Raw genomic sequence first — 57,415 nt, 5'->3', positions numbered from 1 at the left:
ACTGCCGCCTACAGGCGGGAACGCCTGTCCGAGGAGTAGCCGCAAGCATGAGCGAGCACCGCCGAAAGCCGCCGCCGAACGGCGGCGGACGCGCCGCCGCCCGGCGCGGAGCCCAGCCGCCGTCCGAGTCCTCCCCCGCCCGGCACCCCGGGCCGCCGACCGGCCGCGGGTCGTACGGGACCGGTGACGCGTTCGGCACCCCGTCCAGGGCCGCGAACCGTGCGCAGCCACCGGCCACGAGCGACGCGTCGGAGCGGCCCTACGGGGGCCGGGCGGAGGCGCGACGGGCCGCCCAGCGCGGCGACCGCAGGCGCGCGGCGGCGGCCGGTGCGGCAGGAGCCGGTGCGGGTCGTCGCGGGGGGCCTGGCCGCACGGGCGGTGGTGGGGGCGGTGGCCGCGGGCGGGGCGGTTCCGGACCCCGGCGCTTCATCGACTACCCCCGCTGGGGCAGGACCGGCTGGCGCCGCTGGATGCCGTCGTGGCGTCAGAGCCTGGGCATCTGCGTCGCCTTCTGCGGCACCCTGGTCGCCCTGGTCGGCATCGCCTACGCGATGGTGGGCGTCCCCAACCCCAACCTCGCCGCGCAGACCCAGAAGAACGTCTACTACTGGGCGGACGGCACCCGGATGGTGGTCTCCGGCGGCGGCGACCTCAACCGTCAGACCGTCAAGCTGGACCAGATCCCCACCTCGATGCAGAACGCCGTGGTCTCCGCGGAGAACGCCTCGTTCTGGCACGACAACGGCGTCGACCCGCAGGGCATCGCCCGTGCCGTGCTGAGGATGGCGCAGGGCGGTGAGACCCAGAGCGGATCCACCATCACCCAGCAGTACGTCAAGAACACCTACCTGGACCAGAGCCAGACGGTCACCCGCAAGCTCAAGGAACTGCTGATCTCCATCAAGGTCGGCGCCAACGACTCCAAGCAGGACATCCTGGCGGGCTACCTCAACACCGGCTACTACGGGCGTGGCGCATACGGCATCCAGGCGGCGGCGCAGGCGTACTACGGGGTCAACTGCGAACAGCTCAGGCCCGACCAGTCTGCGTTCCTGGCCGCGCTGCTCAACGGCCCCAACCTCTACGACCCGGCCGGCGGTGTCGGCCCCGGCGCGACACCGGCCGAGAACCTCAAGCGGGCCGGCGACCGCTGGAGCTGGATCCTGGACCGCGAGGTGGACACCAAGAGCCTGACGCCCGCGGAACGGGCGCGGTACCGGACCTTCCCGGTGCCGAACAAGCCCAAGCCGTCCACCGACAAGGCGGGCCAGATCGGATACCTCACCGACCTCGCGGACAACAACCTCCTGGCGGACACCAAGATCACCAAGCAGCAGCTGGACAAGGGCGGCTACCAGATCTACACGACCTTCGACAAGAAGGATGTGGCCGCGATGGAGAAGGCCGTCGACGAGGTGCGCAGCGCGAACATCAAGCCGAAGCTGCGCCCGGGCACCGACACCTACGTGCAGTTCGGCGGCGCCTCCGTGGTGCCGGGCGACGGCGCGGTCAAGGCGATCTACGGCGGCGAGGACTACCTCAAGCACTTCACCGACAACGCCGACTACACCGGCGCCCAGGTCGGCTCGACGTTCAAACCGTTCGTGCTGGCGGCGGCCATGCGCGACGGGGTGCGCGACCCGCATGGCCCGGCCGACCAGTCGGGCTCCCAGCGCACCCCGGTCTCCCCGAGCAGCGTCTATCCCGGCGTCAACGACTGGAAGGTCCTCAACTACGACGGGTCCGTCTGGCAGGACAAGGACGGCCGGCAGTGGCTCCAGGAGAACGACGACCACGACTCGTTCAAGTCCATCACCCTGAAGAAGGCGATGGAGGAGTCGGTCAACTCCACCTACGTGCAGCTCGGCATGAACGTGGGCCTCGACAAGGTCAAGCAGGCCGCGCTCGACGCCGGCGTCACCAGTGACAGCCTGGCCAGCACCAACGGCCCGTCCTTCTCCATCGGCACCTCCTCGCCCAGCGCGATCCGGATGGCCGACGCCTACGCGACCTTCGCGGACGGCGGACTGCGCGCCGAACCGTACTCGGTGACCAAGGTGATCAAGGAGGGCAGCACCGTCTACCAGCACCGGACGACAACGGTGAAGGCCTTCACCCCCGCCGTCGCGGACAACGTGACCGGTGTGCTGCGCGGCGTCGTCGAGGAGGGTACCGGCACCGTGGCCAAGGCTCTGGGCCGCCCGGCGGCGGGCAAGACCGGCACCACGGACGACAACAAGTCCGCCTGGTTCACCGGCTACACCCCGCAACTGGCCACCTCCATCGGCATGTACCGGATGGACGACCAGGCCAAGGCGCAGAAGTTCCTGCCGATGTACGGCCTCGGCGGCAACGCCAAGATCTACGGCGCCTCCTTCCCGACGCAGATCTGGACCGCGTACATGAAGGCGGCGCTCGACGGACAGCAGGTCGAGCAGTTCAGCCCGCCAGAGAAGATCGGCACCGTCGTCTACGGCGACGGCACGGCCCCGTCGCCCTCGCCGTCGGCGCCCGTCCCCTCGGTGACGCCGTCCGTCACCCCCTCCCCCCGGCCCAGCCGGTCGCACCGTCCGTCCCCGTCGCCGTCCACTTCCTCCTGCGGCTTCTGGGGCTGCGAGGACGGTGGCACCGACACAGGCGGCACGGGTGGTGACACCACCGGAGGTCCCGGCGGCGCCGGTGGCACCACCGGCAACGGCGGGACGACCGCCGGGACCGACGGTGGTGCGGCGGGTGGTCCGGGCACGACCGACGGCGGTGCCGGCGGGACCGATGGCGGGGGTTTCATCGGAGGCAATTAGCGCGGTCCCGTCGAGGGACGCCATCGGCGGCGGCCGGTCCTGCACCGGCCGTCGCCGTCGCCACCGCGTCGCTCGGCGCCGGGTCCGGACCTGACGGCCCCGGCGCCGAGCCGCGTGAGGCAGGATGTGGCCCATGACGACCGTGCGCGAGAACGACGAGAGCGGCGCCCCCGACGCGCCCGCGACCGTGCCGCCGACCGCTGAGGACCCGGTGGCCGGCGCGGGCAGCGAAGTGATCGGCGGCAGGCTCGGTCGGCGCGCCAGCACCGAACGCGGCGGCTGGTGGAACCCGGTGCGGGTCATCGTGCTGGTCGCCATCGGGATGTTCGCCCTCGGCATGGTCCAGAAGGTGCCGTGCTACGACAGCGGCTGGTTCTTCGGCGCCAACGCCCAGTACTCGCACGCCTGTTACTCCGACATCCCGCACCTGTTCTACGCCCGCGGCTTCTCCAGCGACCTGGTCCCGTACTTCGACCACATCCCGGACGCCGTCTCCGGCGGCATGGGGTACCTGGAGTACCCGGTGCTGACCGGGCTGTTCATGGAGGTCGCCTCCTGGGTCACCCCGCACGGCTCCGACCTGGTGCAGCGCGAGCAGGTGTACTGGCTGGTCAACGCCGGGATGCTGCTGGTCTGCGCCGCCGTCACCGCGGTCGCCGTGGCCCGCACGCACCGCCGCCGCCCCTGGGACGCCCTGCTGGTCGCGCTCGCGCCCGCCGCGGCCCTGACCGCCACCATCAACTGGGACCTGCTCGCGGTCGCCCTGCTCGCGGTCGGCATGCTGATGTGGGCGCGCGAGCGGCCGGTCGCCGCCGGGGTGCTGATCGGGCTGGCGACGGCCGCCAAGTTCTACCCGGCGCTGGTGCTGGGCCCGCTGCTGTTGCTCTGTCTACGGGCCGGACGGATGCGGGAGTTCGGCAAGGCCCTGGCCGGCGCCGTGGTCGCCTGGCTGGTGGTCAACGTGCCGGTGATGGCCTTCGCCTGGAAGGGCTGGAAGCAGTTCTACGGCTACAGCCACACCCGCGGCATCGACTTCGGCTCGGTGTGGCTGATGATCTCCCAGCAGACCGGCAACCCGCTGAACGGCGCCAACACCTACGCGACGGCTCTGATGCTGCTGCTGTGCGTCGGGCTCGCCGCCGCGATCCTCTACGCGCCGGTGCGGCCCCGCTTCGTCCAGGTCGCCTTCCTGGTGATCGCCGCGTTCATCCTGACCAACAAGGTCTACTCACCGCAGTACGTGCTCTGGCTGGTGCCGCTCGCCGCGCTGGCCCGGCCGCGCTGGCGGGACTTCCTGATCTGGCAGGCCTGCGAGGTCGCCTACTTCCTCGGTATCTGGATGTACCTCGCGTACACCACCGGAGGCAACGAGAAGGGGCTGCCCGAGGGCGGCTACGACTTCGCCATCCTGGTCCACCTGCTCGGCACCGCCTACCTGTGCGCGATGGTGCTGCGCGACATGCTCAGGCCGGAGCACGACTCGGTCCGGCTGGACGGCTCCGACGACCCGTCCGGCGGCGTGCTGGACGGTGCTCCGGACGTCTTCGTGCTGGGCCACCGGGCGCGAGCGGCGAACGAGGAGAAGACCTCGGCCTTCCTGTCGAGCTGAACGACCCCGCACACGCCAAGAGGGGCCTGTTTCACGTGAAACGGTGTGTTTCACGTGAAACAGGCCCCTCTTCGCTCTGACTCCCGGTCCCGTTTCCGGTCCCGACGTTGCTCAGCGGTCGAGGACGCGGTCGAACTGCGTCGTGGTGTGCCGCAGGTGGGCCACCAGTTCGTCGCCGACCGCGGGCGGCGCCACGTCGCCCGGCAGGAACAGCAGAGAGACCTGCATGTGCGGCGGCTCGGCGAACCACCGCTGCTTGCCCGCCCACACGAACGGCGACAGATTGCGGTTCACCGTCGCCAGGCCCGCGCGCGCCACACCCTTGGCCCGCGGCATCACGCCGTGCACCGCCTTGGGCGCCTCCAGGCCCACGCCGTGCGACGTGCCGCCCGCCACGACCACCAGGTGACCGTCGCCCGCGGCACGCTGCTGGCGATAGCCGTAGCGCTCGCCCTTGGCGATTCGGGTGACGTCCAGCACGGAACCGCGGTACTCGGTCGCCTGGTGGTCGCCCAGCCACAGCCGGGTGCCGATGCGGGCGCGGAAGCGGGTCTGCGGGAACTGCTGGCGCAACTGCGCGAGTTCGTTCGGCTTCACGTGGCTGACCAGCATGGTGTGCAGCGGAAGCCGGGCCGCGCGCAGCCGCTCCATCCAGGTGAAGACCTCCTCCACCGCGTCGGAACCGTCGGTGCGGTCCAGCGGCAGGTGGATGGCGAAGCCCTCCAGCCGCACGTTGTCGATCGCGCTGTGCAGCTTGACCAGGTCGTCCTCCGACACGCCGTGGCGGCGCATGGTGCTCATCACCTCGATGACCACCCGGGCGCCCACCAGACCGCGCACCCCCTCGACGGAGGAGACCGAGCGCACCACGCGGTCCGGCAGCGGCACCGGCTCCTCGCCGACCCGGTACGGGGTCAGCACCAGCAGATCGCCGCTGAACCAGTCCTTGATCCGGGCGGCCTCGTAGGTGGTGCCGACCGCCAGCATGTCGCTGCCCAGCCGGGTCGCCTCCTCGGCGAGCCGCTCGTGGCCGAAGCCGTAGCCGTTGCCCTTGCAGACCGGGATCAGGTCGGGGAACTGGTCCACCACGGTCTTCTGGTGCGCACGCCAGCGCGCGGTGTCGACGTACAGGGTGAGCGCCATGGCCGGGTCAGGACCTTTCTGTATTCGGTCGAACAGGAGGGCGGGGTCAGGGGTACGTCAGCGCCGCGACATGTAGATGTCGAGCGCCTTGTGCAGCAGCTTGTTGAGCGGGAAGTCCCACTCGCCCAGGTACTCCGAGGCCTGGCCGCCCGTGCCCACCTTGAACTGGATCAGGCCGAAGAGGTGGTCGTTCTCGTCCAGCGAGTCGCTGATGCCGCGCAGGTCGTACACGGTCGCGCCGAGCGCGTACGCGTCGCGCAGCATCCGCCACTGCATGGCGTTGCTGGGGCGCACCTCGCGCTTGTGGTTGGCGGAGGCGCCGTAGGAGTACCAGACGTGGCCGCCGACGATCAGCATGGTGGCCGCCGCGACCGCCTCGCCCTCGTGTGTGGCGAAGTACAGCCGCATGCGGTTGGGGTCCTCGGAGTTGAGGGCGGTCCACATGCGCTGGAAGTACGACAGCGGCCGGGGGCGGAAGTGGTCGCGCTCGGCGGTGATCTCGTACAGCTGCTGCCAGATGGGCAGCTGCTCGTAGCCGCCCTGGACCACCTCGACGCCGGCCTTCTCTGCCTTCTTGATGTTGCGGCGCCACAGCTGGTTGAAGCCCTTGTGGACGTCCTCCAGGCTGCGGCCCTCCAGCGGGACCTGGAAGACGTAGCGCGGCTGGACGTCGCCGAAGCCCGCGCCGCCGTCCTCGCCCTGCTGCCAGCCCATGCGGCGCAGGCGGTCGGCGACCTCGAAGGCACGCGGCTCGATGAACGTCGCCTCGACGTCGCGCAGCCGCTTGACGTCGGGGTCGGCGATGCCGGTCTTGATGGCGTTGGCGTCCCAGCGGCGGATGACCACCGGCGGGCCCATCTTCACCGAGAACGCACCCTGCTGCTTCAGGTGCGCCAGCATCGGCTGGAGCCATTCCTCCAGGTTGGGCGCGTACCAGTTGATGACCGGACCCTCGGGGAGGTAGGCCAGGTATCGCTTGATCTTGGGCAGCTGGCGGTAGAGCACCAGACCGACGCCGACCAGCTCGCCGTTCCTGTCGAACCACCCGAGGCTCTCCGAACGCCACTCCGCCTTGACGTCGGCCCAGGCGGGAACCTGCATGTGGCTCGCCGCGGGCAGGCTCTGGATGTATGCCAGATGCTGCTCGCGGCTGATGGTCCTCAGGGTCAGGCTCATTCGGGGCGCTCCCCACGCTTGCGGGTTCTACCGGACTACCCGCCGAAGCCTATAGCGCGTGGGAAACGCCCCGTCTTCAAGCCCGCGGTCTCACAGCCCGCCCCACAGGCCGCCGTGCGCGACGCCGATGAAGAATCCGATCGCCGAGGCGCCGAGAGCGAGAACGAGGACGAAGCGTTCGCTGGTGGTGGCCGAGATGAACTGGCCGTAGCCCGCAGTGATGATCCCGAACAGCCCGGTCCAGGAGCTGAGCAGATGGAGGTTGTTGAAGATCGAGGAGATGATCGCGACCGCCCCGAGCACCGCCGAGACGGCGATCAGGGAGTTCTCCTTCGGATGAGACTTGCCGTCGGAGTTGAGGATCGCGATTACGTTCTGCGGCCGGAAGGTCGTTGCCATCGGGCACCTCCGTGAAGGGGAAGGCCGCCCGGCGTAGCGCCGAGCGAGCCCTTGTGTACAGATTGTCCCGGTTAACCTGCGGATTTCAAGCGGAAGGACGAGGCGGGTAGTCTGTACCGTCTGCAATGGTCTACGCGCGGCCATGAGCCGGTCTCCCAGCCGGCCGACGCGCACCGTCGATCCCCTGCCAGTTCTTGTCAGCGGCTCTCGCCGGGGCCCGCTCCGTTCAGCGCTTCGCCGCGTTGTCGGTGGCCCGCGTTACCGTTGCGACGCGATGCAAACCCTCCTGCCACGGAAACGCCGTGGCCGCTGAGTCCGAAGGAGGTGGGTTCCACCATGCGTCACTACGAGGTAATGGTCATCCTCGACCCCGATCTCGAGGAGCGTGCTGTCTCCCCGCTGATCGAGAGCTTCCTCGCCGTCGTCCGCAACGGCGGCGGCAAGGTTGAGAAGGTCGACACCTGGGGCCGTCGTCGTCTCTCCTACGAGATCAAGAAGAAGCCCGAGGGCATCTACTCGGTCATCGACCTCAACGCCACACCCGAGGTCGTCAAGGAGCTCGACCGTCAGCTCAACCTGAACGAGTCGGTCCTCCGGACCAAGGTCCTCCGTCCGGAAATGCACTGAGCGCGCTGAGCGCCCAGAGCTGAGTACGGCTTCCGAGCAGCCAGCAGCAGAGCAAACCCGCCGAGAGGTCACCCACCATGGCAGGCGAGACCGTCATCACGGTCGTCGGCAACCTTGTCGACGATCCCGAGCTGCGCTTCACCCCCTCCGGTGCGGCGGTCGCGAAGTTCCGTGTCGCGTCCACCCCCCGCACCTTCGACCGGCAGACCAATGAGTGGAAGGACGGCGAGAGCCTGTTCCTGACCTGCTCGGTCTGGCGTCAGGCGGCGGAGAACGTGGCCGAGTCGCTACAGCGCGGCATGCGTGTCATCGTCCAGGGCCGCTTGAAGCAGCGGTCCTACGAGGACCGCGAGGGCGTCAAGCGGACGGTCTACGAACTGGACGTCGACGAGGTCGGCGCCTCCCTGCGCAACGCGACGGCCAAGGTCACCAAGACCAGCGGCGGCGGTCGCAGCGGTCAGGGCGGCTACGGCGGCGGTGGCGGCCAGGGCGGCGGCAACTGGGGCGGCGGCCCCGGCGGCCAGTCCGGCGGCGGCGCTCCGGCCGACGACCCGTGGGCCAGCAGTGCCCCGGCAGGCGGCCAGGGCGGCAGCGGTGGCGGTGGCAACTGGGGCGGGAGCTCCGGCGGCGGCTACTCGGACGAACCGCCCTTCTAAGGGCGGAGCAACACACTTCTTGATCACAATGGAGAGAGACAATGGCTAAGCCGCCTCCGCGCAAGCCGAAGAAGAAGGTCTGCGCGTTCTGCAAGGACAAGGTCACCTACGTCGACTACAAGGACACCAACCTGCTGCGGAAGTTCATTTCCGACCGCGGCAAGATCCGTGCCCGTCGCGTGACCGGCAACTGCACGCAGCACCAGCGTGACGTCGCCACGGCCGTCAAGAACAGCCGTGAGATGGCGCTGCTGCCCTACACCTCGACTGCTCGCTGAGAGAGGGTGACCTAAGCATGAAGATCATCCTCACCAACGAGGTCAGCGGCCTCGGTGCCGCCGGCGACGTCGTCGAGGTCAAGGACGGCTACGCCCGCAACTACCTGGTCCCGCGTGGCTTCGCCATCCGCTGGACCAAGGGTGGCGAGAAGGACGTCGAGCAGATCCGCCGTGCGCGCCGGATCCGCGAGATCGCCACGCTGGAGCAGGCCAACGAGGTCAAGGGCCAGCTGGAGAACGTCAAGATCAAGCTGTCGACCCGCGCCGGTGACACCGGTCGGCTCTTCGGCTCGGTCACCCCGGCCGACATCGCCTCGGCGATCAAGGCCGCCGGCGGCCCGCAGGTGGACAAGCGCCGTGTCGCGCTGGTCTCGCCGATCAAGACCGTCGGTGCGCACCAGGTGACCGTCAACCTCCACCCGGAGGTCACGGTCAGGCTCGACCTGGAGGTCGTGGCCGCCTGACGCGTTCCACGCGAGGTCGGAGAAGGGCCGGCACCCTCGGGGGTGCCGGCCCTTCGCCTTGCCTGGCCGCCGGTCGGCAGCCGCCACCCGCCAGCGCCAGCCGCCGGTCGGCAGCCGTCAGCCGTCGGGTCGCCGTGGGCGGTCTGTTTCACGTGAAACGTGCGCAGGGGACTGCCGGGACCTGGGCCCAAGCCGAGCGCCCCGCCCGTGCCTCTCCCGGCGCTCAGGCGCGGACCGCTCCCGTGACCACCCAGCGGCCCGAGCGGGCGCGGCCCCACAGGAACGCCAGACGGGTCAGCATGAACAGCACCATCGCCCACCACAGCGCGGTCAGCGCCCCGCCCAGCGCCGGTACCGCGAACGCGGCGGGTGCGAAGACGGCGAGGGTGCCGAGCATGGCCCAGGCGAGGTAGGAGCCGTCACCGGCGCCCATCAGCACGCCGTCCAGGACGAAGACCGGCCCGCACACCGGCTGGCTGATCGCGACGACCAGCAGCGCGGGCAGCAACTGGTCGCGTACGGCGGGATCGCTGGTGAACAGCGGGATGAACAGCGGCCGGGAGACGGCCACCAGGACGCCCAGCAGCACGCCGGCCGCGATGCCCCACTGGACCATGCGACGGCACGCGGCCCGCGCTCCGGGCGCGTCCTCCGCTCCCAGATAGCGGCCGATGATCGCCTGTCCTGCGATGGCGATAGCGTCCAGCGCGAAGGCCAGCAGGCTCCACAGGGTCACCAGGATCTGGTGTGCGGCGACTTGGGCGGTGCCGAGCCGGGCGGCGACCGCGGTCGCGATCACCAGGACCGCGCGCAGACTCAGGGTGCGCACCAGCAGCGGGACGCCCGCGGTGGCGCAGGCCCTGATCCCGGCGACGTCCGGGCGCAACGAGGCGCCGTGGCGACGGGCGCCGCGTACGACGACGGTGAGGTAGGCCGCCGCCATGCCGCACTGGGCGATCACGGTGCCCCAGGCGGAGCCCGCGATGCCCAGACCCGCGACGTAGACGAGGGTGGCGTTGAGCGCGGCGTTGACGGCGAAGCCCACGACGGCGACGACCAGCGGGGTCCGGGTGTTCTGCAGCCCGCGCAGCACACCGGTGGCCACCAGGACGACGAGCATGGCCGGGATCCCGAGCGCGCTGATGCGCAGATAGGTGACCGCGTAACCAGTGGCACGGCCGGAGGCACCGAAGACGTCGGCCAGCGCAGGTGCGCCCGGGATCACCGCGGCGACGACCAGGGCGCCGAGCAGCAGGGCGAGCCAGATGCCGTCGATGCCCTGCCGGATGGCGGAGGGGAGGTCGGCGGCGCCCACCCTTCGGGCCACGGCGGCCGTGGTGGCGTAGGCGAGGAAGACGAAGACGTTGACGGCCGTGGTGAGCAGCGTCGCGGCGACCCCCAGTCCGGCCAGCTGCGGGGTGCCGAGGTGGCCGACGATGGCGCTGTCCGCCATGAGGAAGAGCGGCTCGGCGACCAGCGCTCCGAAGGCGGGCACGGCGAGTGCGATGATCTCGCGGTCGTGCCGTCGGCGGACCTCCCGGGGCAGCCGACCGGAACGCCGCTCGTCGGTGTCGGCGGGTCTGGCGGGCGCGGAAGTCATCGGCTTAGGATAATCTTCCACAGGTAATAGGCGCAAGTATCGGGTGATCATTACATGCGGTGGCGCTGAGTGATCACCTCCGCGCCGTTTGTCGTGATCTTGCGCCGTCCGGGAAACTTTTTCTCCTGCACAGCCGGTGGACGGTGAAATCGCAGGTCAGGCCCTGTGTGACGGAGGGCCTCGCGGGTTGTCCACAGGACTGTCCCCCGCCCTGTACACAGGTTTCGCGGGCTTCTCCACAGGCTGCGGCCGTTCATCCACATGGCCTGTGGATAACCATCTTGGCTGACGGAGGCTGCGGGCCTACCGTAGTCCGGCACCCGCCCTCGCCTCCGGCCTCGGAACCGCTCCCGTGCGGCTCCCGATCTCGACGCGCCGGAACCCGGGCCGGGTGCTCGTTGGTTGTCAGAGCCGTGCCGTAGAAAGAGGACACGGAACGGGGGTCCGAAGGACCGGGAGGGAGGTGGCGGGGGTGAGCCGACCCGAGACCGCGGAAGACCACTGGGACGAGGCGCCGCCCGCCGAGCCGCCGTACCCCGAGGGGCCCGACCTCGACGACCGGCGCCCGGTCACGCCCTTCCGCCGGGACGGCCGGGACGGTGGCGGTCGCGGAGGACGAAGCGGTGGCCGCGAGGGCCGCGACGGCGGTCGTGACGGCGACAGCCGCGGCGGCTGGGCCGAGGGCGGCTTCGAGCGCGTACCCCCGCAGGACCTGGACGCCGAGCAGTCCGTGCTGGGCGGCATGCTGCTGTCCAAGGACGCCATCGCCGACGTCGTGGAGGTCCTCAAGGGCCAGGACTTCTACCGGCCCGCGCACGAGACGATCTACACCGCGATCCTCGACCTGTACGCCCGGGGCGAGCCGGCTGACCCCATCACCGTCGCCGCCGAGCTCACCAAGCGCGGCGAGATCACCCGGGTCGGCGGGGCGCCGTACCTGCACACCCTGGTCAACGCGGTGCCCACGGCCGCCAACGCCGAGTACTACGCGGAGATCGTCCACGAGCGCGCCGTCCTGCGCCGCCTGGTGGAAGCCGGGACCCGCATCACCCAGATGGGTTACGCGGCCGACGGTGACGTGGACGAGATCGTCAACTCCGCGCAGGCCGAGATCTACGCGGTCACCGAGCAGCGCACCTCGGAGGACTACCTGCCGCTGAGCGACATCATGGAGGGCGCGCTCGACGAGATCGAGGCGATCGGCTCCCGCAGCGGCCAGATGACCGGCGTGCCCACCGGCTTCACCGACCTGGACGCGCTGACCAACGGCCTGCACCCCGGCCAGATGATCGTCGTCGCCGCCCGCCCCGCGATGGGCAAGTCCACGCTCGCCCTGGACTTCGCCCGCTCGGCGTCCATCACCCATGGTCTGCCCAGCGTCTTCTTCTCCCTGGAGATGGGCCGCAACGAGATCGCGATGCGCCTGCTGTCGGCGGAGGCCCGGGTCGCGCTGCACCACATGCGTTCCGGCAACATGACCGACGACGACTGGACGCGGCTGGCCCGCCGCATGCCGGAGGTCTCGGCCGGCCCCCTCTACATCGACGACTCGCCGAACCTGTCGATGATGGAGATCCGCGCCAAGTGCCGCCGCCTCAAGCAGCGCAACGACCTGCGGCTGGTCGTCATCGACTACCTCCAGCTGATGCAGACCGGCGGTTCGCGCCGTCCTGAGAGCCGCCAACAGGAGGTCTCCGAGATGTCCCGGAACCTCAAGCTGCTCGCCAAGGAACTGGAGGTGCCGGTCATCGCGCTCTCCCAGCTCAACCGAGGCCCCGAACAGCGCACCGACAAGAAGCCCATGGTCTCCGACCTGCGCGAGTCCGGCTCCATCGAGCAGGACGCCGACATGGTCATCCTGCTGCACCGCGAGGACGCCTACGAGAAGGAGTCCCCGCGCGCGGGCGAGGCCGACCTCATCGTCGCCAAGCACCGCAACGGCCCGACCGCCACGATCACCGTCGCCTTCCAGGGCCACTACTCACGCTTCGTCGACATGGCGGCGAACGTCTGACGCGCGGGTGGGATCTCCCGCGTCCCGGCCGAATCCCAGGGTCGGTGACCGCTCCGTCGTCGGTCGGCCACGGAGTCGGGGCCGGCTGGTCCGCCCTTCATCCGCCGAGGAACTCCACCGCGGGACGCTGCGGGGCGTAGGGAGCCCAGCCGGGGTCGCCGGTGCTGGCGAACGCGACCCAGGCGCCGTGCATCCGGGCTGCGAGTCCCGGTGGGGCGGGGTCAGGGCCGAGTAGGCAGGTGTCCCCGTGCAGCCAGGGTTCGTCGGCGATGTCGAACACGAAGGGCAGCTCGACGGTGTGGGCGGCGCCGAGGCGCCCGTCCAGGGCCGTCGAGCGGTATCCGAAGGAGTAGACGTGCGTGCGGCCGGCCGAGATCCGCGCGTGGGCCCGCGCCATGCGCGTCGTACCGGACTCGAACAGGGCCTGCCCCAGCACCGCGGAGCGCAGCTCGCCGGGTGTCGCGTCCGGCCGTGCCGCACGATGCGCGGCGAGGGCGGTCTCCGGGTCCGGGTGCGTCCGCGTGGCGACGGTGAGGACGTCGGCTTCCGTGGTGGACTCCAGGTCGCCCCGCGGTACGAGGTAGAGGCGCGCCTCTTCGGTGTTGGTGCCGATGAGCAGGTCGACGTCACCGGCCGGACCGTCGGCGAGACTCTCGGCGGGCTGGACCGGCAGGACCAGGCTGAACGGGCTGAGCCCGGCCAACGGGTCCGTGGCGGTGCCGGTGCGCAGGTCGAGGCCGGCCAGTGCGCGCAGGATCGTCAGGAAGCGCTCGTCCGGTATCGGGGCGAACGCCTCGGCGGTCGGCGCGACGCCCAGTGCGGCGGCCGCCGCGGCGGTGACTCTCCGCGCTTGTTCCGGGGTGAACGCGCCGGTGCCGTTGCCGCTCTGGATGATCGCTCGCCGGAACAGACCCGCTGCCTGCGGTGTCGCGAGCAGCGCGCCGATGAGCGTGGCACCCGCGGACTGACCGAAGACCGTGACGTTGCCGGGGTCGCCGCCGAACGCTTCGGCGGTCTCGTGCACCCATCCGAGCGCGGCGAGCACGTCCAGCAGTCCGCGGTTGGCCGGAGCACCCGCCAGATCGAGGAACCCGGGGATGCCGAGACGGTAGTTCACCGTCACGAGGACGATGCCGTCGCGGGCGAACGTGCTGCCGTCGTAGAGCGCGGCGCGGTTCGAGCCGGTGACGAACCCGCCGCCGTGCACGAAGACCATGACGGGCCGTCTGCCGCCGTCGGCGGCAGGCGTGTGGACATCGACGGTCAGGTACTCGCTGCCGGGCACCCAGCCGGGCCCGAAGTAGGGGACCATGTCGAGCCGGCCGAAGCCGCGGGTCGGCTGGGGAGCCGTGGGCGAGGACCGCGTGCCGTCGCGGACACCGGACCAGCCCGGGTGCGGTGCGGGTGGGGCGAAACGGCCGGCGCCGGTCGGGGCCGCCGCGTACGGCAGGGCGCGGTAGCGCTCCCCGGATCCGTCACGGAGGCCGCGCACGGTGCCCGCCGGGGTTTCGACGACCGGATCTGTCTGTCGGGGCAAGGGACACACTTCCTCTCTGGACATCAGCTCTCTGGAGGGGGACATCAGCTCGCTGAGGGGCCACAACAGCTCTGGAGGGGACATCAGGACATACGGGAGAAGCCCGCCCACCCCTTGATCGCGAACTTCGAGCCGCTGCGGGCGACCTCGAAGGCGCCTCGGCCGCCGAAGTGCGCCGGGAGGACGAGCGCGTTGCCCTCGGCGGCGCGGCCGAGCAGCTTGTGCCGGGTGGCTCGGGATTCCGCCGGGTCCTCGCAGAAGCAGGAGTTGGTGTCCGGCTCCGCGATCTGCAGCGCGGTGTGCACCAAGTCCCCGACGAACAAGGCCCGATCGCCGCCGGACTCAAGGGTGAGCACGGACGATCCGGGAGTGTGCCCGGGAGCGGGATCGAGACGCAGGTTCTTGTCGATCCGGTACGTCCCGTCCCACAAGTGGGTGAGTCCCGCCTGGTGGACCGGCGCGACGCTGTCCTCGAAGACGTTCTGGTTCCCGCGGCCCAGCACGGTCCTGTTCTCGTTGGCCGGGTCCCAGAACTCGAAGTCCCGCAGGGGCATCAGGTACGTGGCGTTCGGGAAGGTCGGCACCCAGGAACGGCCGTCGAGACGGGTGTTCCAGCCGACGTGGTCGATGTGCAGGTGGGTGTTGACCACGATGTCGACGTCCTCGGGACGCAGCCCGGCGGCGGCCAGGTGGTCGAGGTAGTCCGTGTCCAGGCGGCTCCACACCGGCGCGTAGGGCCGGTCCTTGTGGTTGCCCACGCCGGTGTCGACGAGGATCGTGCGCCCCTCGCTGCGCAACAGCCAGGTCTGGATCGCCGTGCGGCACTCGTTCGTCCGCGGGTTCCAGAAGTCGGGTGCCAGCCAGTCGCGGTGCTCCTCCCACGAGCTGTGGGGGCCGTCGGGGAAGAACTGGCCCGGCGACAGCTCCGACGAGCCGTAGAACTCCTTGACACGGCTGACGGTGACGTCGCCGAGGGTGATCTGCTCCGGGCTGTGATCCACGCGATCCATGCGATCCGTCCTCGGGTCTTGAGTACGTTGCCGAACGGGACCGAGCCTGGACACCCGGGCGGGCACGCACCACTCCCGGGTTGTCCCACCCCTCACAGGGTGTGGCTGGGACCGGGCCCCGCACCGAATACTGGGGTGATGAACGGACCCGGTACCGGGGTGATGAACGGACCCGGCCCGCTCGGCGCCTTCCTCCAAGCCCGCCGGGCGCGGCTGCGCCCCGCGGACGTCGGCCTGCGCGACCTCGGCCCCCGCAGGCGGGTGGCCGGGCTCCGGCGCGAGGAACTGGCCCAGTTGGCGGGCGTCAGCGTATCGTACTACACACGGCTGGAACAGGGCCGGTCCCGCGGGGCCTCGGCCGAGGTCCTCGACGCGATCGCCCGCGCTCTCCTGCTCGACGACCACGAGCGCGAGCACCTCGACCGGCTCGCCAGTGGCGCCCGCCGCGTGCCCCGGCCGCGCCGCCCGCGCCCCGAGAAGCTCGCCGACGAAACACGCGACCTCCTTCGTTCCGTGGACGGCGTCCCGGCGATGGTGCTCGGCCGCCGTACGGACGTGCTGGCCTGGAACACCCTCGGGCATGCCCTGCTGGCCGGGCACCTGGACTTCCTGGACCCGGAAGACCCGGCACGACGCCCGAACATGAGCCGGATGCTGTTCCTGGACCCGCACTGCCAGGAGCTGTACGCGGACTGGAAGCGCAAGGCGCGCGCCGTGGTGGGCAACCTGCGCGTCGCCGTCGGCAGGCATCCGGAGGACCCGCTGCTCGCGGAACTGATCGGCGAACTGACGATGAAGAGCCCGCAGTTCGTCGCGCTGTGGGGCGACCACCGTGTGGCGCCGTGCGATGCCGCGGCCTACGAGCTGCGCCATCCCCTCGTCGGCACGGTGACGGTGACACAGCAGACACTGTCGATCGCCCGTTCACCGGAGCAGGCGCTCATCGTGTGCACAACCCCCGCCGGCTCCTCGTCCGAGGAGGCCCTCGCGCTGCTCCGGCAGGCGAGCGACAGCAGGGCGCCGCACGCGCACAGTGTCGGCGCGCCCGAGAAGCCACACCGACCGGTGTAGGCAGCCGGGAAGGCTCCGAGCGGCCCCGCGCAGGTCAGACGGTCGCCGATCAGACAGCAGCACGTCAGCTAGCCGCCGGTCACCGGTCACCGGTCAGGCAGCAGCACGTCAGCCAGTCGCCGATCAGACAGTCGCCGGTCAGCCAGTCCTGGACTCCTGGAACTCCGCCACGCTAGCGCCGTGTTCGTGAGCCCACTCGGTCAGCACGGCGATCGGCTCCACCAGCGTCCGGCCCAGATCCGTCAGCGCGTAGTCGGTCCTCCCGGCCCCGGCGTGGCGGTCGACCAGGCCGTACCCCTGCAATCGGCGCAGCGTCTGGGTCAGCACCTTCCGTGAGACTCCGCCGATCAGGTCGACCAGTTCACCGTGTCTGCACGCTTCCCGGCTCAACGCGAACAGCACGACCACCGCCCACTTGTCGGCGATGATCTCGATCGCCAGCCGAGCCGGGCAGTCGGCGAGGAAGACGCTGCCGGAGTACTCACGCATGCCCCGACGGTAGCCCGCTGCCAGGAACCTGGAGGTACCCAACGCCTCACTAGCGTCCACGACGGAAGCCACCGAGCAGGGGGACGGCATGAGGGCAGGACCGGATGAGGGCGGAGACCGCATGAGGGCAGGGACCGGATGACGGCGGAGACCGAGTGGCCGGGTGGGCGGAAGGTCGTCGCGCTGGTCACTGTCGCGTTGGAGCTGTGGTCGCCAGGACACTGGCCCGCTTACGCGCCGATGGCCGCGGCGTGGCCGCTGCCCGGCGTCGACGACCCGCACAGCACCTCCTGGGTGGACTACGGCGTCACCACCGGCATCTGGCGGCTGCTCGACGTCCTCGGTGACCTTCCCGCGACCGTCGGCGTCAACGGGCTGGTGGCCGAGCGGTACCCCGAGACCGTTCTGGCCGTGCACGAGGCGGGTCACGAGATCGCCGCACACTCCTGGGCCCAGGACGTGGTGCCCGCGCTGCTCGACGTCGCTGCCGAGCGGGCCACCATCGGTCGTTGCACCGACGTCCTTCGCCGGGTCACCGGTGTCCGCCCGACGGGGTGGATGAGCCCGCGCGCCACCGGTTCGAGGCACACTGCCGGCTTGCTCGCCGAGGCCGGCTACCGCTGGACCGGCGACCACGCCGACCACGACCTCCCGCAGGTCCTGTCCACCGCCCACGGTCCTGTGGTCTCCCTCATGCACAGCGACCACTCCGACGTCCGCGACGCCGTGGCCGGCCCGTACGCCTACCGCGACCTGCACCGTGAGCTGCTGGACCAGTTGCTCGCCGCCCCCGGCCCAGGCGTCTTCCACCTGACCGTCCACGCCCACGTCGGAGGCCGACCGCTCCTGGCGGGCATGGTCGGCCAGATCCTCGACCACATCCGTGAGTCCGGAGACGTCTGGGTCGCCACCCACGCCCAGGCGGCCGAACACGTCCTGACACACCAGATCCGACACACCAGATCCGATACACGAGATCCGACACATGAGATCTGAGACACGAGATCCGACACACGAGGGAAGAACGCCATGACCCACGTCCTCGTCGTCGGCGGCACCGGAGCCATGGGCAGCCACGTGATCCACCACCTGCTGGCCACCACCGACGCCACCGTCACCGTCCCCACCCGCCATCCGGAGTCCGCCCACGCCACCGAACTCGCCGCCACCGCGCCCGACCGCGTGCGGCTGGTCCGCTCCGACCCGGCGGCGCTGGAGGCCCTGATGGGGAAGGCCGACCGCGTGTTCGCCAACACCGACTTCTTCGCGACGGGCAGCGCCGTGGGCGAGTACCGGCAAGGGCTGCACCTGCTGGCCGCCGCGGAGCGGGCCGGCGTGGAGCGCTTCGTCTGGTCCTCGTTGGACAGCGCGGTGTCCCTGACCGGCCACCCTGTCCCGCACTTCGACGGCAAGGCCGCCGTCGCCGCCCACATCGACCTGATGCGGTCGGAGGAAATGCTCCGCAAGGAGACCGGCGGCTGGTACACGGACCACGTCTCGGTACTGACCACCGCGCCGTACTTCGAGAACCTGCGGGACCGACTCACCCCGCGACCGGACGGCCGGGGCGGCCTGACCTTCAGGCTCCCTCTCGGCGCCGCCCGCTACCCGCTCGTCGCCCTCGACGACATCGCCTGGTTCGCCGGTCACATGTTCGGCAACTGGCAGTCCTGGGGCGCCCGCGACCTCGCGGTGATCGGCGACAGCCTCACCGGCGACGAGATCGCCGCCACCTTCGCGCGGGTCACCGGCACCCCCAGCACCTACCTCCCGATGCCGCACGACGACCTGCGCGCCGCCGTCCCCGACTTCGGCCACGACTACGCGGCGATGTTCCGGTTCTTCGCCGACCGTGATCTCTACGCCCGGGACCGGGACATCGGCCTCCTGCGCCGCCTGCACCCCGCCCTGATGACCTTCGAGGACTGGCTGCGCCGCACCGGATGGACGGGAGGCACCGGCCGGGCGGGAGGCACCGGGTGGACGGGAGGCGTCGTCAGGCGCCGGTCGTGATGCCCGCGTTGGCCAGGATCTCGCGTGCCGGCAGCGCCGTGCTCGCGGCGGCGGTCAGGCCGGTCGCGGCCAGGTGGGCGTCCACGACGCGCAGGCCGACCGGGTAGCCCGCGAAGTCCGGAAGGCCCACCGTCGGCTGCCCCATGCGGCGTGCGGTCGCGTCGCCCAGGACGTACGCGGTGAGGTTCCGCATGCCCGCCACGTCGATGTCGGCCGTGATCCTCTCGTAGGCGCGGTCGAGTCCGGCGCCGGTCAGGCTCCTCGACCACGGGCCCATGGCCTGCTCGCCCGCAAGCTCGCGCACGAACGCCTCGGCCAGGCCTTCGGCGACGACGTGTTCGCCGACCGTGACGTTCACCGGGTCCCATCGCACGTTGGCGTAGCGCACGTTGTGGTGCAGTTCGTGCGCGGCGGTGTGGCCGACGTGGCGCAGGCTCGTCCCGGTGGGCCACACGACCAGCAGGATCGCGCCGGGGATGCCGCCCAGGCCGAAGCAGCCCCCGCTGCGCTCCACCAGGTGTTCGTCGTCGGGATCGCCGAGCACCACGGCGACGTGCACGGTGTCGGCGTGCCCGACCCCCGGGACCGCGTCGGCGATCCGCTCCCACGCGGCGCCGAGGGAGGCCTCGACGTCGTCCCACACGCCTGCCTCCCGCATGCGGTCCAGCGCCGGCAGGTAGCGCGGGTCGTCGCGGTCGACGCGGAAGCCGCTGCCCGCGCCGCTGTGGGCGGCGACCAGGTCGATACCGGCGTTCGCGGGCATCACGTTCTGAAGCGGGGCGAGCATCTGGCGCAGGGCGTCGGGCCGCCGCGCGAGCGGCAGGCCCAGCAGGTCGGTCATGGCGGACGCGGTGTCGTGCACAACGATCTTCATGGGCCGCGACCGTAGGGCCTCCTGTCGCAGGAGGGTCAAGCCGATCGCAGGAGGGTCAAGCCGCGGGTGACGATCACCGGCCGGAGAGCCGTCACCGCCACTTCGCGGAGGCCGGGTCCACCCCGTGCGCCCGGGCGTTCGCGAAGATCGCGTCCCGCAGCCAGACGGCCAGCCCCGGTTCGACCCGGTCGTAGTGCGCGGCGTACCGGGGGTCGTCGACGAACATCCGCCCCAGGCATACCTGCATCGCGTGCGTGCAGTCGAAGTACGTGGACATCAGGGCGCGGTGTCGCTCCGCCAGCGCGTTCGCCGCGTCGGAGCCGGGAGCGGCACCCGAGCGTCGTGCGGAGGCCAGGTCGGCGTCCAACGCGTGGGTGGCGGCCGCGATCCGTCGCCAGTCCTGCGGCGACAGCTCCGCGGCCCGTTCGGCGTACTGCGCCCACTGCGCGGTGCCGCCCCAGCGCTCCTCGGCCTCCTCCACCCACGCGGGCTGCCAGTCGGCGCCGAAGATCTCGACCTGCTCCCGGGGCGACAACCGGATGCCGCCGCCTGTCGCCGCCAGCATCCGGTCGACTGCGTCGATCACCGCGTTCAGCCGTGAGACGCGCTCCACCAGCAGGGTGCGCTGCCGCCGCAGGTGCTCGCGCGCGTCGGCGCCCGGGTCGTCGAGGACACGGCCGATCTCGGCGAGCGGAAAGCCCAGTTCGCGGTAGACGAGGATCCGGTGGCACCGCGCGATGTCGTCACCGCAGTACACCCGGTATCCGGCGAGGGTCCGCTCGCTCGGAGACAGCAGCCCGATCGCGTCCCAGTGGTGCAGCGTCTTCACGCTGACCCCGACCAGCGCCGCCGCCCGGCCCACGGTCAGGCCCTCCGCACCGGGCGGCCCGGCGTCCTCCCCACCCGCGTCCGGCCTCCCGGCGTCGCCGTCGCCGTCGTCACTCGTCACCTCCTCAGTGTGGCCCACGCGCGGCGGGCGACGCCGGTCGGCGTCCGACGCTCCCGCGATCAGGGGGATTCGCCCCGTGGTCAGCGGGATTTGCCCCGTGGTCATGCGGTCGGCATCGTTGAACCGGTATCAGCCCTCCACCTGAACGTCCGAAGAGATCGCCGGCGCAGGCGGGTCGGACGCCACGGCGGCGCCGTACGCCGCCGTGGTCGCCGGGTCGTCCGGGCAGCGGGCCCGGCTCATCGTGGTGCCGTGGCGCGCGGGCGGTCGTGTCCGCGCGTTCGGCCGGTTCACCGATGCGGATGCTCATGTCCTCGACGGTAGACCGTGCCGCCGACGTCGAGGGCGGCCCTGTGGACAACCCGGACCAGAGGTGTGGATAAGGTGCGCCGACAAGCACGCGGACGCGGGGGCTACGCCCGGGCGGTTCCCCGGGGAGGGGCCGGACGGGCGGCGGGGAGGGGCACGATGGGAAGACTTCATCTGTTCGACATGGACGGGACGCTGCTGCACGGTTCGTCGGCCAACGTCGAACTGGCCAGGAAGCTGGGCCTGGTGGAGGAGTTCCGCGGCCTGGACGCCGCCTTCGCGGCCGGCCGGATCGATTCACCGCACTACGCACGGCGGGCGTACGAGCTGTGGCAGAACCTCACCGCGGAACTCGTCGCCGAGGCCTTCGCCGCCTCGCCCTGGCTGGCCGGCATCCGCGAGGTGTGGGCCGACATCCGCGCGCGCGGCGAGTACTGCGTGGTCATCTCGCTGTCGCCGGAGTTCTTCGTACGGCATCTGCTGCCATGGGGTGCGCACGCCACGTTCGGCGGGCGTTTTCCCGAACTTCCTTTCCGCGGAGTCCCGCTGGACGAGTCCGGGATTCTGCATCCGGAGTCGAAGGTACGTATCGCGGACCGGTTGTGCGCCGATTACGGCGTCACGCGCGCAGACTGCGTGGCCTACGGGGATTCGATGTCGGACGCCGCGCTCTTCCGGGTGGTCGCCACCTCGGTCGCGGTCAACGGCGACTACAACGTCAGCGATATCGCCACGTTGTCGTACGCGGGACGCGATCTGCGGGACGCGTACGAACTCGTGCTGGGGGCTTGAGACAGCGAGGCGACAGGAGGCGACCTGAGGCAGCGTGGCGTCGGTCCGCGCTTCCGCCCGCCCGTCCGCGCCGCCCGTCCGTCCGCGTCGGCCGCGCGCCCGTCCGTCCGTGCCGCCCGCTCTTCCGCGCCGTCGCCCGCGTCGCCCGCCCGTCCGGGTCGCCCGCTCCTCCGCTCCGACGCGCCGTCCGAGGGGCGCGCTGCCGTCCCGGACACCGCCGTCAGAGGGGCGTGCTGTCGTCCGAGAGCCGGTGCGGCCGGACGTCCGCTATTCCTGTGGAACGTCCGTCATAACCGGATTCCTGCGACTGAAGGTGATTGAGGGCGACTGAAGGGGGAATCCCGGAATATTGCCTGAGCGAATCGCGCGAATCGGCGGGAGTGCCTGCTCCGGGCGGGGAGAAGGGCTTGTGCATTCACAGCCGCCCGGTATGGTCGAGTGCGTTCGTCCGCGGCGCGTCCGTCGCGGAGCCGGAGGGGTCCGTCGGGTGGAGCGCATGCGTGTCGAGGGCCGCGGGGAGGGCCGAGCAGGTCCCTGAGCGAGCCACCCTAACGTGAACGGGCCACCCCTCACCCACAGTTCCGGCATTTCGCCCTGGCGCGCGACGCGCTGTGCCACGCTCCTGTCCTGCGCCGAACGGGCTCGCCCCGAGGACCGGTGGGCCCGAAGGGTTCACGGGGAACCGGGGACGAAGACCGGATTCGGCGGACGCGGATTCCGGGGCCCGCTCGGGGGAAGACGGTTGAATCACCGGCCCGTTCCGATAGCGGACGTATGGAAACCGACCGGGAGACGTTCGAGGCGAGGCAGACGATGGACGCTGCGACCACCAGTCCGGCCGACCGGGGGACCGGATTCGGCGACGGGGGTTCGGGCAACTGGGCTTCTGGTAATCGGGCTTTCGACCAGGGGATTGCGGAGGCGGGAGCGATGGCGGCGGGAACGGCCGCCGAGCGCGGCGGCGCGGGGGAGCGCGCTTACGGCGCGGAACGGGCTTACGGCGCGGAAGGTGCCGACCAGGGTGTCGCCTCCCCGGGCAACGGTGCCGGTGCCGGTGTCGGCTTCTCTGCCGGTGCGGGTGCCTCCTTCGGCGCCCCCGGCCACGGCGGCACGCCGTCGCCGGGGGCGGGTCACCGGGATCCCGCGGATCAGGCGGGGCCGGTGGAGCCGGCTGCCGCCGCGGAGGAATGGGACTGGTTCAGCTCGTCCGCGCCCGGCGAGGACGGTCCCGCGCCCGAGCACGCCGCCACGCCGGATGCCGCGATACCGGACGCCGTGCCCGCCCAGCCCGACCGCTTCGGTTCCGCCCAGCCGAGCCCCGTTTCCTCGAGTCCCGCCTCGTTGCCCGCTGACTCGTCGCCTGCCGCGTCGTCCGGCCCCGCCCCCTCCGCCGACGCGATCCTGATCCGCCGGACGCTGGCACTGGTGCAGCCGGTCGCAGACCGTACGACCTCGTACTTCTACGCCCTGCTCTTCCTCCGCCATCCCGAACTGCGCGACCTGTTCCCGGTGGCCATGAACGTGCAGCGCGACCGGCTCTTCCAGGCGCTGCTGGACGCCGCGCAGGCGGTCGACGACCCCGCCCGGCTCACCGACTACCTCTCCCGGCTCGGCCGGGGGCACCGCAAGTACGGCACGCGGCCCGAGCACTACCCGGCCGTCGGCGAGTGCCTGATCGGCGCGCTGACCAAGTACGCGGAGGAGATCTGGAACGACGAGGTCGAAGCCGCCTGGGTGCGCGCCTACACCGCCATCTCGCAGATCATGATCGACGCCGCGGCCGAGGACGAGGTGACGTCACCGCCCTGGTGGCAGGCCGAGATCGTCTCCCTCGAACGGCGCACGCCGGACGTCGCCGTCGTCACCGTGCGCCCCGACCAGCCGTACCCGTTCCTGGCCGGGCAGTACACCAGCATCGAGACGCCGTGGTGGCCGAGGGTCTGGCGGCACTATTCCTTCGCCTCCGCCCCGCGTCCGGACGGACTGCTCTCCTTCCACATCAAGGCCGTGCCGGCGGGCTGGGTCAGCACGGCCATGGTCAACAGGGCCTGCCCGGGGGACGTGATCCGGCTCGGTCCTCCGGCTGGTTCCATGATTGTGGACCACGGCACTGACAACGGGCTGCTCTGCCTGGGCGGCGGTACCGGCATCGCACCGATCAAGGCGCTCGTCGAGGACGTCGCCGACCGCGGGCGCAGACGCCCGGTGGAAGTCTTCTACGCGGCCCGCAACGGCCACGACCTCTACGACCTCGACACGATGCTGCGGATGGAACGCGAGCACGCCTGGCTCTCGGTCCGCCCGGTCGTCCCCGAGGGCTCCGCCGTGGCGGGTGGCCTGTTCGCGGGCGCGCTGCCGGAGATCGTGCGGCGGCACGGCCCGTGGGACGCGTACGACGCGTACCTGTCGGGTCCGCCCGGGATGATCCGCAGCAGCGTGGACGCCCTGATCGGCGTCGGCATGCCCACGCACCGGATACGCCACGACTCACTCGATGAACTCGCCTCGGCACGCGCCTGACCGTTCGGCCCAGACCCCCTTCCGTCATCCACGGCGTCGGGAGAAACGTTGAACCACCACGATCCGCGCACTTCGGGCACCCGCGGCGGCGCCGCTCCCGCCGACGGCCCGACCGAGCGGGCGTCCGCACCGGACCTGACGCGGCCGGGCGCCGCCGCCGAGCGCCGCGTCCAGCGCGAACTGGGCACCACGGCCCGGGCCGACCGCTTCTACCGCGACCAGATGAGCGAACGGCTCAACGACCGCATGCGGGAGTTCGTGGCGCGGCAGGAGATGTTCTTCCTCGCCACCGCGGACGGCGACGGGGTCTGCGACAACTCGTTCCGCGCCGGCCCGCCCGGCTTCGTGCAGGTACTGGACGACCGCACGATCGCGTACCCCGAGTACCGGGGCAACGGGGTGATGGCCTCGCTCGGCAACATCCGCGAGAACCCGCACATCGCCCTGCTGATGATCGACTTCTCCCGCGACCGCATCGGCCTGCACGTCAACGGCCAGGCCCGGCTGGTCTCCGACGAGGTGATGCGCGTCGTCCAGCCGGACCTGCCGGTCGATCCGGTGCCGGGACGGCGCCCGCAGACGTGGGTCGAGGTGACGGTGGACGAGGCGTACATCCACTGCTCCAAGCACATCCCCCGGCTGGTCCCGCCGCCGCGCGCCGTGGATGCCGCCGACGGCGAGCAGGCGTGGGGGACCGACGACGTCAAGCGCAAGGGCGGCGACTACTTCGGCGTCGCGGCCGAACGCACCGAGGCCGCGGCGCTCCCGGGGCTCGACGCCGCACCGCCCGACCGGGAGTCGTGGCGGCTCGAGGCCGAACGGGCGCTGGCGCGGGCGCGACGCGGTACGGCGGGGGTGGCGGGGAGCGCGGGGGGCGGCTCGACCGGCGGCTTCCGCGGCTGGTTCGCGTGACGGAACCAGCCCGCGTGACGGAACGGGTTCGCGTGGGGCGGCGGCCGGATCCCGCGGGGGACTCCCGCCGCGTCCAGCGCCTCAGCCGAGGTCGGTCGCCAGCAGCGCCGTGACACCTTCGATGTTCGCGTCCAGATAGGCGCGCAACGACGGCGGTACGACCCCCACGGACGCGACGCCCTCGCGGGTGAACGGCACGCGCACGAACTCGTACGTCCCGCACGGTTCGTCCACCTCGGGCCCGTGGCGCCGGGAGAGGTCCATCGAGTCGAGACGGCAGACGAAGAAGTGCTGCACCTTCACGCCGATCGCGCCGTCCTCCCGGACGTGCTCGACGGTGTCGACGAACGCCGGGACCACGTCGCCGACCTTGGCACCGAGCTCCTCGTCCAGCTCGCGGTGGAGCGCGTCGACCACGGTGGCGTCCTCGGGTTCGACACCGCCGCCGGGGGTGATCCAGTACGGCGGCTCGCCGGGCTTGGTGCGTTTGATCAGCAGCATCTGGTCCCCGTCCAGCAGGATCGCGCGGGCGGTGCGCTTGACCACCTGCCGGGGCGGGGTATCAGGAGGCTCCACTGGCATGCAGGGACAATGCCGCACCGGAGGCGCCGTGAAACGCCCCGGACGCGGCGAATCGGAGGTCCGGCATCGCGCAGGGGCGCGTCCGACGAGCCGGAACGGCACTACCAGCCCTCGGCGGCCCTCAGAAGCCGCGCGTGCGCCCGCGCCAGGTACGGCAGCGCGAGCGTTCCGGCGCGCACCACGAGGTAGTAGGTGCGCAGCGGCGGCACGAGGGGTTCGACCAGCGGGACCACATCGCCGGAGGTCAGCGCCCGCGCGCACAGGTACCGCGGGAGCACGGCCATTCCGGCGCCTGAACGCACACACTCCAGTACCGCCCTCATGTCGGGCACGACGATGGTGGCGGAAGCCCGGGGACCGCCGCCGAAGACCTCCGTCCAGAATCCGGTCAGCAACGTCAGGTCCTCCTCGTAGCCGACGATCGGCACCCCGGTCAGCGCTCCGGGGGCCACGGCCGGGGCGGCTGCGGCTCCGGGATCGGCACCGTCGCGTTCCGACGGGCCGGACAGCGCCCCGACCCGCTCAGCCCAGTGGGGGGCGGCGACCAGCACCTGCTCCTCGTCGCACAGCGGGGTGGCGTGCAGCAGCCGGGCCCGCGGCCGGGTGGTGCCGATGACCAGGTCGTGGCGTCCGTCGGCGAGACCGGCCAGCGCCTCGTCCGGCGCGCCCAGCGCCACCCGCAGCGCCATGGCGTCCCCGGCCAGCGGCGCGAGGGCGGGCAGGACGCGCAGCCCGGTGAACTCGGCGGGCCCGGCCAGATGAAGCGTGCGGCCGCCCGACTCGTCGTCCAGTTCGCCTTCGGCGATCTCCCGCAGGGCGTCGAGGTGCGGTGCGACCTTCCAGGCGAGCTCGTCGCCCGCGGTGGTGGCGGCGACCCCGCGCGGCAGCCTGCGGAACAACGGTCGGCCCAGCTGGCGTTCAAGGCTGCGTATCTGTCCCGTGACGGCGGGCTGGGAGAGGCCGAGGAGCTGGGCAGCCCTGGTGAACGAACCGGCCCGGTGCACCGCGACGAACGTGCGCAACAAGGCCAGGTCCATGCGTGCTCCTCAGCCGCCTGCTCCGGGCGGGGGCCGCATGGGTATGCGGTCAGCCTGTGCCCGGGGCATCGGCAACCATAAATATGTCGATACCTCCGCCCTCTAACTGTGATTGGACACTGACACAGAGTCAACTAGCCTTGTTCAGGCGCTTCTTGGCGTTCAGCGTCGAGCGAAGCGCCGGACAGGGCGGTCGGAGTCACGAGGGGGGAGACTCCGGCCGCCTCTCTCCCGGGAGCGTTTCGGCTCACGCCCCGCCCTGGAGCGCGGTGTCCAACGCGGCCAGGACGTCCGCCACGATGTCGTCCGGGTTCTCGATCCCCACCGAGAAGCGGATGAAGCCCTCCGGCACCGCGTCACCGCCCCAGCGGGCACGTCGCTCGGCGGTGCTCAGCACGGACCCGAAGCTCGTCGCCTCGCCGGTCAGCCGCAGCGCGGCGAGGAAGCGCTCCGCGTGCGCCTTGTCCGGCAGCACGAAGGAGACGACGGAGCCGAACCGGCGCATCTGGCGACGTGCGACCGGGTACGAGGCGTCGGCCGGCAACCCGGGATGCCGCAGCCCGGTGATCTCCGTGCGTCGCGCCAACGCGTCGGCCAGCGCGAGCGCGTTGGCCGCCTGGCGGTCGACGCGCAGTTCCAGCGTCGCCAGCGAACGATGGGCCAGCCAGGCTTCCATGGGCCCCGGGATCGCCCCGACCGTCTTGCGCCACAGCCGTACCGAGCCGGCCAGCCCGGGGTCGCGTGCCGTGACGTAGCCCAGCAGCAGATCACCGTGCCCGGTGAGCGCCTTGGTGCCACTGGCCACGCTGAAGTCGGCGCCGAGGTCGAGCGGGCGCTGCCCGAGCGGCGTGGCGAGCGTGTTGTCCACCGCGACCAGGGCGCCCGCATCATGAGCGGCGTCGACCAGCCTCCGGATGTCGCACACGTCGAGTTCCGGGTTGGAGGGCGTCTCGATCCACAGCAGTTTCGCCCCGTCGAGCGCGTCGAGTTGCCCGTCCCCACGGGTCGGCGCCAGGCGTACGCGGACGCCGTAGGACTCCAGACGCTGCTGAAGCGCTCGGGTGGTCTGGTAGCAGTCGGAGGGCAGCACCACGGTGTCCCCGCTGCGCGCCTGTGCCAGCAGTACCGAGGAGATCGCACCCATGCCGGAGGAGAACACCACGGTCTCGGCGGGCTCGGTGGGCGATTCCAGCTGGGTGATGGCCTCCTCCAGCTGCGTCCAGGTCGGGTTCTGGTCACGGCCGTACATGTAGGGGCCGGTGGCATCGCCGGGCAGGTGGTAGTGCGAGACGAAGACCGGGCCGGGCAGCGAGGGGGTGTGCGCGGTGGCCGGGGGCCGTCCCGCGTGCACACTTCGCGTGCCGTCTCCCAGACGCTCCGGCTGCTCGGGCATCGTGCCTCCTGTTGCTGCTGATGGGTGCGGACCGTGGGTTTCACGTGAAACCCACGGGCGGCTGTTTCACGTGAAACGCCGACTCGCCACGCGGCTGTTTCACGTGAAACGACGATCTCCCGGATCAGTCAACCTGATCGTCCAGGCATCCCGCCGCCGGGTGCCGAAGCGGCGGGTGCTTGGATGCCGGTGTGCCTTCTACGGACAGAGGTTGGCGCTCCTGGTTACCGGCTGCGGCTGTCTCGCTCGTGTGGTTCTACGAGGGGCTGTGGTGCAAGGTCTTCCCCGGCCGGGCCGACCAGCGCGCGATCATCGCGGACATCCCCTTCCTTCCGGGATGGGCCGTGGTCCCGCTCATGGTCTCGATCGGCCTCGCGGAGGCCGCGGTGGGGATCTGGGCCTTCAGCGGCAGGCGGCCCTACCTGGCGGCAGCGGTGCAGACCTGGCTCATCGTCTCCTTCAACGCCGGGGGCCTGCTCTTCGCCGCGGGGACGATCGACGAGCCCGGCAGACTGATCGTCACTGATCTCGCCCTCGTCGCACTGTTCTGGCTGGTGGCCGAGAGGCGGGCGATCCGACGATGAGCGCGGGCACTCCGTGGTCGCACGGCAGGATCCTGGCCGGCCGATCCGGCAGCCCCCGCCTGCTGTTCGGCCGCATGTACGAAGATCCCGGGATCGAGCTGGCGGTCTTCCCCGCCGCGCCCGCCCGCGTCCTGTGCGTCGCCTCGGCCGGTGACACCGCGGCGGCCCTGGCGCACGCCGGGTACGAGGTCACCGCTGTCGACGTCAATCCCCGCCAACTCGACTACGCCCGCGCACGCGTGGTGGACGGCGCGCCTGCCCGCACGGGCACCGCCGAGCGCCTCACGGCCGTCGGTCGGCACGTGACCGCCGGGCTGCTGCCCGCGTGGCAGCCGACCGCCTTGCGTGCCTTCCTGCGGCTCGACGACCCCGCCCGCCAACTGCGCTGGTGGCACGAACGCATCGACGGCGCCGGGCTGCGGCTGCTGACGGCGTCGGCGCTGCGGCCCGCCGGGCCGTTGACCGCCCTGCTGCGGCCGGGCTTCCGGGGGGTGGCCCCGCCGCGGTTCGACGCCGTCCTGCGGGCCCGGACCGCGCGAGTGGTCGCCTCGTGCCCCAACACCGCCAACCCACTGCTGCGGCTCCTGCTGCTCGGCGAGGCGCCCGACCCCGTCCCGGTGTCCGGCATCCGGTTCGTACGAGCTGATGTCGCCGAACACCTGGAGTCCGTCCCGGCCGGCTCCTACGACGCGGTGACGCTCTCCAACGTGCTCGACGGCCCCGGCCGTGCGTATGCCCGCAGGCTGAGGGCGGCGGTCGAACGGGCGGTGCGCCCGGGCGGTGTCGCCGTGCTGCGCAGCGTCCGAGAGGACCGCGTGGAGCAGGGCGATCCCACAAGCTGGCGCTCGGACCAGGACGGCCGACACCTCCGGGGCGCGTCGCCCTCACCTCAGGAGCGCTGCCCCCTGTGGGGCACGGTCCGCGTCCTGCACACCGGAGGCAACCCCTGATGACCGCCCGTTCGCGACCGACCTTGCCGATATCCTCGTCGGCCTTCCTGCGGCGCCATCCCCTGGGGTTGCGCACCCACTTCGCGCACTCCCTCGTGCTCACCTACGCGTTTCCCGTCGAGACCCTGCGACCGCTGCTCGATCCAGGGCTGGAACCGGACACTTACAGCGCGGGCGGCACCGAGTACGGATTCGTCGCCGTGGCCCTCGTCGACCAGCGGGGGCTGCGCCCGCCGTGGTTGCCCGCGGCCCTCGGAACGGACCAGGTGATGACGGGCTACCGGATCTTCACACGCTTCCGTACCCCTGGCGGCAGGGCCATGCGCGGACTGCGCATCCTGCGCAGCGACACCTCCAGCACCGTCCTCGCTCTCGGCGGCAACCTTCTGACCCGGTACCACTACCGCATGGCCCGGCTGGGCTGCCGGACCGTGGGGGACCGCGTCGAGTTCGCGGTCCGGTCCCGGGACGGGCGGGCCGACGTACGGGTGAGCGCCGATCTGTCGGGGCCCGCGGCACTCCCGCAGGGCAGCCCCTTCGCATCGTCGCGTGACGCGCGCCGCTACGCGGGCCCCCTGCCGTACACCTTCGAGTACGAGCCGCACGACGGCACGATGGTCGTCGTCAAGGCATACCGCACCGAGTGGGAGCCCCAGCCGGTCTCGGTGGACGTACGGAGACTGACCTTCTTCGACCACTTCCGGGACGGCCTGCTGGCCCGGGAACCGCGGATCCTCGCCAACGCCTTCCACGTGGGCGATCTCGACTACGGGTGGCACCGGGGCGTACGGCACCGCACCGACGGGAGCCTCGCGTGAGGGCGCGGCCACGCCCTGGGTCCGCGGTGCCCCACAAGGAGACGACGCCCGCGCCGTCCGGGGCCCGGCATGTCGTGGCCTACAACTGGCCGATGTACGTGGGGGGTTCGGCGGCCACCCTGGCAGGCGTGCTGCTCGGACGGCGTCGTCGTCGGCGTGCGGCGTGGGTCGGCGCGGTGGTGACGGGCTGGTGGCTCGGGGCGAGCCTGCTCGCCAGCCATCGCGTCTACGACCGGTCCCCGCTGCACGGCTGGGGCTGGCTGGACACCGTGCTGCCCGCGGGCCCGGGGCGTCACCTCGTGGTGTCGGCGGGCCTCGACGAGGCGAGCGTGCCCCTGCGGGCACGGAATCCGGGCGCGCCGCAGACGGTCGCCGATCTCTACGGCGCCCTGCCGGAGATCGAGTCGTCGCTGCGGCGTGCGCGGCGCAGGGTGCCCGCCCGGCCGGAATCGGTCCCGGCGCGGGCCGACCGGCTGCCGGGTGGCGACGGATCGTACGACACCGTCATCGCGCCGTTCGCCGTCCACGAACTACGCGCGGCCCCCGACCGGGAGGCGCTGTTCGCCGAATGCGCTCGCGTCCTGCGGCCCGACGGCGCCCTGGTGCTGGTCGAGCACTGCAGGAACGCGGCCAACACGGTCGCCTACGGCCCCGGGGCCTGGCACTTCATGCCGCGCGCCGAGTGGCTGCGGCTGGCGGCGCTCAGTGGCCTGGACATGGTGGACGAACGACGGATCGCGGGACTGGTGACGGTCTTCGTGTTCCGGGCGAGCGGCGGTGCCGGGTAGATGGCCGCGTTGTTCACGCTGGTCGGGCAGTTGCGGTTGGTCGGCCTCGCCCTGGTGGTCATGGGCGGCGTGCACGTCGTGCTGCCCCGGCTCATCGACTGGCCGCGTGACCTGGCGGGAACCAGCCTGCTGACCCGCCAGGTCTCCTACGCGCACCTGTTCTTCATCGGCCTGACCTGCGTCCTGCTCGGGCTCCTGCCGCTCGCCCTGGCGCCGGACCTGCTGGCCGGCACCCGGCTGGGCTCGGCGCTACTGCTGGGGCAGACGCTTTTCTGGGGGCTGCGCTGGGCGTTCCAGTTCACGGTCTTCCCCGCCCGGCTGTGGCGCGGGGACCGGCTGCGCACCGCCGCCCACATCGGGCTCGCGGTGCTGTGGACCTGGGTGACAGCGGTCTTCGGCTACGCCTTGGCGATCACCATGTGACCTGGTCGTCACCGTCTCGACCGTGTTTCACGTGAAACGGCTGTTTCACGTGAAACACGGAGGATCACTCGTCCTCGTCCGGAAGGATCAGGTGCATCGCCCAGGCCACGATGGAGACGATCAGGCCGCCGACCACGGCCGACCAGAAGCCCTGCACATGGAAGTCGACCTTGAGCTTGGAGGAGACGAACGACGTGAGCAGCAGCATCAGCGCGTTCACCACCAGCGTGAACAGGCCCAGGGTCACTATGTACAACGGTAGGGAGAGGAGCTTGACCACCGGCTTGACCAGCCAGTTCACCACGCCGAAGATCAGTGCGACGACGATCAGGGCGAGTGCCTTGCGCCCGGTGCTGCTTCCGGTGAGAGTGATGCCGCTCACCAGCCAGACCGCCACTCCCAGCGCCACGGCGTTGGCGAGTGTCTTGACTACGAATTTCTTCATGGTGGGATCGTCGCAGAGTTGATCCTCAGGACAAGGGAACAGATGTATGAAGGTGTTCCGGCTCGACGACCTGGACGCTGAGCGCGCCGCGCACGACGGCGCCTATCTCCAGTTCCTGCGCGAACGCACCATGTCAGCGGGGCTGTACGCGCTCCCGGCGGGCGGCACCGATCCGCAGGGCCCGCACCGGCAGGACGAGATCTACCTCGTGGTCAGCGGGCGGGCGTCGGTCACGGTCGGCGAGGAGACCACGCACGTGGCGCGCGGCAGCGTCGTCTACGTCCCCGCGGGGACGACGCACCGGTTCCACCACATCACCGAGGACCTGCGGGTCCTCGTGGTCTTCTCCCCGCCGGAGTCGTGAGCGGCCGGGGCGTCGCGGGCGTCCGCGCGCGGTGCGGCCGCCGCCCCTGAGCCTCCGGGACGACCTGGGGCATCAGGGTCGCCTAGGGGTTCGTTCAGGGCTGGATGGGGTGCCGGAACCCTCCGCCCGAGGGGGCGGCGCCCGTAAGCTCGTGAGCACAAGGTCTCAACGAACGGGTGGACGGAGTAGCGAAATGAACGGGCTCTTGAACGGTGTGCCGTGGTGGGTCAAGTGGATCGCCGTGCCGGTACTGGCGATCGTGGTCTTCGGCGGCTTGATCGCCAGCCTCATCGGCTTCGTGGTCGGTCTGCTGTTCAAGGTGGTGCTCTTCGCGGCGCTGGTCGGCGGTCTGGTCTTCGTGGTCAAGAAGTTCACCTCGTCGTCCTCCTCGTCGCGCGACGACTGGTAAACCCCTCCCGCGTCGGCGGTACCCGCTCGCGCGGGTCACCGCGGTGCGGTCCGGCCCGGGACGCGTGACCCACTCCCCGCGTCCCCACTCCCCGCGTCCCCACGCCCCCCTGGCGTCCGGCGAGGACGACCCGCTAGCTTGGTGGCTACCTTTGCAATCGCGGGAGCTCGGGGCACCGGGCTGAGAGGGCGCTGATCTTCGTACGCAGAGCCGTACGGGAACTGCCGCGTCGACCGCTGAACCTGTTACCGGGTAATGCCGGCGTAGGGAGAGTGGGTCTCATGACCATGCAGGATGCACGCACGCCCGGATCCGACGCGGTCGAGATCGGGTGGCACAAGGGTTACCTCGGAGGGTCCCGTCCGGACCTCAGGGTCCCGGTGCGCAGGGTGCACCTCACCAACGGCCGCGACGTGACGCTCTACGACACCTCCGGTCCGTACACCGACCCCACCATCGACACCGACGTGCGGCGCGGACTCGCGCCGCTGCGCGAGAACTGGATCGTCGCCCGCGGCGACACCGAGGAGTACCCCGGCCGGGAGTTGCGGCCCGAGGACGACGGCCTCAAGCACACCTCGCCGCGCGGTGGGCTGCGCAACCTCGACGCGGTCTTCCCCGGCCGCCCCCGGCTGCCGCGCCGGGGCCGCGACGGCAAGGCGGTCAGCCAGCTCGCCTACGCCAAGCGCGGCGAGGTCACCGCCGAGATGGAGTACGTGGCGGTGCGTGAGGGCGTCAGTGCCGAGGTGGTCCGCGAGGAGATCGCGGCCGGCCGGGCCGTGCTGCCCGCCAACGTCAACCACCCGGAGATCGAGCCGATGATCATCGGCAAGCGGTTCCTGGTGAAGGTCAACGCCAACATCGGCAACTCCGCGGTCACTTCCTCCATCGAGGAGGAGGTGGAGAAGATGACGTGGGCCACCCGGTGGGGCGCGGACACCGTGATGGACCTGTCCACCGGCCGCAACATCCACACCACGCGCGAGTGGGTGCTGCGCAACTCCCCCGTTCCGATCGGCACCGTGCCGCTCTACCAGGCGCTGGAGAAGGTCGACGGCAGGGCCGAGGAACTGACCTGGGAGATCTACAAGGACACCGTCATCGAGCAGGCCGAACAGGGCGTCGACTACATGACGGTCCACGCGGGCGTGCTGCTGCGGTACGTGCCGCTGACCGCGCGGCGCAAGACCGGCATCGTCTCGCGCGGCGGTTCGATCATGGCGGCGTGGTGCCTGGCACACCACCAGGAGAGCTTCCTCTACGAGAACTTCGAGGAGCTGTGCGACATCCTCAAGACGTACGACGTCACCTTCTCGCTGGGTGACGGGCTGCGTCCGGGATCGATCGCCGACGCCAACGACGAGGCGCAGTTCGCGGAGTTGCGCACGCTGGGCGAGCTGAACCGGATCGCCAAGTCGCACGACGTGCAGACGATGATCGAGGGCCCGGGACACGTCCCGATGCACAAGATCAAGGAGAACGTCGACCTTCAGCAGGAGATCTGCGACGAGGCGCCGTTCTACACCCTTGGCCCGCTGACCACGGACGTCGCGCCCGCGTACGACCACATCACCTCCGGCATCGGCGCGGCGATGATCGCCTGGTGGGGCACCGCGATGCTCTGCTACGTCACGCCCAAGGAGCACCTGGGCCTGCCGGACCGGGACGACGTGAAGACCGGCGTCATCACGTACAAGATCGCGGCGCACGCCGCGGACCTGGCGAAGGGCCACCCGGGCGCCCAGGAGTGGGACGACGCGCTGTCCGACGCGCGATTCGAGTTCCGCTGGGAGGACCAGTTCAACCTGGCCCTGGACCCGGACACGGCCCGTTCGTTCCACGACGCCACTCTCCCGGCGGAGCCGGCGAAGACCGCCCACTTCTGCTCGATGTGCGGGCCGAAGTTCTGCTCGATGAAGATCTCCCAGGACATCCGCCGCGAACACGGTGGCACGGCCGAGGAGATCGAGGCGGGGATGCAGGCCAAGTCCGACGAGTTCGCCGCCGCGGGCAACCGGGTGTACCTGCCGATCGCGGAGTAGTGGGCGTACGGCAAGGCCCCCGTGAGCCGGAGGGCTTGGGGGCCTTGTCGTCAGGGTGATGCGAGCGCTACGTCAGCACCAGCGCGGCGCCGGGCCGATGTTGACGATGTAGCGGGCGGCCGACCAGCCGTAGGTGCCGTCGGTCAGCTTGTACCAACGGGGGTTGCCGTTGACGTTCTGGCCGTTGACCTTGCACTTGATACCGACGACGGAGCCCTTGGCGTGCCAGCCGACGACGCGGCTGTTGGTGGTCGGACGCTCGCGAACGAACAGCCCGCCGTTGGCGATGACGCGACCCTTGTAGGGGCCCCAGGCGTTGTCGGCGGCGACGGCGGTGCCGGCGACGGTGCCGGCGATCATGGTGCCGGCGGCAGCGGCGAGAGCGACCTTGCTGAGCTTCGACTGCAGAACCATCTGCTCACTCCTGTGGAGGGAAGGCCCTGGAGGGCCCGGTGTGGAGTGCGGTGCGTGCCGGGCTTCGTCGCCCGGTGGCAGCGCTCGTTACGGTCCGTTGTGACGACCCGTTACAGGTCGTCCCCCGGTTCGCATCACTGACGCTAAGAGCGACACATAGGGTGCGCAACTTGTCGCTCTATGTGCTCGGCCGTTCGGGTTGTGAGCTCTTTCCGGCCCTTTTCGGTCAGTTCGGAGCGGTGTGTCGGCACGGGCCGGGCGGAACGGCTCAGGCGTCGCGGCCCTGCTCGGGACCGCCGAAGTCCGGGCTGGAGAAGTCGGGACTGGTGAAGTCCGGGCTGGAGAAGCGCGGCCGCCCGGAGTCGTCGTGCTCGCCGCCGGGGCTGGAGAAGCCGGGCCGGGAGTAGCCGAGGGCGCTCGGCGGCCGCGGCCCGCCCCGGCGCCGCCCGCCTTCCGGGTCCTCGTACGAGAACGGCTCGACAGAACCGGAACCGGAATCCGATCCCGCGCCGGACTCCATCGCCTCCCGCAGGAACGGCACCACACCCCGCTCCCTGAGCGCCGTCAGCCAGGCCTCGCGGGCGGCGGTGACCTCCGCGGGATCGTCCTCGTGCTCGGCGTGGATCGCGGAGGAACCGTCGCGCAGCGCGGTCAGCACCAGGCCGATCATGCCGAACAGGATCCCGGCCCCGGCGATCGCCAGGAAGAGCCAGCCCGCCGTGCGCAGCGGCGCCGCGATCGCGGGCTGCGGGCTCATCGCGGCCAGCACGTAGCCGACGATCAGGAAGATGATCGCGGCGGTCCCGGCCAGGATCGGCGTCAGCACGGCCACCACGGGGAAGAGCCCGGCGCCCGACATGGCGTCCCCGAAACCACCGCCCGCTACGCCCCGGATGCCACCCGCCGTCTCGTCCGTCCGGTCGCCGTCCGGCGCGTGGGCGGAGGCGGGGGCGGAGCCGGGAGAGGGGGCGCGCAGCCGTTCACGAGCGTGCTGGTAGGCGTCGTACTCCGGGGCGGCGCAGGCGGATATCGCGGCGGCGGCGCTGAGCGCCATGGTGCGCAACTGCTCGGCGTTGAGCCTGCTTCCCCGGGCCGCCGACTCCTCGGCCGCGGCCCGCAGCACCTGGTCGAGGACGCGCTCGAACTCCGGGCGGTCCTCGGTCAGCAGGTGCGGAGCGCTGTCCATGTACATCCCCCGATGCTCCGTTCCTCTCCGACCAGCCCGAGTCCGTCCTGTTCCCGGGGCGGCCGGTCGGAAGCGGAGGCGAGCCTGTGACGGATAACCCGATGGTAGAGCGCGGGACTGACACGGTGACAGAGTGTTTCCGGAAATTGACCGTGCCGGGGGCGGGGTGAGCGCCCGGTTCCGTCTTGAACCGAACGCCCGAGCGGCTGGCCGAACCGCACACCGGAGCGACGAACCGAACCGCACGCCGGAGCGACGGACCGGACCACACGCCCGATCGCCCGAACCGCGCCCCAGCCGATCGCCCGGACCGTTACCCCTGAAGCGGGAGTTGGGCCACCAGCAGCTTGCCGTCCATCGTGACGCCGCCGTCCATCGCGACGGCCAGGTCGTCGGCGTACACGTGCGGGCCCTCGACGACGTGCGCCAGCTCCTCGCCGTCGTCCTCCGCCCCCACCTCGCCCAGCAGGTAGGGGATCGGGCTGTGCCCGTGCACGACCCGCCCCCCGCCGTACGCGTCGAGCAGCTCGTGCACCGCGGCGGTGCCGGAGTCGCCGCGGAAGGCGAAGCGCTTGGTGAACTTGCGGAACAGCTCCCAGCACTCGTCCGCGTCACCCCGTTGCAGGATGCCGGTCACCGCGTCGTTGACGGCGTCGATGCTGGTGCCGTACTCCAGGTACGCGGTCGTGTCGGAGTGCAGCAGCAGGTGACCGTCCTCCAGGGCGACCGCGTCCAGGCGGGACATCCAGGCCACGTGGTGGTCCTGGAGGCGTTCCATGTCGCTGGGCTGGCCGCCGTTGAGCCGCCAGGCGGCGAGGAAGGAGGCGGTTCCGGCCACCGAGTTGACGGGAGTGTCGCCGAACCGCTTCGCACCGATCAGCAGCAGTTCGTGATTGCCCATCAGCGCCTTGGTGTAGCCGCCGGCCGCGGCGGCCTCCGCGGACAGCTGCATCACCAGGTCGATGACACCGATGCCGTCGGGGCCGCGGTCGGTGAAGTCGCCCAGGAACCACAACCGGGCCGTGCCCGCGGACCAGTGGCCCTCGGCGTCGACCAGGCCCTCGGCGTGCAGGGCGGCGCGCAGTTCGTCGAGGTAGCCGTGGACGTCGCCGACCACGTAGAGCGGCCCGTGCGGGCCGTCCTCCGGGTCGCCCATGGTGCCGAGGCGCACGGTCGGCTGGTCGACGGGGCGGCGCAGTACCGGGAGGTCGTGCTCGGTCGGGGTGTACTCCACGGCGGGCGGAGCCGCCGGGGGCACGACGGGTGGCGCGGGCTGCGTGGGCGGCTGCGCCGGCGGTGGCCCGACGGGGGGCGCGGGCGGGGCCGCGGCGCCCGCGTCGGTGTGCACGTCGGTGTGCGTGGTCGCGCCGTCCGGGTGCGGGACGGCGGCCTGCGGGGCCTGCGGCGCCTCGTGGGCTCCCGCCGCAAGCGCCTGTTCGGGAGCGCTGCGGTCGGGCGGCAGGACGGTGTGGTGGCCCGGCGACGTGGCCGTGTCGTGCTCGGGCGGCGTGGCCGCGTGGTGCTCGGGCGGCGTGATCGCGCGGTGGTCGACGAGCGTGTCGTCGTGGGACGGCTGCTGGTCGGGAAGTGGCTGGTCGCGCAGGGACCGCTCGGGGGGCCGCCAGCTCACGGACGCACCCGTCACCGGCGTTACGGGTCCCTGACCGGCCCCCTGAGTCATCGACCCCTCCACCATCGCGCCGCCGTCCACCGAGTCACGCCCGGCGCGGCCTGCGCCGACGCGTCCCGCGGTGTCATCCGCCCATCATAGGAATGACGCTCCCGCCTTGCGACGCACCTGCCGCCTGCCAATTGGGGCGCGACAGACAAATCTCCGTCAATCTCCGCGAAATTGTCGCCGTTTCATGGTCGCCCCCCACGATCCGTGAACCGCCGCCGCTCCCGCCACCGGATCCGGTGCCCCCGGCTCCCGCGCTCAGTCCTCCTCCGGCGTCCGTGGCGGGCTCACCGTCGTGCGAGGAGGGCGCCGTTGCGACGAAGCCCGCACGATCAGGTCGGTGGGCATCACCTGGGAGACCGGCTGACCCGGCCCGACCCCCTCGATCGCGTCGATCAGCAGCTGCACGACGGCTGTGCCGATCCTTCCCGGCTTCAGCGACAGTGTGCTGATGGGCGGTTCGGTCGTGGCGTACGCCGCACGTTCGCTGCAGCAGACCAGCAGCAGGTCGTCCGGGACGCGCAGCCCGTAGCGCCGGGCGGCGGCGAGCAGGTCGGTGCCGTTGGGGTCGAAGAGCCCGTAGACCGCGTCCGGGCGGTCCGGCCTGGCCAGCAGCCGGTCGGCGGCGACCGCGCCCGCGCACGGGTCGTGCGCCGGGTAGGCCTCGTACACCGGTTCCTGCCCGACGCGTTCGCACCAGGTGAGGTAGGCGCTGGTGGACAGCCGGGTGTACGTGTCGGTGCTGGTGCCGGTGAGCAGTCCGATGCGGCGGGCGCCGGCCGCGGCGAGGTGGTCGAGGATGCCGATGACGGCCTGCTCGTGGTCGTTGTCGACCCAGGCGTGCACCGGCAGGTTGCCCGCCGGGCGGCCGTCGCTGACCACCGGGATGCCCTGCCGCACCAGGTCGGCGACGACCGGGTCGTGGTCGGAGGGGTCGATGACCACGGTGCCGTCCAGCGCCACGTTGCTCCACACGTCGTGGCGGGACGAGGCGGGCAGGATGACGAGCGCGTAGCCGCGGGCCAGCGCCGCGGACGTGGCGGCCCTGGCCATCTCGGCGAAGTAGGCGAACTCCGTGAAGGTGAAAGGTTCTTCCCCGTACGTGGTCACCGTCAGGCCGATCAGCCCCGACCGGCCCGTGCGCAGAGTGCGGGCGGCCGCGGAGGGGCGGTAGCCCAGCCGGTTGGCGACCTCGCGGACATGCCGCCGGGTGGCGTCGGGAAGCCTTCCCTTGCCGTTGAGTGCGTCGGAGACAGTCGTGATCGAGACCCCGGCCGCGGCGGCCACGTCCCGGATCCCTGCCCGCTCCAGACGGCGTCCGGTGGACCGGCTCGCCTGGTGGTTACCTGCTGCTGTCATGGCAGGCCGATAGTAGGGCTCGGGTGGTCCGGTGACAGGTGTCTTCGTAAGGCCATGAGCTGTGACGTTTCTGCATGCCGGAAGGCGGGTGTTCCCCTTGCAAACCCAGGCGAACAGCGGGCTTCCGTATGCCTCGTGAGCCTCAGCATCCGGTCGAGTCGCCGTGTGGTCCAGATTGTGGACCTGCTGCACCTCACCTGTACGAGGGATGCGCGCCAGGGCGCACGCCACCGGCGCACACCGCGCGAAGTCACCCCTCCCGCTGGGTGTGCGCCCCCTCATAAGGTGTGACCAGGCGTACGCGTCCGAACGGTCGGGCGGCGTGTGCTCCGTCACGGCGGCCGCGCGGGGGTTCGCGGTATACGGGACGAGGTCGCCTCACGCGGGATCGCCTGCGTGATGCGTCGGCCCGGCACGCCCCGTACGGCGGCCGGGACGGGTGTCGCGAGCGTGCTCCGGCGGCGTGGGCGGGGACTCCCGCCCACCGTGCGGGGTGTGCTCCACTGAACGGGTCAAGGAGGACCTACGGTGACGGATTCGACGAAACGCCCGGGCGCCCCCCGGCTGCGCGCCGTGCTGGACGGCGTACCGCTGTACAAGCCGGGCAGGCCCGCGGTCTCCGCCACCGGCGAGCCCGCGTACAAGCTGTCCTCCAACGAGAACCCCTACCCGCCGCTGCCCGGTGTGCTGGAGGCGGCCGTGACCGCGGCCGGCACCTTCCACCGCTACCCGGACCTGGCCTGCTCGGGCCTGACCGCCGAGCTGGCCAAGCGCTTCGACGTGCCGGAGGCCCACGTGGCGACCGGCACCGGCTCGGTCGGCGTGGCGCAGCAGCTGCTCCAGGCGACCGCGGGCCCGGGCGACGAGGTGATCTACGCGTGGCGGTCCTTCGAGGCGTACCCGATCATCACGCAGATCTCCGGCGCGACCTCCGTACAGGTGCCGCTGAACGCCGACGAGACGCACGACCTGGACGCGATGGCCGCCGCGATCACCGACCGCACCCGGCTGATCTTCGTCTGCAACCCCAACAACCCCACCGGCACCGTGGTGCGCCGCGCCGAGCTGGAACGGTTCCTCGATCGCATGCCGTCCGACGTGCTGGTCGTGCTGGACGAGGCGTACCGCGAGTTCATCCGGGACGCCGAGGTGCCGGACGGCATCGAGCTGTACCGGGACCGGCCGAACGTCTGCGTGCTGCGCACCTTCTCCAAGGCGTACGGCCTGGCGGGTCTGCGGATCGGCTTCGCGGTGGCGCACGAGCCGGTGGCCGCCGCGCTGCGCAAGACGGCGGTGCCGTTCGGCGTGAGCCAGCTGGCGCAGGACGCGGCCGTCGCCTCGCTGCGTTCCGAGGAAGCGCTGCTGGAACGGGTGGAGGCGCTGGTGGCGGAGCGGGCCCGGGTGGTCGAGGGGCTGACGTCGCAGGGCTGGACGGTACCGAAGACGCAGGCGAACTTCGTCTGGCTGCGGCTGGGCGAGGCGACCACCGACTTCGCCGCGTTCTGCGAGAAGGCCGGGGTCGTGGTGCGGCCGTTCGCCGGTGAGGGCGTACGGGTGACGATCGGCGAGACCGAGGCGAACGACATCTTCCTGACCGCGGCGGCCGCGTACCGCGAGAAGTCGTGACGATGGCGTACCGCGAGAAATCGTGACGATTACGTACCGCGAACGGTCGTGACGACGGCGACCACGTAACGCGGGGACACCCGCGCGGCGGGAACGACGGCCGACCGGCTGGTCGGCCAGCGACGAAGTGTCGTATTCAGCACGTAGGGGCGCGCCATTCCGGCGCGCCCCTACGTCGTTCGTGCGCCCCTACGGTGACGGAGAGGGGCCCGGCGACCACATGTGAACGGGCTCACGTACCCCCGGCTGCACCCTGCGTCAAGCCCTGGGTAATAATGCTTGTGAATGTGAACGCTTTCACAAGCGCGCACAATGTCCTGTTGATCCTGCCGTGACATGCGGACGGATCGGCACGAAGCGGATCAGCGGGACGCCCGCACCAACCGCGCCGAGGTAAGGAGACGCGACGTGGACCTCGCACTGGCACCGGAGACTCTGGCGCGCTGGCAGTTCGGCATCACGACCGTCTACCACTTCCTGTTCGTCCCGCTCACCATCAGCCTTTCGGCCGTCACCGCCGGCCTGGAGACGGCCTGGGTGCGCACCGGCAAGGAGAAGTACTTCCACGCCACGAAGTTCTGGGGAAAGCTCTTCCTGATCAACATCGCGATGGGCGTGGTCACCGGCATCGTCCAGGAGTTCCAGTTCGGCATGAACTGGTCGTCGTACTCCCGCTTCGTCGGCGACGTCTTCGGCGCCCCGCTGGCGATGGAGGCGCTGCTGGCCTTCTTCTTCGAGTCGACCTTCATCGGGCTGTGGATCTTCGGCTGGGACCGGCTGCCGAAGAAGATCCACTGCGCCTGCATCTGGATCGTGGCGGTCGGCACCCTGCTGTCCGCGTACTTCATCCTGGCCGCCAACTCCTGGATGCAGCACCCCAACGGCTACACCATCGACCCGCACACCCACCGCGCCCGCCTGACCAGCATCTGGACCGTGCTGACCCAGAACACCACGCTGGTGCAGGCCTTCCACACCCTCACCGCCTCCTTCCTCACCGGCGCCGCCTTCGTCGTCGGCATCGCCTCGTACCACCTGTGGCGGGCCAAGCGGGCGCAGGCCGCCGGGCGCACCCCGGACACCCGGGAACGCAAGAAGATCGGCGCGATGCGCAGCTCGCTGCGGACCGGCCTGGTCATCGCCGTGATCGCCGGCATGGGCACCGCGATCAGCGGCGACACCCTCGGCAAGGTGATGTTCGAGCAGCAGCCCATGAAGATGGCGTCCGCCGAGGCACTGTGGGACACCCAGACCCCGGCGCCGTTCTCGGTCTTCGCGGTCGGCGACGTCGCCCAGGGCCACAACTCGGTGGAGCTGTCGGTACCCGGCCTGCTGTCCTTCCTCGCGCACGACGACTTCACCCAGTCCGTGCCCGGCATCAACAACGTGGCCAAGGCGGAGGCCGCCAAGTACGGCGGGCAGCCCAAGGACTACATCCCCAACATCTTCGTCACCTTCTGGGGATTCCGGCTGATGATCGGCTTCGGCATGACCTCCTTCGCCGCCGGGGCGATCGGGCTGTGGACCACCCGCCGCAAGCGCTGGCTCGCCCCTCAGATGCGCACCGGCGAGGACGAGGTGCCGCGGCTGATGCTCACGCCGCACCGCGAGATGTCGACGTTCTTCACCAAGTGGTCGTGGCGCATCGGCATCCTGACCATGGGTTTCCCGCTGCTGGCCAACTCCTTCGGCTGGATCTTCACCGAGATGGGCCGTCAGCCCTGGGTGGTCTACGGGCTGATGAAGACGCGCGACGCGGTCTCCCCCGGCGTCGGCCAGGCCGAGGTCATCACCTCCATCGCCGTCTTCACCGTGCTCTACGCGGTCCTGGCGCTCATCGAGGTGCGGCTGATGATCCAGTACGCCAAGGCCGGACCGGTGGTCGACGAGGAACCGCCGACCCGCGACCCCCGGCTGCGCGGCCCCTCCGGCGGTGACGGCGACGACACCGGTGCCGAGGCGGACAAGCCGCTCGCCTTCGCCTACTGACGCGACGGACCAGGACTCGGAAAGCCAGGGCCCGGAAGACTCGGAAAACGAGGTAACACCATGCATCTCCACGACGTCTGGTTCGTGCTGATCGCCGTCCTGTGGACCGGCTACTTCTTCCTGGAGGGCTTCGACTTCGGGATCGGCGTGCTCACCAAGCTGCTGGCCCGCGACGAGACCGAACGCCGGGTGCTGATCAACACGATCGGCCCGGTCTGGGACGGCAACGAGGTCTGGCTGCTCACCGCGGGCGGCGCCACCTTCGCCGCGTTCCCCGACTGGTACGCCACCCTCTTCAGCGGTTTCTACCTGCCGCTGCTGGTCATCCTGGTTTGCTTGATCGTGCGCGGCGTGGCCTTCGAGTACCGGGCCAAGCGCGACGACGAACGCTGGAAGCGCAACTGGGAGCACGCGATCTTCTACGCCTCCGTGCTGCCCGCCTTCCTGTGGGGCGTGGCCTTCGCCAACATCGTGCGGGGCGTGCCGATCGACGCCGCCAAGAACTTCACCGGCGGCGTGCTCGACCTGTTCAGCCCCTACGCGCTGCTGGGCGGCGCGGTCACCTTCACCCTGTTCACCTTCCACGGCGCGGTGTTCGCCGCCCTCAAGACGCTCGGCGACATCCGCGAGCGGGCCCGCAGGACGGCCGGCCGGCTCGGACTCCTCACGGCCGTGCTCGCCTCGGCCTTCCTGGCCTGGACGCAGGTGCACAGCGGCAACCCGCGCAGCCTCGGCGCCCTCGCGGTGGCCGTCGCCGCGCTCATCGTGGCGCTGCTGTGCAACCGCTCCGGGCGCGAGGGCTGGGCGTTCGCCCTGTCCGGGGTGACCATCGCGGCGGCCGTCGCGACGCTCTTCCTCGCGCTGTTCCCCGACGTGATGCCCTCCAGCACCAACCCGGCCTGGAGCCTGACGGTCTCCAACGCCTCGTCCAGCCCGTACACCCTGCGGATCATGACCTGGGTGGCCGGCATCGCCACCCCGATGGTCATCGCCTACCAGGCGTGGACCTACTGGGTCTTCCGCAAGCGCATCGGCACCCACCACATCCCCGGCCCCGCGCACCACTGAGAGCGCGACGCCGCCCACGGACAGGGCACAGCGCCCACGGACTGGGCTCAGCGCCCACGGACAGGTCTCAGCCCAAGGAGGTGACCGCAGCCGTGCGACCCGTCGACCCGCGACTGCTCCGGTACGCCAGGAGCACCCGCGTCTTCCTCGCCGCCACGGTGGCGCTCGGCCTGGCCGGGGCGGGACTGGTCGTCGCCCAGGCGACGCTGCTGGTCCACGTCGTCGTCGGCGCGTTCCAGCATCACCGGGACCTGCACGGGCTGCTCCCCGCGATCGGCCTGCTCGTGGCGGTCTCGGCCGGCCGGGCCGCGATCAGCTGGCTCACCGAACTCGCCGCGCACCGCACCAGCGCCGCGGTCAAGTCGCAGCTGCGGCGCGGGCTGCTGGAGCGCGCGACCCGGCTCGCCCCCACCCGGCCCGGCTCACGGCGCACCGGCGAGCTGACCACCCTCGCGCTGCGCGGCACCGACGCGCTCGACGACTACTTCGCGCGCTACCTGCCGCAGCTCGGGCTGGCCGTCGTGGTGCCCGCGGTCGTGCTGGCCAGGATCGTCACCGCCGACTGGGAGTCGGCACTGATCATCGTGCTGACGCTGCCGCTGATCCCGGTGTTCATGGCTCTGATCGGCTGGTACACCGACGCCCGTATGAAGCGCCAGTGGCGGCTCCTGTCCCGGCTGTCCGGCCACTTCCTCGACGTGGTGGCCGGGCTGCCGACGCTCAAGGTCTTCGGCCGGGCCAAGGCCCAGGCCGCCTCCATCCGCCGGATAACCGACGACTACCGCCGGGCCACCCTCAAGACCCTGCGGATCGCCTTCCTCTCCTCCTTCGCGCTGGAGCTGCTGTCCACCATCTCGGTCGCCCTTGTCGCTGTCGGCATCGGCTTCCGGCTGGTGGACGGCAGCCTGGACCTGTCCACCGGGCTGCTCGTGCTCGTGCTGGCGCCCGAGGCGTACCTGCCGCTGCGCCAGGTCGGCGCGCAGTATCACGCGGCGGCGGAGGGACTGGCCGCGGCCGACGAGATCTTCGCCGTCCTGGAGACCGAACCGCCCGCCGCGGGCACCCTGCCCGCACCCGACCCGCGCACCAGCCCGATCACCTTCGAACGGGTGACGGTGTGTCACGAAGGCCGTACGCGGCCGTCCCTGCCGGAGACCAGCCTCGACGTCCGGCCCGGCGAGACCGTCGCCCTCGTCGGCCCCTCCGGCGCGGGCAAGACCACACTGCTGGCCGCGTTGCTGGGCTTCGTCCGGCCCGCCTCCGGCCGTATTCGCATCGGCTCCACCGATCTCACCTCCCTCGACCCCGACAACTGGCGGACCCGGATCGCCTGGGTCCCCCAGCACCCCTACCTCTTCGCCGGCTCGGTCGCGGAGAACGTCCGCCTCGCCCGGCCCGGCGCGAGCGACGACGAGGTACGGCAGGCCCTGCGCGACGCCGACGCCCTCGCCTTCGTGAACAGCCTGCCACGGGGCACTGACACCCGGCTCGGCGAAGGCGGCGCGGGCCTGTCCGCGGGGCAGCGGCAACGCCTCGCGCTGGCCCGGGCGTTCCTCGCCGACCGGCCGTTGCTGCTGCTCGACGAGCCGACCGCGGGACTCGACGGGGAGACCGAGGCCTCGGTCGTCGAGGCGGTACGGCGGCTGGCGCGCGGCCGCACGGTGATCCTGGTCGTGCACCGGCCCGCGCTGCTGGCGGTGGCGGACCGGGTCGTGCGGATCGGGGAGGAGGGCTCGGCGGCTTCGGGGGGAGGCGAGGGGATCGCGGCCGGGCGAGTGGCCTCAGGTCCGGGTGCTCCTGGTGGGGCCGCCTCCGGCCTCCGTGAGCTGCCGCCGTCGGGCGGTCGCCCGGAGGGATCCGCCCAGGACGTCCAGCACCCCGCTCGCCGGGGCGCGTTGGCGCGCGTGCGGCGGATGGCACGCCCTCTGCGCCCCCAGTTCGCGCTCGCGCTGCTGATGGGCGCCCTCGCGCTCGGCAGCGCGATCGGGCTGATGGCGACCTCCGGCTGGCTGATCTCCCGCGCGTCCCAGCAGCCTCCGGTGCTCTACCTGTTGGTCGCCACGACGGCGACCCGCACCTTCGGCATCGGCCGGGCGGTCTTCCGCTACGCGGAGCGCCTGATCTCGCACGACGCCGTGTTCCGCGCGCTGGCCGACCTGCGCGCGGCCGTCTACCGCAGGCTGGAGCGCCTGGCGCCCGGCGGACTGTGCGACACCCGCCGTGGCGACCTGCTCTCCCGGCTGGTCGCCGATGTCGACTCGCTCCAGGACTACTTCCTGCGCTGGCTGCTGCCCGCCGCGACCGCGGTGCTGGTGAGCGCCGGCGCGGTCGGGTTCGACGCGTGGATGCTGCCGTCGGCGGGCGTGGTGCTGGCCGCGGGACTGCTGGCGGCGGGTGTCCTCGTACCGCTGCTGTCCTCGTCGCTCTCGCGTCGTACGGAGGCCGGACTCGCTCCTTCGCGCGGCGAGTTGTCCACCCAGGTGGTCGACGTGCTGTCCGGGACCGCGGAGTTGACGGTCGCCGGGGCCCTGCCGGAACGGCTGGCGCGGGCGGCCCGGGCCGACGGGGTGCTGACCCGGCTGGCGGCCCGTTCGTCCGCCGCGACCGCGCTCGGCGCCGGACTGGTCACCCTGGTCACCGGGCTCACGGTCGTGGGCAGCGCCTGCGTGGGCGTGGCCGCCGTCGCGGCCGGACGGCTGCACGGGGTCGACCTCGCGGTGGTCCTCCTGCTGCCGCTCGCCGCCTTCGAGGCGGTCACCGGCATCCCGCTCGCGGTGCAGCACCGGCAGCGCGCCAGGCGCGCTGCGGGGCGTGTGCAGGACGTGCTGGACGCCCCCGTGCCCGTACGCGAACCGGAGGCGCCGACCGCGCCGCCCGCGTCCCCGTACCCGCTGATCGTCCGCGACCTGACGGTGCGCCACCCGGGTGGTGCGGCCCCCGCGCTCGACGGGCTGTCGCTGACGCTGACCGCCGGGCGGCGGATCGCGGTGGTCGGGGCGTCCGGCGCAGGAAAGACGACGCTGGCGCAGACACTGCTGCGCTTCGTGGACCGCGAATCCGGCACGTATACGTTGGGCGGGGTGGACGCCTCCGCGCTGGACGGGGACGACGTGCGGCGGCTGGTGGGGCTGTGCGCCCAGGACGCGCACGTCTTCGACAGCTCGGTGCGCGAGAACCTGCGCCTGGCACGCGCCGACGCCACCGACGACGACCTGCGCGCCGCGCTCGCCTCCGCGCGCCTGCTCGACTGGGTGGATTCGCTCCCCGACGGCCTCGACACCCTCGTCGGTGAGCACGGCGCCCGGATGTCCGGCGGCCAGCGGCAACGCCTCGCGCTGGCCCGGGCCCTGCTCGCCGACTTCCCCGTCCTCGTCCTGGACGAGCCCGCGGAACACCTCGACCTGGCCACGGCGGACGCCCTCACCGCGGACCTGCTGCGGGCCACCGAGGGCCGGACGACAGTGCTGATCACGCATCGGCTGGCCGGGCTCGCGGCGCCGGACGCGGTGGACGAGATCGTGGTGCTCGACGGCGGGCGTGCCGTGCAGCGCGGTACGTACGACGAACTCGCCGACACTTCCGGCCCGTTCCGCCGTCTGCTGGACCGTGAGCGCGCGGCGGAACCGATGCCGGTGGGCTGAGCGTTACCCGTACGAGGCCGCCGACGGCCGACTACGCGCGGGGAGCGCTGACTACGCGCGGGCTGCGAGGACCGACTCGATGACGCGGGCCACGCCGTCGTCCTCGTTGGCCGCCGTGCGCAAGGTGGTGGCGGCCAGGACGTCGGGGTGGGCGTTGGCGACCGCGTAGGAGGTGCCCGCCCAGCCGAGCATCTCCAGGTCGTTCGGCATGTCGCCGACGGCGACGACCTCGGCGGCGGTGATGCCGCGCTCCGCGCAGCAACGGGCCAGCGTCGTCGCCTTGCTGACGCCGACGCCGCTGATCTCCAGCAGCGCGGACGGGCTGGAGCGGGTGAACTCCGCGTGCTCGCCCGCCGCCGCCCGCGCCGTCGCCAGGAACTCGTCCGGGTCGGCGGAGGGGTGCTTGGCCAGCAGCTTCAGCAGGGGCTGCGCGGGGTCCGCCACGAGCAGGTCCTCGACCGGGGCGACCATCGAGTCCGGCTCGGCCCAGGGCGCCGAATAACCCGGCTCGTAGTGGAACCCGTGGGTGCGCTCGACGGCGAAGGCCGTGCCGGGGACGGCCGCGCGCAGCGTGCCGACGACGGTGAGCGCGTCGGCCTCGGCGAGCGGGTAGGCGGCGAGCAGCTCGTTGCGGCGCAGGTCGTAGACGCCCGCGCCGTTTGCGCAGATGGCGGTGGCGTGACCGGCGACGTGCTCGGCGACGACGCTCATCCAGCGGGCCGGCCTGCCGGTGACGAAGAACACCTCGACGCCCGCCTCTTCGGCCGCGGCGAGCGCGGCGATGGTGCGGTCGGAGACCGTCTTGTCGTCGCGCAGCAGGGTGCCGTCCAGGTCGGTCGCGATCAGCCGGGGCGCGGGCCTCACGGCGTGCGGCTCGGGGGTGGCGGGGGTCCGATAGGTCGAGGTCACGGCTCCATAGTGGCGTACACCCGCGCGTGGATGTGGTGAAGGGGCGTGTGGGAGTGCGCTCGCGTTCGGCGCGCGCTTCGTGCTCCTACGGCACCCGGCGGTTCGGAAAACGATCCAATCCGCCGCACCGCCCGCACCGAATGCCCCACGAGATCCGCAGACCGCGACATCCACGCAAGGAGAAACTCATGACCTCCACCACGAGCCGGACCGGGCGCGCCGTCCTCGCCGTGGCCGCCACGGCGGCGCTCGCCGTCGGCGTCAGCGCGTGTTCCGGGAGCAGCAGCGCGAAGGGCGGCGCGTCCTCCAGCGCCACATCGAGCACCACGGCCGCCGCGCACAGCTCACCGACGATGGCCGACGCCCCCTTCGGCCCCGGCTGCTCGGCGGTGCCCAAGAGCGGCTCGGGCAGCTTCAACGGCATGGCCACCGACCCGGTCGCCACCGCCGCGTCCAACAACCCGGCGCTCTCCACCCTGGTCGCCGCCGTCAAGAAGGCGGGCCTGGTCGACACCCTCAACTCGGCCCAGAACATCACCGTCTTCGCACCGGACAACGCGGCCTTCGCCAAGATCCCGAAGGCGACGCTCGACAAGGTGCTCAACGACAAGGCGATGCTCACCAAGATCCTCACCTACCACGTCGTCGGCAAGCGGCTCACGCCGCAGGACCTGGCGCACGGCACGTACCCGACGCTGGAGAAGCAGACCCTGATGACGTCCGGCTCCGGCACGTCGTACACGGTCAACAACACGGCGCACGTGGTGTGTGGCAACGTGCGGACCGCCAACGCCAACGTCGAGATCATCGACACGGTGCTGATGCCGCCGTCCTCCTGAATCCGGGTGAATCTCCGATCCGGACCAATCCGTACCGGGCGCGGTGCCGAACCCTTCAGTGACGACGTCACTGCCCGGAGGTGTGCATGCGCGCGGTAGCCCGCGGCGACGACCAACCCTCGGCGCCGCGCCCCGGCGCCCTGGAGACCCTGCTGGACCGCGTGTCCCGCGGGGACCAGGACGCCTTCGACGGTGTCTACACCGCGGTCGCCGGATCGGTGCTGGGCCTGGTGCGCCGGGTCCTGCGCGATCCGGCGCAGTCGGAAGAGGTGGCACAGGAGGTACTGATCGAGGTGTGGCGGTCCGCCGCCCGCTTCGATCCCCGGCAGGGCAGCGCCATGGCCTGGATCATGACGGTCGCCCACCGGCGCGCGGTGGACCGGGTGCGCTCGGCGCAGGCGTCCACCGCGCGCGAGCACAAGGCGGCGGCACGGGACCACCGCCCCGCCTTCGACGAGGTCAGCGAGCAGGTCGAACGACGCCTGGAACGCGAGCAGGTACGCCGCTGCCTCGAACAGCTGACCGCTCTGCAACGGGAGTCGGTCACCCTCGCGTACTACCGCGGCTACACCTACCGGGAGACGGCCGACCTGCTGGACACCGCGCTCGGCACGGTCAAGACCCGGCTCAGGGACGGCCTGATCCGGCTCCGTGACTGCCTGGGGGTGACCTCGTGACCACCGTCGACCTGCACACCCTCACCGGTGCCTACGCACTCGACGCGCTGCCGGAGGCCGAGGAGCGTGAGTTCGCGGGCCATCTCGAAGCGTGCGAGGCGTGCGCCCGAGAGGTGGCCGAACTGCGGGAGACCGCGGCGCGGCTGGCGCTCGCGGTGGCCGAGGTGCCGCCGACCGCGCTGCGCTCCCGGGTCATGGCGGCGATCCCCGAGGTCAGGCAACTTCCGCCCCGCGCACGGCAGGACACCGTCCGCCCGTTGCGCGCCCGCGGCTGGCGGCAGCGCATGCCGTACCTGGCCGCGGCGGCGTGCCTGGTGGGCGCGGCGGTCGCCGGCGGTGTCGCGGTCAACGCCGAGCACGAGGCCGACCAGGCCCGGGCTCATACCGCCCGGGCGGAGCAGCAGGCAGCCCAGGTGCAGTCGGTCCTGGCCGCGCCGGACGCCACCGTGCGCACGGCCGCGCTCAAGGGTGGCGGCACCGGCACCGTGGTCGCCTCCAAGCAGCTCGGCAGGACCGCGTTCCTCTACAGCGACCTTCCCGCGCTGCCCGGCTCCCACGTCTACGAGCTGTGGTACAGCCGCAACGGCACCATGGTGCCCGCCGGGCTGGTCGCCTCCGGCAGCACCAGCGGATCGACCGTCCTGGCGGGTGCCCCGGCGGGTGCGGCGGGCGTGGGTGTCACCGTCGAGCCGCACGGCGGCTCGCCCCGCCCGACGACTGCACCGGTGCTGTTGGTCCCGCTGTCCTGAGAGTTGGTCCCGCTGTCCCGAGACAAGAGTGGGGCGCGCCTCCCTGTTTCACGGGTCCTGTTTCACGTGAAACAGGGAGGCGCGACGTGTTCCACGTGAAACGTTGGAGGGGCGACCCGATCGGGTCGCCCCTCCAACGTGCGTGCGCGGCGTGTGCGTTCACGACGGGTTCACGACGCCTGGACCACCACCGAGTGCCAGCCGGTGGCGCCGTTCGGGACCGTGCCCACCCGGTGTTCGGGCTGTGTCTGGCCGTCCTGGTCGGTGGCGCGGACCTCCAAGGTGTGCGAGCCGGAGGTGACGACCCACGGCCAGACCCACTGGCGCCAGGTGTCCTTGGTGTCCTGCGCGGCCAGCCTGGCCTGCTCCCACGGTCCGCCGTCCACCCGGACCTCCACGCGCGCGACCCCACGGTGCTGGGCCCACGCCACCCCCGCGACCGGCACGGTGGTGCCCGCCTTCAGCGAGGCGAGCGGCTTGGGAGTGTCGATGCGCGACTCCGTCTTGATGGGGGCTTCGCGCGACCAGGAGCGCTTCACCCAGTACGCGTCGTAGTCCGCGAACGTCGTCAGCTCCAGCTCCTGGAGCCACTTGCAGGCCGACACGTAGCCGTACAGGCCCGGCACCACCATGCGCACCGGGAAACCGTGGTCGAACGGCAGCGGCTGTCCGTTCATGCCGAGCGCCAGCATCGCGTCGCGTCCGTCCATCACGGTCTCCACGGGGCTGCCGATCGTCATGCCGTCCACCGAGCGGGCCACCAGTTGGTCCGCGCGACCACCCCGCGACGGCGGCCGTACCCCTGCCTCGCGCAGGATGTCGGCCAGCCGCACGCCGATCCAGCGGGCATTGCCCACGTAGGGCCCGCCGACCTCGTTGGAGACGCAGGTCAGGGTGATGTCGCGCTCGATGAGGTCGCGCCGCAGCAGATCGTCGTAGCTCAGGTCCAGCTCCCCGGCGATCCCCTTGCCGTGCACGCGCAGCCGCCAGGTCGTGGCGTCCACCCGGGGCACGACCAGGGCGGTGTCGACGCGGTAGAACGAGCCGTCGGGCGTCAGGAAGCGGCTGAGCCCTGGCAGCCGCAGGTCGGCCCCGGCGGGCACCGGCGCGGCCGGGGAGGCGGGCGCGGGCAGTCGCACGGCGGCGCGTGAGGCGGTCGCCTGGGCCCCGCTGTGGGCGTTCAGGGACCTGCCCAGCAGACCGGTCCCGGCGGAGGCCGCGGCCGCGGCTCCGGCGGCCAGCAGGAACCCCCTGCGGTCGAAGCCGCCGGTCGGGGCGGGCGCCGCGGCATCGTCGGCCGTGGCGGGAGCATCGTCGGCCGGGCCGGGGGTGCCGGCCCGGTCCCCTCGGCGTGGTCTCCGGACGCCCCACGCCAGGCGCCCCGCCAGCCCGTACAGCACGGCGGCGCCCGCCACGGCCCCCACCAGCGACGGCGCGACGTCAGCGGGGTGCGCGTAAGGCCGGGTCGCCGCGGCGAGCGCGCCCACCGCCCCGAACAGCAGCACGCCCAGCGCGCCGGTTCTGCGCAGGCGCAGCGCGATCAGGCCGAGGGCCACCGCGAACAGGGCCAGGACGACCACGATGCCCAGTTGCAGCACGGTCTTGTCGTTCGTCCCGAAGTGCTCGACGGCGTAGTTCTTCAGCGCGGGTGGGGTGAGGTCGATGGACGCGCCGCCCACCGCCGTCACCGGGCTCGCCTGTGGGCGCACCGCGGCCGCCGTCAGCTCGGCGACCGCCAGCGCCGCGAAGCCCGCGACCAGTCCGGCGAGTGCGCCCAGTGCGGTCCGTACGACTCGTGCTCCTCGCGAAGGGCGCACCGTGTCGTCGCTGTCCGTGCCGACGCGGTTCTCGTTCGTGTTCTCGTTGCCAGGGTCCACACAGAGCGATTCGAGGCGGTCGCGGCCCCGGCTTGGCCTGTGCCGACGCCCCACCGCGTGGGCTTGCGGCCCTCGCACGCCACGCCCGGAAATCTTGGACCAATCCGTTTGGCCCCCCGGCGACGAATCACCCGTGACAGGGGACCGGTGCCGCCCGGCGGCGCGGTTCCGGGGACGGCGGGACGCCGGAGGTGGACGGGCGTGGAACGGCGACGGATTGCCGTGGTGGGCGCCGGAGTGGCGGGACTGACCGCCGCGTACGTGCTGCGACGCGAGCACGAGGTGTCGCTGTACGAGGCCGACGACCGGCTCGGCGGTCACGCGCACACCCATGACGTCGCCTCGCGCGACGGCCGGGTGGTCCGCGTCGACACCGGGTTCATCGTGCACAACGAGCGCACGTACCCGAACCTGATCAGGCTCTTCCGCGAGCTGGGCGTGCGCACCCAGGAGTCGGAGATGAGCATGTCGGTGCGGTGCGACGGCTGCGGACTGGAGTACGCGGGCGCCCGCGGCCCGGCGGGGCTGTTCGCACGTCCTGCCAACGTGCTGAACGGCCGCTATCTGCGTCTGCTCGCCGAGGTCCCGGCGTTCCACCGCGGCGCCCGGCTGCTGCTGGAGCGTGACGCCGGCTCCTCGCTCACGCTCGGGAGGTTCCTGGCGGACGGCGGGTATTCCGCGTACTTCGTCACGCACTTCGTCACACCGCTGGTCTCCGCGGTCTGGTCGTGCGACCCGCTGACCGCGATGCGTTATCCGGCCGCCTACCTCTTCGAGTTCCTGGCACACCACGGGATGCTGACGATCAGTGGTTCGCCGACCTGGCGCACGGTGACCGGCGGTTCCGCGGAGTACGTGCGCAGGGCCGCCAAGCAGTTGCACGCCGTGCACACGGCGACCCCGGTGCGGGCGGTGGCCCGGTCGTCGGACAGGGCCCGCGTCGTCACGGAGGACGGGGCGTCGCAGGAGTACGACGCCGTGGTCGTCGCCGTCCACCCGGACCAGGCGCTGCGGATGCTGGCCGACCCGACCGACGCCGAGCGGGCCGTGCTCGGCGCGTTCCGCTACTCGCGCAACACCACCGTGCTGCACACCGACACCGCGGTCCTGCCCCGGGCGCGCGCGGCGCGGGCCTCGTGGAACTACCGGATGGCGTCCTGCCGCACGCCCGCCGACCGCGTGCAGGTCAGCTACCACATGAACCGGCTGCAACGGCTGGACACACCCGAGGACTACGTCGTCACGCTCAACGCCGCCGAACTCGCCGGATCCGACCGCGTGATCGCGCGGATGACCTACGAACACCCCGTCTACACCCCGGAGTCGGTGGCCGCGCAGCGCCGCCTGCCGGAGCTGAACACCTCCGTCACGGCGTACGCGGGGGCCTATCACGGCTGGGGGTTCCACGAGGACGGCTGCCGTTCCGGTGTCGAGGCGGCGGCCGCGCTGGGGGTGCGCTGGTGACGTTCCGCACCGCCTGGCCGGGCGCCGCGCTCTACGACTGCGTGATCTCGCACGCCCGTACCGCTCCGGTACGGCACGCCTTCCGGCACCGCACGTACATGTGGCTGGTGGACGTCGACCGGCTGCCGGAACCGCCGCGGGTACTGCGCCCGCTCGCCGGGTTCGACGCCCGCGACCACTTCGGCGGCCGGGAGCCGACGATCCGCGCCGGCCTAGACCGCTGGCTCGCCGCACGGGGCGTACCGGCACCGGACCAGGTGCGGATGCTGACACACGCCCGCGTCCTCGGGCACGTCTTCAACCCGCTCACGCTCTACTGGTGCCACGACCACGACGGGACCCTGTACTGCGTGGTCGCCGAAGTGCACAACACGTACGGCGAACGCCACTGCTACCTGCTGCGCACCGACGAGCACGGCCGGGCCGAGGTGGCGAAGGACTTCTACGTGTCGCCGTTCTTCCCCGTGGACGGCGCGTACCTGATGCGGCTTCCGGAACCCGGCGCCGCGCTCGACCTGACGGTGCGGCTGCGGCGGGAGGGCGGCACGCCGTTCGCCGTGACGGTGCGCGGCAGGCGCAGGCCGGCCACGGCGGGACGGCTGCTGGCGGAGGCGCTGCGCCACCCGTGGTCGACCGCCGCGGTCTCCGCCGCCATCCGATTGCACGGCCTGTGGCTCTACGCCCGGCGCCTGCCCGTCCAGCCCCGACCCCGGCATCGCGTCCAGGAAGGCATGCAATGACCTCGTACGTCTCCCCGCCCGCCGAACCGCGACCGCAGGTCCTCGCGGCCCGCCCGGCGGCTCCGGCGCCCCGTCAGGGGATCGACGCGGACCGCTGGCCGGACGTGGCGGGGCTGCCGCCCGGCTCCCGGGCCAGGAGTGCCGTCGCGGCCGCGCTGGTGCGCTCCGCGCTGCGCCGCCTGCCGTTGCGGGTGCGCTGGGGCGGCGGCTCCGTGACCGGTGGCGCCGGGCCGCTGCTCGACGTGCGGGATCCGGAGGCGTTCTTCCGCCGGATCGGCGCCGACGGACTGATCGGCTTCGGGGAGTCCTACCTCGCGCGCGAGTGGGACAGCGACGACCTGGTGGGCGTCCTGGAAGTGCTCGCGGCGCACGTCACCCGTCTTGTGCCGCCCGCGCTGCAACGGCTGCGTGGCGTGTGGGCGCACCGCCACCCCGGCGCGGAACGCAACACGCCGGACGGCGCACGCGGCAACATCCGCCGTCACTACGACCTGTCCAACGACCTGTTCGCGCTCTTCCTCGACGAGACGATGACGTACTCCTCGGCCGTCTTCACCGACCCGGCGGCCGACGGCTGGGACGAACTGGCCGACGCCCAGCGCCGCAAGGCCGACCGGCTGCTCGACCTCGCGGAGGTCAGGACCGGTACCAGGCTGCTGGAGATCGGCACCGGATGGGGTGACCTCGCCCTGCGCGCGGCCCGGCGCGGCGCGCGGGTGCGCACCGTCACGCTCTCGCACGAACAACGTGACCTGGCGCTGCGCCGGATCGCGCGAGCGGGCCTCGCCGATCGCGTCAGCGTCGAACTGCGCGACTACCGCGAGGTGGAGGGCGCCTACGACGCGGTGGTGAGCGTCGAGATGGTCGAGGCGGTCGGCGAGGAGTACTGGCCGGTCTACTTCGACGCGCTGGACCGGCTCACCGTGCCCGGCGGCCGTGTAGCGCTCCAGACGATCACCATGCCGCACGACCGCATGCTCGCCACCCGCGACACGTATACCTGGATCCACAAGTACGTCTTCCCCGGCGGCATGCTGCCGTCCCTGGAGGCGATCCGGCAGGCCACCGCGCACACCGGACTGCGCGTCACCTCGGACGACGGTTTCGGCACGCACTACGCGCGCACTCTGCGGCTGTGGCGGGAACGCTTCACGCGCCGCGCGGAGGCGGTCGAACGGCTCGGCTTCGACGCGACGTTCCGCCGCATGTGGGAGTTCTACCTCGCCTACTCGGAGGCCGGTTTCCGGGCCGGATACCTGGACGTACGGCAGATCGCGTTCACGGCGGACGGCGTGGCGCGTGGAGGTGCGCGATGAGCCTTTTCCGCACGCTTACGTCACGCGCGTCCACGTCACGTACGCCCGCGCCACGTACGTCCGGCGACCGGAACGCCGGAGCGGCGGAGCGACTGACCGGGCTGCTCGGCACCGTGCTCGGCGGGCCACCGCCCGTACGGCTGCGGGCCTGGGACGGCAGCGAGGCGGGCCCGGCGCACGCACCGGTGGTCGTCCTGCGCTCCCGCCGGGCACTGCGCCGCCTGCTGTGGCGGCCCGACGAGATCGGCCTGGCGCAGGCGTACATCGCGGGCGACCTGGACGTCGAGGGCGACCTCGGCGCGGCGCTGTCCGGTCTGTGGAAGGCCGCGCGGGAGACCGGCGTCCGCCCGCCAACGCTGTCCGTCGCCGGGCGGCTGCGCGCGGCGGCGACCGCGGTGCGCCTCGGTGCCCTGGGCCCGCGGCCCCCGGAACCGGGCGCGCCCCGGGCCCGGCTCAGCGGTGAGACGCACAGCACCGGTCGCGACCGCGCCGCCATCAGCCATCACTACGACCTGTCCAACGACTTCTACGCGCTGCTGCTGGACGAGTCGATGGCGTACTCCTGCGGCTACTGGACGCGGCCGTGCGACCCGGACTACGGGATCGCCGACGCGCAGCGCGACAAGCTGGAACTGATCTGCCGCAAACTGGCGCTGACTCCCGGTGCCCGGCTGCTGGACGTCGGTTGCGGCTGGGGCTCGCTGACGCTGCACGCGGCACGGGAGTTCGGGGCGCGGGTGACGGCGGTGACGCTCTCCAGGGAGCAGCGCGACGCGGTGGAGGCCCGGGTGCGTGAGGCGGGGCT

At 71.7% G+C, this 57,415-nt stretch carries 51 protein-coding genes (1 of these 51 running past the window's edge); 32 read left to right on the top strand and 19 right to left on the bottom strand.

The genetic code is table 11. The features are described from left to right. Positions 1-47: 47 nt before the first annotated feature. Together K7472_RS18165 and K7472_RS18160 are read left to right on the top strand one after the other, a co-directional pair. Positions 48-2,801, top strand: a complete 2,754-nt coding sequence (locus tag K7472_RS18165) for a transglycosylase domain-containing protein (protein WP_222979267.1) — start codon at positions 48-50, stop codon at positions 2,799-2,801. A 133-nt stretch (positions 2,802-2,934) separates the two neighbouring features. Next, positions 2,935-4,410: a glycosyltransferase family 87 protein gene (locus K7472_RS18160; protein ID WP_222979265.1), complete on the top strand. Its 1,476-nt coding sequence runs from the start codon at positions 2,935-2,937 to the stop codon at positions 4,408-4,410. Positions 4,411-4,521: 111 nt separating this feature from the next. Here K7472_RS18160 and K7472_RS18155 read toward each other — a convergent pair whose 3' ends face one another. The 3 genes from K7472_RS18155 to K7472_RS18145 all read right to left on the bottom strand — a co-directional run bounded on the left by K7472_RS18155 (position 4,522) and on the right by K7472_RS18145 (position 7,128). Beyond that, positions 4,522-5,553 (bottom strand): alanine racemase, encoded by a 1,032-nt coding sequence (locus tag K7472_RS18155; RefSeq protein ID WP_222979263.1) that lies wholly within the window; start codon positions 5,551-5,553, stop codon positions 4,522-4,524. Positions 5,554-5,610: 57 nt separating this feature from the next. Then, the gene (locus K7472_RS18150; RefSeq protein WP_222979261.1) at positions 5,611-6,729 is read right to left on the bottom strand and encodes a lipid II:glycine glycyltransferase FemX; all 1,119 of its coding nucleotides are present in this window, start codon (positions 6,727-6,729) and stop codon (positions 5,611-5,613) included. 90 nt (positions 6,730-6,819) lie between these two features. After that, a complete protein-coding gene (locus K7472_RS18145; RefSeq protein ID WP_222979259.1) occupies positions 6,820-7,128 on the bottom strand; it encodes a hypothetical protein in 309 nt (102 codons plus the stop codon). A 336-nt stretch (positions 7,129-7,464) separates the two neighbouring features. Between K7472_RS18145 and rpsF the strand changes: the two genes are divergently transcribed. From rpsF to rplI, 4 genes are all read left to right on the top strand, one after another. Next, on the top strand, positions 7,465-7,755 hold the full coding sequence (rpsF, locus tag K7472_RS18140) for a 30S ribosomal protein S6 (RefSeq protein ID WP_109449161.1): 291 nt from the start codon (positions 7,465-7,467) through the stop codon (positions 7,753-7,755). Between the two features lie 77 nt (positions 7,756-7,832). After that, the gene (locus K7472_RS18135) at positions 7,833-8,411 is read left to right on the top strand and encodes a single-stranded DNA-binding protein (protein WP_222979257.1); all 579 of its coding nucleotides are present in this window, start codon (positions 7,833-7,835) and stop codon (positions 8,409-8,411) included. A 41-nt stretch (positions 8,412-8,452) separates the two neighbouring features. Next, a complete protein-coding gene (rpsR, locus tag K7472_RS18130; protein ID WP_014143881.1) occupies positions 8,453-8,689 on the top strand; it encodes a 30S ribosomal protein S18 in 237 nt (78 codons plus the stop codon). Positions 8,690-8,706: 17 nt separating this feature from the next. After that, on the top strand, positions 8,707-9,153 hold the full coding sequence (rplI, locus tag K7472_RS18125) for a 50S ribosomal protein L9 (protein WP_222979255.1): 447 nt from the start codon (positions 8,707-8,709) through the stop codon (positions 9,151-9,153). 223 nt (positions 9,154-9,376) lie between these two features. Here the strand turns inward: rplI and K7472_RS18120 are convergent, their stop codons facing one another. Beyond that, entirely contained in the window at positions 9,377-10,753 is a 1,377-nt protein-coding gene (locus tag K7472_RS18120; protein ID WP_222979253.1) for an MATE family efflux transporter, read from the bottom strand. Positions 10,754-11,225: 472 nt separating this feature from the next. Here K7472_RS18120 and dnaB point away from each other — a divergent pair, with 472 nt between their 5' ends. Continuing rightward, positions 11,226-12,767 carry a replicative DNA helicase gene (gene dnaB / locus K7472_RS18115; protein ID WP_222979250.1) on the top strand — a complete coding sequence of 514 codons (1,542 nt, stop codon included), beginning with the start codon at positions 11,226-11,228 and terminating at the stop codon, positions 12,765-12,767. A 97-nt stretch (positions 12,768-12,864) separates the two neighbouring features. On the opposite strand, the gene K7472_RS18110 is transcribed toward dnaB, so the two are convergent. Together K7472_RS18110 and K7472_RS18105 are read right to left on the bottom strand one after the other, a co-directional pair. Then, entirely contained in the window at positions 12,865-14,304 is a 1,440-nt protein-coding gene (locus K7472_RS18110) for a carboxylesterase/lipase family protein (RefSeq protein WP_252395787.1), read from the bottom strand. An 83-nt stretch (positions 14,305-14,387) separates the two neighbouring features. Continuing rightward, on the bottom strand, positions 14,388-15,314 hold the full coding sequence (locus K7472_RS18105) for an MBL fold metallo-hydrolase (RefSeq protein WP_222979247.1): 927 nt from the start codon (positions 15,312-15,314) through the stop codon (positions 14,388-14,390). A gap of 162 nt (positions 15,315-15,476) precedes the next feature. On the opposite strand from K7472_RS18105, the gene K7472_RS18100 reads away from it, so the two are divergent. Continuing rightward, on the top strand, positions 15,477-16,385 hold the full coding sequence (locus K7472_RS18100; RefSeq protein WP_222979359.1) for a helix-turn-helix transcriptional regulator: 909 nt from the start codon (positions 15,477-15,479) through the stop codon (positions 16,383-16,385). Between the two features lie 138 nt (positions 16,386-16,523). On the opposite strand, the gene K7472_RS18095 is transcribed toward K7472_RS18100, so the two are convergent. Then, a complete protein-coding gene (locus K7472_RS18095; protein WP_222979246.1) occupies positions 16,524-16,874 on the bottom strand; it encodes a winged helix-turn-helix transcriptional regulator in 351 nt (116 codons plus the stop codon). Between the two features lie 138 nt (positions 16,875-17,012). On the opposite strand from K7472_RS18095, the gene K7472_RS18090 reads away from it, so the two are divergent. Beyond that, positions 17,013-17,870, top strand: a complete 858-nt coding sequence (locus K7472_RS18090) for a polysaccharide deacetylase family protein (RefSeq protein ID WP_222979245.1) — start codon at positions 17,013-17,015, stop codon at positions 17,868-17,870. A gap of 33 nt (positions 17,871-17,903) precedes the next feature. Further along, positions 17,904-18,887, top strand: a complete 984-nt coding sequence (locus K7472_RS18085; RefSeq protein ID WP_222979244.1) for an NmrA family NAD(P)-binding protein — start codon at positions 17,904-17,906, stop codon at positions 18,885-18,887. Here K7472_RS18085 and K7472_RS18080 read toward each other — a convergent pair. Next, positions 18,871-19,761, bottom strand: a complete 891-nt coding sequence (locus K7472_RS18080) for a DUF2268 domain-containing putative Zn-dependent protease (RefSeq protein ID WP_222979243.1) — start codon at positions 19,759-19,761, stop codon at positions 18,871-18,873. The genes K7472_RS18085 and K7472_RS18080 overlap by 17 nt on opposite strands. A 91-nt stretch (positions 19,762-19,852) precedes the next feature. After that, positions 19,853-20,710: a MerR family transcriptional regulator gene (locus tag K7472_RS18075; RefSeq protein WP_308013967.1), complete on the bottom strand. Its 858-nt coding sequence runs from the start codon at positions 20,708-20,710 to the stop codon at positions 19,853-19,855. A gap of 468 nt (positions 20,711-21,178) precedes the next feature. On the opposite strand from K7472_RS18075, the gene K7472_RS18070 reads away from it, so the two are divergent. The 3 genes from K7472_RS18070 to K7472_RS18060 all read left to right on the top strand — a co-directional run bounded on the left by K7472_RS18070 (position 21,179) and on the right by K7472_RS18060 (position 25,243). Beyond that, positions 21,179-21,811, top strand: coding sequence for an HAD family hydrolase (locus K7472_RS18070; RefSeq protein ID WP_222979241.1), 633 nt, complete (start codon positions 21,179-21,181; stop codon positions 21,809-21,811). Between the two features lie 930 nt (positions 21,812-22,741). Further along, positions 22,742-24,331, top strand: coding sequence for a globin domain-containing protein (locus tag K7472_RS18065; protein WP_372457988.1), 1,590 nt, complete (start codon positions 22,742-22,744; stop codon positions 24,329-24,331). A 48-nt stretch (positions 24,332-24,379) separates the two neighbouring features. Beyond that, a complete protein-coding gene (locus K7472_RS18060; RefSeq protein WP_308013966.1) occupies positions 24,380-25,243 on the top strand; it encodes a pyridoxamine 5'-phosphate oxidase family protein in 864 nt (287 codons plus the stop codon). An 81-nt stretch (positions 25,244-25,324) separates the two neighbouring features. Here K7472_RS18060 and K7472_RS18055 read toward each other — a convergent pair whose 3' ends face one another. The 3 genes from K7472_RS18055 to K7472_RS18045 all read right to left on the bottom strand — a co-directional run bounded on the left by K7472_RS18055 (position 25,325) and on the right by K7472_RS18045 (position 28,255). Next, positions 25,325-25,825, bottom strand: coding sequence for an NUDIX domain-containing protein (locus K7472_RS18055; protein WP_222979237.1), 501 nt, complete (start codon positions 25,823-25,825; stop codon positions 25,325-25,327). Positions 25,826-25,926: 101 nt separating this feature from the next. After that, positions 25,927-26,862 carry a LysR family transcriptional regulator gene (locus tag K7472_RS18050; protein WP_222979236.1) on the bottom strand — a complete coding sequence of 312 codons (936 nt, stop codon included), beginning with the start codon at positions 26,860-26,862 and terminating at the stop codon, positions 25,927-25,929. Between the two features lie 247 nt (positions 26,863-27,109). Continuing rightward, the gene (locus K7472_RS18045) at positions 27,110-28,255 is read right to left on the bottom strand and encodes a cystathionine gamma-lyase (RefSeq protein WP_222979234.1); all 1,146 of its coding nucleotides are present in this window, start codon (positions 28,253-28,255) and stop codon (positions 27,110-27,112) included. 248 nt (positions 28,256-28,503) lie between these two features. On the opposite strand from K7472_RS18045, the gene K7472_RS18040 reads away from it, so the two are divergent. From K7472_RS18040 to K7472_RS18020, 5 genes are read left to right on the top strand one after another with little or no spacing between them, the layout of a single operon-like run. Next, positions 28,504-28,839 (top strand): DoxX-like family protein, encoded by a 336-nt coding sequence (locus K7472_RS18040; protein ID WP_222979232.1) that lies wholly within the window; start codon positions 28,504-28,506, stop codon positions 28,837-28,839. After that, a complete protein-coding gene (locus K7472_RS18035) occupies positions 28,836-29,789 on the top strand; it encodes a BtaA family protein (RefSeq protein WP_222979224.1) in 954 nt (317 codons plus the stop codon). The genes K7472_RS18040 and K7472_RS18035 overlap by 4 nt, the downstream gene beginning before the upstream one ends. Before the next feature lie 23 nt (positions 29,790-29,812). Beyond that, positions 29,813-30,607, top strand: a complete 795-nt coding sequence (locus tag K7472_RS18030; protein ID WP_222979222.1) for a DUF2071 domain-containing protein — start codon at positions 29,813-29,815, stop codon at positions 30,605-30,607. A gap of 26 nt (positions 30,608-30,633) precedes the next feature. Further along, positions 30,634-31,395 (top strand): class I SAM-dependent methyltransferase, encoded by a 762-nt coding sequence (locus K7472_RS18025; protein WP_222979220.1) that lies wholly within the window; start codon positions 30,634-30,636, stop codon positions 31,393-31,395. Further along, complete coding sequence (locus K7472_RS18020; RefSeq protein ID WP_222979218.1) at positions 31,396-31,818, top strand: hypothetical protein; 423 nt, start codon at positions 31,396-31,398, stop codon at positions 31,816-31,818. A gap of 64 nt (positions 31,819-31,882) precedes the next feature. Here the strand turns inward: K7472_RS18020 and K7472_RS18015 are convergent, their stop codons facing one another. After that, positions 31,883-32,263: a phage holin family protein gene (locus K7472_RS18015; protein ID WP_222979216.1), complete on the bottom strand. Its 381-nt coding sequence runs from the start codon at positions 32,261-32,263 to the stop codon at positions 31,883-31,885. A 46-nt stretch (positions 32,264-32,309) separates the two neighbouring features. On the opposite strand from K7472_RS18015, the gene K7472_RS18010 reads away from it, so the two are divergent. The 3 genes from K7472_RS18010 (at position 32,310) to thiC (ending at position 35,078) form a co-directional block, all read left to right on the top strand. Continuing rightward, a complete protein-coding gene (locus K7472_RS18010; RefSeq protein WP_222979213.1) occupies positions 32,310-32,627 on the top strand; it encodes a cupin domain-containing protein in 318 nt (105 codons plus the stop codon). A 193-nt stretch (positions 32,628-32,820) separates the two neighbouring features. Beyond that, positions 32,821-33,036 (top strand): DUF5326 family protein, encoded by a 216-nt coding sequence (locus K7472_RS18005; RefSeq protein ID WP_109449133.1) that lies wholly within the window; start codon positions 32,821-32,823, stop codon positions 33,034-33,036. 281 nt (positions 33,037-33,317) lie between these two features. Continuing rightward, positions 33,318-35,078 carry a phosphomethylpyrimidine synthase ThiC gene (gene thiC, locus K7472_RS18000; RefSeq protein ID WP_222979211.1) on the top strand — a complete coding sequence of 587 codons (1,761 nt, stop codon included), beginning with the start codon at positions 33,318-33,320 and terminating at the stop codon, positions 35,076-35,078. Positions 35,079-35,150: 72 nt separating this feature from the next. Here the strand turns inward: thiC and K7472_RS17995 are convergent, their stop codons facing one another. The 4 genes from K7472_RS17995 to K7472_RS17980 form a co-directional block, all read right to left on the bottom strand. Further along, positions 35,151-35,492, bottom strand: coding sequence for an SH3 domain-containing protein (locus K7472_RS17995; RefSeq protein ID WP_222979210.1), 342 nt, complete (start codon positions 35,490-35,492; stop codon positions 35,151-35,153). Positions 35,493-35,760: 268 nt separating this feature from the next. Next, positions 35,761-36,684: a hypothetical protein gene (locus tag K7472_RS17990; protein ID WP_222979208.1), complete on the bottom strand. Its 924-nt coding sequence runs from the start codon at positions 36,682-36,684 to the stop codon at positions 35,761-35,763. 307 nt (positions 36,685-36,991) lie between these two features. Next, on the bottom strand, positions 36,992-38,026 hold the full coding sequence (locus K7472_RS17985) for a metallophosphoesterase (protein ID WP_222979346.1): 1,035 nt from the start codon (positions 38,024-38,026) through the stop codon (positions 36,992-36,994). A 588-nt stretch (positions 38,027-38,614) separates the two neighbouring features. After that, complete coding sequence (locus tag K7472_RS17980) at positions 38,615-39,715, bottom strand: LacI family DNA-binding transcriptional regulator (RefSeq protein WP_109449125.1); 1,101 nt, start codon at positions 39,713-39,715, stop codon at positions 38,615-38,617. Positions 39,716-40,243: 528 nt separating this feature from the next. Between K7472_RS17980 and hisC the strand changes: the two genes are divergently transcribed. From hisC to cydD, 4 genes are all read left to right on the top strand, one after another. Further along, positions 40,244-41,341 (top strand): histidinol-phosphate transaminase, encoded by a 1,098-nt coding sequence (gene hisC / locus K7472_RS17975; RefSeq protein ID WP_222979206.1) that lies wholly within the window; start codon positions 40,244-40,246, stop codon positions 41,339-41,341. A gap of 408 nt (positions 41,342-41,749) precedes the next feature. Continuing rightward, positions 41,750-43,330, top strand: a complete 1,581-nt coding sequence (locus K7472_RS17970; RefSeq protein ID WP_222979204.1) for a cytochrome ubiquinol oxidase subunit I — start codon at positions 41,750-41,752, stop codon at positions 43,328-43,330. Positions 43,331-43,390: 60 nt separating this feature from the next. Next, a complete protein-coding gene (cydB, locus tag K7472_RS17965; RefSeq protein ID WP_222979202.1) occupies positions 43,391-44,398 on the top strand; it encodes a cytochrome d ubiquinol oxidase subunit II in 1,008 nt (335 codons plus the stop codon). Between the two features lie 92 nt (positions 44,399-44,490). Then, positions 44,491-48,039 (top strand): thiol reductant ABC exporter subunit CydD, encoded by a 3,549-nt coding sequence (gene cydD, locus K7472_RS17960; RefSeq protein ID WP_222979200.1) that lies wholly within the window; start codon positions 44,491-44,493, stop codon positions 48,037-48,039. A 51-nt stretch (positions 48,040-48,090) separates the two neighbouring features. Here the strand turns inward: cydD and K7472_RS17955 are convergent, their stop codons facing one another. Next, a complete protein-coding gene (locus K7472_RS17955) occupies positions 48,091-48,948 on the bottom strand; it encodes a Cof-type HAD-IIB family hydrolase (protein WP_222979190.1) in 858 nt (285 codons plus the stop codon). 188 nt (positions 48,949-49,136) lie between these two features. Here K7472_RS17955 and K7472_RS17950 point away from each other — a divergent pair, with 188 nt between their 5' ends. From K7472_RS17950 to K7472_RS17940, 3 genes are all read left to right on the top strand, one after another. After that, positions 49,137-49,787: a fasciclin domain-containing protein gene (locus K7472_RS17950; protein WP_222979188.1), complete on the top strand. Its 651-nt coding sequence runs from the start codon at positions 49,137-49,139 to the stop codon at positions 49,785-49,787. A gap of 86 nt (positions 49,788-49,873) precedes the next feature. Beyond that, positions 49,874-50,464: an ECF RNA polymerase sigma factor SigK gene (gene sigK / locus K7472_RS17945; RefSeq protein ID WP_222979186.1), complete on the top strand. Its 591-nt coding sequence runs from the start codon at positions 49,874-49,876 to the stop codon at positions 50,462-50,464. Beyond that, positions 50,461-51,213: an anti-sigma factor gene (locus tag K7472_RS17940; RefSeq protein WP_222979184.1), complete on the top strand. Its 753-nt coding sequence runs from the start codon at positions 50,461-50,463 to the stop codon at positions 51,211-51,213. The genes sigK and K7472_RS17940 overlap by 4 nt, the downstream gene beginning before the upstream one ends. 170 nt (positions 51,214-51,383) lie before the next feature. Here K7472_RS17940 and K7472_RS17935 read toward each other — a convergent pair whose 3' ends face one another. Then, positions 51,384-53,030: a molybdopterin-dependent oxidoreductase gene (locus K7472_RS17935; protein ID WP_222979344.1), complete on the bottom strand. Its 1,647-nt coding sequence runs from the start codon at positions 53,028-53,030 to the stop codon at positions 51,384-51,386. Between the two features lie 261 nt (positions 53,031-53,291). Here K7472_RS17935 and K7472_RS17930 point away from each other — a divergent pair, with 261 nt between their 5' ends. The 4 genes in view from K7472_RS17930 to K7472_RS17915 are tightly spaced (each overlapping or abutting the next) and all read left to right on the top strand, a layout consistent with a single transcriptional unit that may run on beyond the window. Beyond that, complete coding sequence (locus tag K7472_RS17930; RefSeq protein WP_222979182.1) at positions 53,292-54,554, top strand: NAD(P)/FAD-dependent oxidoreductase; 1,263 nt, start codon at positions 53,292-53,294, stop codon at positions 54,552-54,554. Next, a complete protein-coding gene (locus tag K7472_RS17925; protein ID WP_222979180.1) occupies positions 54,551-55,294 on the top strand; it encodes a DUF1365 domain-containing protein in 744 nt (247 codons plus the stop codon). Before K7472_RS17930 ends, K7472_RS17925 begins: the two co-directional genes overlap by 4 nt. Then, on the top strand, positions 55,291-56,610 hold the full coding sequence (locus tag K7472_RS17920) for an SAM-dependent methyltransferase (RefSeq protein ID WP_222979178.1): 1,320 nt from the start codon (positions 55,291-55,293) through the stop codon (positions 56,608-56,610). The genes K7472_RS17925 and K7472_RS17920 overlap by 4 nt, the downstream gene beginning before the upstream one ends. Continuing rightward, positions 56,607-57,415: the 5' portion of a class I SAM-dependent methyltransferase gene (locus K7472_RS17915; protein WP_222979176.1), read on the top strand. Its footprint extends 568 nt past the window's final position; the window shows 809 of its 1,377 coding nt (coding positions 1-809); it begins with the start codon at positions 56,607-56,609; the stop codon falls past the right edge of the window. Before K7472_RS17920 ends, K7472_RS17915 begins: the two co-directional genes overlap by 4 nt.

This window comes from Streptantibioticus parmotrematis (genome assembly GCF_019890615.1).
Taxonomy (GTDB): domain Bacteria; phylum Actinomycetota; class Actinomycetes; order Streptomycetales; family Streptomycetaceae; genus Streptantibioticus_D; species Streptantibioticus_D parmotrematis.
The sequence above is the reverse complement of the archived record's forward strand: the minus strand, read 5'-3'. Positions and strand labels throughout refer to the sequence as shown.

Coding starts and splice junctions, on each gene's coding strand:
- K7472_RS17980 (WP_109449125.1), bottom strand. CDS start 39,715: ATGACAGCAGCAGGTAACCACCAGGCGAGCCGGTCCACCGGACGCCGT.
- K7472_RS17920 (WP_222979178.1), top strand. CDS start 55,291: ATGACCTCGTACGTCTCCCCGCCCGCCGAACCGCGACCGCAGGTCCTC.
- sigK (WP_222979186.1), top strand. CDS start 49,874: ATGCGCGCGGTAGCCCGCGGCGACGACCAACCCTCGGCGCCGCGCCCC.
- K7472_RS18050 (WP_222979236.1), bottom strand. CDS start 26,862: ATGGACCTGGCCTTGTTGCGCACGTTCGTCGCGGTGCACCGGGCCGGT.
- K7472_RS18145 (WP_222979259.1), bottom strand. CDS start 7,128: ATGGCAACGACCTTCCGGCCGCAGAACGTAATCGCGATCCTCAACTCC.
- K7472_RS18095 (WP_222979246.1), bottom strand. CDS start 16,874: ATGCGTGAGTACTCCGGCAGCGTCTTCCTCGCCGACTGCCCGGCTCGG.
- K7472_RS18005 (WP_109449133.1), top strand. CDS start 32,821: ATGAACGGGCTCTTGAACGGTGTGCCGTGGTGGGTCAAGTGGATCGCC.
- cydB (WP_222979202.1), top strand. CDS start 43,391: ATGCATCTCCACGACGTCTGGTTCGTGCTGATCGCCGTCCTGTGGACC.
- K7472_RS18020 (WP_222979218.1), top strand. CDS start 31,396: ATGGCCGCGTTGTTCACGCTGGTCGGGCAGTTGCGGTTGGTCGGCCTC.
- K7472_RS17995 (WP_222979210.1), bottom strand. CDS start 35,492: ATGGTTCTGCAGTCGAAGCTCAGCAAGGTCGCTCTCGCCGCTGCCGCC.
- K7472_RS17950 (WP_222979188.1), top strand. CDS start 49,137: ATGACCTCCACCACGAGCCGGACCGGGCGCGCCGTCCTCGCCGTGGCC.
- K7472_RS18155 (WP_222979263.1), bottom strand. CDS start 5,553: ATGGCGCTCACCCTGTACGTCGACACCGCGCGCTGGCGTGCGCACCAG.
- rpsF (WP_109449161.1), top strand. CDS start 7,465: ATGCGTCACTACGAGGTAATGGTCATCCTCGACCCCGATCTCGAGGAG.
- K7472_RS18120 (WP_222979253.1), bottom strand. CDS start 10,753: ATGACTTCCGCGCCCGCCAGACCCGCCGACACCGACGAGCGGCGTTCC.
- K7472_RS17990 (WP_222979208.1), bottom strand. CDS start 36,684: ATGTACATGGACAGCGCTCCGCACCTGCTGACCGAGGACCGCCCGGAG.
- K7472_RS18090 (WP_222979245.1), top strand. CDS start 17,013: ATGACGGCGGAGACCGAGTGGCCGGGTGGGCGGAAGGTCGTCGCGCTG.
- K7472_RS18160 (WP_222979265.1), top strand. CDS start 2,935: ATGACGACCGTGCGCGAGAACGACGAGAGCGGCGCCCCCGACGCGCCC.
- K7472_RS18045 (WP_222979234.1), bottom strand. CDS start 28,255: ATGCCCGAGCAGCCGGAGCGTCTGGGAGACGGCACGCGAAGTGTGCAC.
- K7472_RS18035 (WP_222979224.1), top strand. CDS start 28,836: ATGAGCGCGGGCACTCCGTGGTCGCACGGCAGGATCCTGGCCGGCCGA.
- K7472_RS18010 (WP_222979213.1), top strand. CDS start 32,310: ATGAAGGTGTTCCGGCTCGACGACCTGGACGCTGAGCGCGCCGCGCAC.
- K7472_RS18100 (WP_222979359.1), top strand. CDS start 15,477: ATGAACGGACCCGGCCCGCTCGGCGCCTTCCTCCAAGCCCGCCGGGCG.
- K7472_RS18105 (WP_222979247.1), bottom strand. CDS start 15,314: ATGGATCGCGTGGATCACAGCCCGGAGCAGATCACCCTCGGCGACGTC.
- rplI (WP_222979255.1), top strand. CDS start 8,707: ATGAAGATCATCCTCACCAACGAGGTCAGCGGCCTCGGTGCCGCCGGC.
- rpsR (WP_014143881.1), top strand. CDS start 8,453: ATGGCTAAGCCGCCTCCGCGCAAGCCGAAGAAGAAGGTCTGCGCGTTC.
- K7472_RS18085 (WP_222979244.1), top strand. CDS start 17,904: ATGACCCACGTCCTCGTCGTCGGCGGCACCGGAGCCATGGGCAGCCAC.
- K7472_RS18165 (WP_222979267.1), top strand. CDS start 48: ATGAGCGAGCACCGCCGAAAGCCGCCGCCGAACGGCGGCGGACGCGCC.
- K7472_RS18070 (WP_222979241.1), top strand. CDS start 21,179: ATGGGAAGACTTCATCTGTTCGACATGGACGGGACGCTGCTGCACGGT.
- K7472_RS18015 (WP_222979216.1), bottom strand. CDS start 32,263: ATGAAGAAATTCGTAGTCAAGACACTCGCCAACGCCGTGGCGCTGGGA.
- K7472_RS18135 (WP_222979257.1), top strand. CDS start 7,833: ATGGCAGGCGAGACCGTCATCACGGTCGTCGGCAACCTTGTCGACGAT.
- K7472_RS18065 (WP_372457988.1), top strand. CDS start 22,742: ATGGCGGCGGGAACGGCCGCCGAGCGCGGCGGCGCGGGGGAGCGCGCT.
- K7472_RS18150 (WP_222979261.1), bottom strand. CDS start 6,729: ATGAGCCTGACCCTGAGGACCATCAGCCGCGAGCAGCATCTGGCATAC.
- K7472_RS18080 (WP_222979243.1), bottom strand. CDS start 19,761: ATGAAGATCGTTGTGCACGACACCGCGTCCGCCATGACCGACCTGCTG.
- thiC (WP_222979211.1), top strand. CDS start 33,318: ATGACCATGCAGGATGCACGCACGCCCGGATCCGACGCGGTCGAGATC.
- K7472_RS18055 (WP_222979237.1), bottom strand. CDS start 25,825: ATGCCAGTGGAGCCTCCTGATACCCCGCCCCGGCAGGTGGTCAAGCGC.